Annotated in this window: 51 protein-coding genes and 1 other RNA gene (1 of these 52 only partly in view); 32 read left to right on the top strand and 20 right to left on the bottom strand. The window is 67.3% G+C overall.

What is annotated here, in order from left to right; translation table 11 throughout:
- Positions 1-90: 90 nt before the first annotated feature.
- The 6 genes from ACYQR9_RS23520 to ACYQR9_RS23495 all read left to right on the top strand — a co-directional run bounded on the left by ACYQR9_RS23520 (position 91) and on the right by ACYQR9_RS23495 (position 5,264).
- The gene (locus ACYQR9_RS23520) at positions 91-2,004 is read left to right on the top strand and encodes a sensor histidine kinase (RefSeq protein WP_056426076.1); all 1,914 of its coding nucleotides are present in this window, start codon (positions 91-93) and stop codon (positions 2,002-2,004) included.
- A gap of 161 nt (positions 2,005-2,165) precedes the next feature.
- Positions 2,166-2,909, top strand: a complete 744-nt coding sequence (locus ACYQR9_RS23515; protein WP_461228216.1) for a peptidoglycan-binding domain-containing protein — start codon at positions 2,166-2,168, stop codon at positions 2,907-2,909.
- A gap of 401 nt (positions 2,910-3,310) precedes the next feature.
- Positions 3,311-3,772, top strand: a complete 462-nt coding sequence (locus ACYQR9_RS23510) for a hypothetical protein (protein ID WP_056426073.1) — start codon at positions 3,311-3,313, stop codon at positions 3,770-3,772.
- Positions 3,773-3,843: 71 nt separating this feature from the next.
- Positions 3,844-4,224: a glycosyl hydrolase gene (locus tag ACYQR9_RS23505; RefSeq protein WP_207411696.1), complete on the top strand. Its 381-nt coding sequence runs from the start codon at positions 3,844-3,846 to the stop codon at positions 4,222-4,224.
- 13 nt (positions 4,225-4,237) lie between these two features.
- On the top strand, positions 4,238-4,675 hold the full coding sequence (locus ACYQR9_RS23500) for a hypothetical protein (RefSeq protein ID WP_246747880.1): 438 nt from the start codon (positions 4,238-4,240) through the stop codon (positions 4,673-4,675).
- Between the two features lie 247 nt (positions 4,676-4,922).
- Positions 4,923-5,264: a DUF1491 family protein gene (locus ACYQR9_RS23495; protein ID WP_461228215.1), complete on the top strand. Its 342-nt coding sequence runs from the start codon at positions 4,923-4,925 to the stop codon at positions 5,262-5,264.
- A 24-nt stretch (positions 5,265-5,288) separates the two neighbouring features.
- On the opposite strand, the gene ACYQR9_RS23490 is transcribed toward ACYQR9_RS23495, so the two are convergent.
- The 4 genes from ACYQR9_RS23490 to ACYQR9_RS23475 form a co-directional block, all read right to left on the bottom strand.
- Positions 5,289-6,416: a DUF2336 domain-containing protein gene (locus ACYQR9_RS23490; RefSeq protein WP_056426060.1), complete on the bottom strand. Its 1,128-nt coding sequence runs from the start codon at positions 6,414-6,416 to the stop codon at positions 5,289-5,291.
- A gap of 107 nt (positions 6,417-6,523) precedes the next feature.
- Positions 6,524-8,104, bottom strand: a complete 1,581-nt coding sequence (locus ACYQR9_RS23485; RefSeq protein WP_461228214.1) for a heme biosynthesis HemY N-terminal domain-containing protein — start codon at positions 8,102-8,104, stop codon at positions 6,524-6,526.
- A gap of 129 nt (positions 8,105-8,233) precedes the next feature.
- The gene (locus ACYQR9_RS23480; RefSeq protein WP_461228213.1) at positions 8,234-10,486 is read right to left on the bottom strand and encodes a COG4223 family protein; all 2,253 of its coding nucleotides are present in this window, start codon (positions 10,484-10,486) and stop codon (positions 8,234-8,236) included.
- Between the two features lie 136 nt (positions 10,487-10,622).
- Entirely contained in the window at positions 10,623-11,339 is a 717-nt protein-coding gene (locus tag ACYQR9_RS23475) for a uroporphyrinogen-III synthase (RefSeq protein WP_461228212.1), read from the bottom strand.
- A 157-nt stretch (positions 11,340-11,496) separates the two neighbouring features.
- On the opposite strand from ACYQR9_RS23475, the gene tsaD reads away from it, so the two are divergent.
- Genes tsaD through ACYQR9_RS23450 form a run of 5 tightly spaced genes read left to right on the top strand, consistent with a single transcriptional unit; the run spans position 11,497 to position 15,379 of the window.
- Entirely contained in the window at positions 11,497-12,540 is a 1,044-nt protein-coding gene (gene tsaD, locus ACYQR9_RS23470; RefSeq protein WP_461228211.1) for a tRNA (adenosine(37)-N6)-threonylcarbamoyltransferase complex transferase subunit TsaD, read from the top strand.
- Positions 12,541-12,559: 19 nt separating this feature from the next.
- On the top strand, positions 12,560-13,465 hold the full coding sequence (locus tag ACYQR9_RS23465; protein ID WP_461228210.1) for a GNAT family N-acetyltransferase: 906 nt from the start codon (positions 12,560-12,562) through the stop codon (positions 13,463-13,465).
- Positions 13,462-14,451 (top strand): NAD(P)H-dependent glycerol-3-phosphate dehydrogenase, encoded by a 990-nt coding sequence (locus ACYQR9_RS23460; protein ID WP_461228209.1) that lies wholly within the window; start codon positions 13,462-13,464, stop codon positions 14,449-14,451. Before ACYQR9_RS23465 ends, ACYQR9_RS23460 begins: the two co-directional genes overlap by 4 nt.
- Positions 14,448-14,912 (top strand): opioid growth factor receptor-related protein, encoded by a 465-nt coding sequence (locus ACYQR9_RS23455; protein WP_461228208.1) that lies wholly within the window; start codon positions 14,448-14,450, stop codon positions 14,910-14,912. The genes ACYQR9_RS23460 and ACYQR9_RS23455 overlap by 4 nt, the downstream gene beginning before the upstream one ends.
- Before the next feature lie 50 nt (positions 14,913-14,962).
- Positions 14,963-15,379 carry an EVE domain-containing protein gene (locus ACYQR9_RS23450; RefSeq protein ID WP_461228207.1) on the top strand — a complete coding sequence of 139 codons (417 nt, stop codon included), beginning with the start codon at positions 14,963-14,965 and terminating at the stop codon, positions 15,377-15,379.
- 28 nt (positions 15,380-15,407) lie between these two features.
- Here the strand turns inward: ACYQR9_RS23450 and ACYQR9_RS23445 are convergent, their stop codons facing one another.
- Entirely contained in the window at positions 15,408-16,355 is a 948-nt protein-coding gene (locus ACYQR9_RS23445) for an alpha/beta fold hydrolase (protein ID WP_461228206.1), read from the bottom strand.
- Between the two features lie 98 nt (positions 16,356-16,453).
- Between ACYQR9_RS23445 and ACYQR9_RS23440 the strand changes: the two genes are divergently transcribed.
- A complete protein-coding gene (locus ACYQR9_RS23440; protein ID WP_461228205.1) occupies positions 16,454-17,356 on the top strand; it encodes a LysR family transcriptional regulator in 903 nt (300 codons plus the stop codon).
- 18 nt (positions 17,357-17,374) lie between these two features.
- On the opposite strand, the gene ACYQR9_RS23435 is transcribed toward ACYQR9_RS23440, so the two are convergent.
- The gene (locus ACYQR9_RS23435; protein ID WP_056426034.1) at positions 17,375-18,037 is read right to left on the bottom strand and encodes a response regulator; all 663 of its coding nucleotides are present in this window, start codon (positions 18,035-18,037) and stop codon (positions 17,375-17,377) included.
- Entirely contained in the window at positions 18,034-19,500 is a 1,467-nt protein-coding gene (locus tag ACYQR9_RS23430; protein ID WP_461228204.1) for an ATP-binding protein, read from the bottom strand. Before ACYQR9_RS23430 ends, ACYQR9_RS23435 begins: the two co-directional genes overlap by 4 nt.
- Before the next feature lie 334 nt (positions 19,501-19,834).
- Here ACYQR9_RS23430 and ACYQR9_RS23425 point away from each other — a divergent pair, with 334 nt between their 5' ends.
- Positions 19,835-20,848 carry a hypothetical protein gene (locus ACYQR9_RS23425; protein WP_461228203.1) on the top strand — a complete coding sequence of 338 codons (1,014 nt, stop codon included), beginning with the start codon at positions 19,835-19,837 and terminating at the stop codon, positions 20,846-20,848.
- 49 nt (positions 20,849-20,897) lie between these two features.
- On the opposite strand, the gene ACYQR9_RS23420 is transcribed toward ACYQR9_RS23425, so the two are convergent.
- The gene (locus tag ACYQR9_RS23420) at positions 20,898-21,773 is read right to left on the bottom strand and encodes an AraC family transcriptional regulator (protein ID WP_461228202.1); all 876 of its coding nucleotides are present in this window, start codon (positions 21,771-21,773) and stop codon (positions 20,898-20,900) included.
- Between the two features lie 164 nt (positions 21,774-21,937).
- Here ACYQR9_RS23420 and ACYQR9_RS23415 point away from each other — a divergent pair, with 164 nt between their 5' ends.
- A complete protein-coding gene (locus tag ACYQR9_RS23415) occupies positions 21,938-22,501 on the top strand; it encodes a DUF308 domain-containing protein (protein ID WP_461228201.1) in 564 nt (187 codons plus the stop codon).
- A 133-nt stretch (positions 22,502-22,634) separates the two neighbouring features.
- Entirely contained in the window at positions 22,635-23,342 is a 708-nt protein-coding gene (locus tag ACYQR9_RS23410; protein WP_461228200.1) for a hypothetical protein, read from the top strand.
- Between the two features lie 496 nt (positions 23,343-23,838).
- On the opposite strand, the gene ACYQR9_RS23405 is transcribed toward ACYQR9_RS23410, so the two are convergent.
- Together ACYQR9_RS23405 and ACYQR9_RS23400 are read right to left on the bottom strand one after the other, a co-directional pair.
- Positions 23,839-25,554 (bottom strand): DEAD/DEAH box helicase, encoded by a 1,716-nt coding sequence (locus tag ACYQR9_RS23405; RefSeq protein WP_056426018.1) that lies wholly within the window; start codon positions 25,552-25,554, stop codon positions 23,839-23,841.
- A gap of 435 nt (positions 25,555-25,989) precedes the next feature.
- Positions 25,990-28,005 carry a right-handed parallel beta-helix repeat-containing protein gene (locus tag ACYQR9_RS23400; protein ID WP_461228199.1) on the bottom strand — a complete coding sequence of 672 codons (2,016 nt, stop codon included), beginning with the start codon at positions 28,003-28,005 and terminating at the stop codon, positions 25,990-25,992.
- Between ACYQR9_RS23400 and ACYQR9_RS23395 the strand changes: the two genes are divergently transcribed.
- From ACYQR9_RS23395 to ACYQR9_RS23385, 3 genes are all read left to right on the top strand, one after another.
- On the top strand, positions 27,974-28,213 hold the full coding sequence (locus ACYQR9_RS23395) for a hypothetical protein (protein WP_207411715.1): 240 nt from the start codon (positions 27,974-27,976) through the stop codon (positions 28,211-28,213). The genes ACYQR9_RS23400 and ACYQR9_RS23395 overlap by 32 nt on opposite strands.
- Positions 28,214-28,671: 458 nt before the next feature.
- Positions 28,672-30,009 carry an acyltransferase family protein gene (locus ACYQR9_RS23390; protein WP_461228198.1) on the top strand — a complete coding sequence of 446 codons (1,338 nt, stop codon included), beginning with the start codon at positions 28,672-28,674 and terminating at the stop codon, positions 30,007-30,009.
- A gap of 145 nt (positions 30,010-30,154) precedes the next feature.
- A complete protein-coding gene (locus tag ACYQR9_RS23385) occupies positions 30,155-31,249 on the top strand; it encodes an NAD(P)/FAD-dependent oxidoreductase (protein WP_461228197.1) in 1,095 nt (364 codons plus the stop codon).
- Positions 31,250-31,818: 569 nt separating this feature from the next.
- On the opposite strand, the gene ACYQR9_RS23380 is transcribed toward ACYQR9_RS23385, so the two are convergent.
- The 5 genes from ACYQR9_RS23380 to ACYQR9_RS23360 form a co-directional block, all read right to left on the bottom strand.
- Complete coding sequence (locus ACYQR9_RS23380; protein WP_461229886.1) at positions 31,819-32,541, bottom strand: FAD-binding oxidoreductase; 723 nt, start codon at positions 32,539-32,541, stop codon at positions 31,819-31,821.
- Positions 32,534-33,139 carry a sulfite oxidase-like oxidoreductase gene (locus ACYQR9_RS23375; protein ID WP_461228196.1) on the bottom strand — a complete coding sequence of 202 codons (606 nt, stop codon included), beginning with the start codon at positions 33,137-33,139 and terminating at the stop codon, positions 32,534-32,536. Before ACYQR9_RS23375 ends, ACYQR9_RS23380 begins: the two co-directional genes overlap by 8 nt.
- Before the next feature lie 58 nt (positions 33,140-33,197).
- Positions 33,198-34,691 carry an HWE histidine kinase domain-containing protein gene (locus ACYQR9_RS23370; RefSeq protein WP_461228195.1) on the bottom strand — a complete coding sequence of 498 codons (1,494 nt, stop codon included), beginning with the start codon at positions 34,689-34,691 and terminating at the stop codon, positions 33,198-33,200.
- Between the two features lie 337 nt (positions 34,692-35,028).
- Positions 35,029-35,328, bottom strand: coding sequence for a hypothetical protein (locus ACYQR9_RS23365; protein ID WP_419951164.1), 300 nt, complete (start codon positions 35,326-35,328; stop codon positions 35,029-35,031).
- A gap of 220 nt (positions 35,329-35,548) precedes the next feature.
- Positions 35,549-36,451, bottom strand: a complete 903-nt coding sequence (locus ACYQR9_RS23360; protein WP_461228194.1) for a LysR substrate-binding domain-containing protein — start codon at positions 36,449-36,451, stop codon at positions 35,549-35,551.
- 114 nt (positions 36,452-36,565) lie between these two features.
- Between ACYQR9_RS23360 and ACYQR9_RS23355 the strand changes: the two genes are divergently transcribed.
- The 4 genes from ACYQR9_RS23355 to ACYQR9_RS23340 all read left to right on the top strand — a co-directional run bounded on the left by ACYQR9_RS23355 (position 36,566) and on the right by ACYQR9_RS23340 (position 40,452).
- Positions 36,566-36,952 carry a tautomerase family protein gene (locus tag ACYQR9_RS23355; RefSeq protein ID WP_461228193.1) on the top strand — a complete coding sequence of 129 codons (387 nt, stop codon included), beginning with the start codon at positions 36,566-36,568 and terminating at the stop codon, positions 36,950-36,952.
- A gap of 209 nt (positions 36,953-37,161) precedes the next feature.
- A complete protein-coding gene (locus ACYQR9_RS23350; RefSeq protein ID WP_056425992.1) occupies positions 37,162-38,271 on the top strand; it encodes a glycosyltransferase family 4 protein in 1,110 nt (369 codons plus the stop codon).
- Positions 38,264-39,379 (top strand): glycosyltransferase family 2 protein, encoded by a 1,116-nt coding sequence (locus tag ACYQR9_RS23345; protein WP_461228192.1) that lies wholly within the window; start codon positions 38,264-38,266, stop codon positions 39,377-39,379. The genes ACYQR9_RS23350 and ACYQR9_RS23345 overlap by 8 nt, the downstream gene beginning before the upstream one ends.
- Positions 39,376-40,452 (top strand): glycosyltransferase, encoded by a 1,077-nt coding sequence (locus tag ACYQR9_RS23340; protein ID WP_461228191.1) that lies wholly within the window; start codon positions 39,376-39,378, stop codon positions 40,450-40,452. The genes ACYQR9_RS23345 and ACYQR9_RS23340 overlap by 4 nt, the downstream gene beginning before the upstream one ends.
- Positions 40,453-40,662: 210 nt before the next feature.
- Here the strand turns inward: ACYQR9_RS23340 and ACYQR9_RS23335 are convergent, their stop codons facing one another.
- The 3 genes from ACYQR9_RS23335 to ACYQR9_RS23325 form a co-directional block, all read right to left on the bottom strand.
- Complete coding sequence (locus ACYQR9_RS23335) at positions 40,663-41,511, bottom strand: glycosyltransferase family 2 protein (protein ID WP_461228190.1); 849 nt, start codon at positions 41,509-41,511, stop codon at positions 40,663-40,665.
- Positions 41,508-42,254, bottom strand: a complete 747-nt coding sequence (locus ACYQR9_RS23330; RefSeq protein ID WP_461228189.1) for a PIG-L deacetylase family protein — start codon at positions 42,252-42,254, stop codon at positions 41,508-41,510. Before ACYQR9_RS23330 ends, ACYQR9_RS23335 begins: the two co-directional genes overlap by 4 nt.
- 243 nt (positions 42,255-42,497) lie before the next feature.
- Positions 42,498-43,400, bottom strand: a complete 903-nt coding sequence (locus ACYQR9_RS23325; RefSeq protein ID WP_207411728.1) for a LysR family transcriptional regulator — start codon at positions 43,398-43,400, stop codon at positions 42,498-42,500.
- A 347-nt stretch (positions 43,401-43,747) separates the two neighbouring features.
- Between ACYQR9_RS23325 and ACYQR9_RS23320 the strand changes: the two genes are divergently transcribed.
- From ACYQR9_RS23320 to ACYQR9_RS23305, 4 genes are read left to right on the top strand one after another with little or no spacing between them, the layout of a single operon-like run.
- Complete coding sequence (locus tag ACYQR9_RS23320) at positions 43,748-44,695, top strand: ABC transporter substrate-binding protein (protein WP_461228188.1); 948 nt, start codon at positions 43,748-43,750, stop codon at positions 44,693-44,695.
- Positions 44,692-45,537 carry an ABC transporter permease gene (locus ACYQR9_RS23315; RefSeq protein ID WP_461228187.1) on the top strand — a complete coding sequence of 282 codons (846 nt, stop codon included), beginning with the start codon at positions 44,692-44,694 and terminating at the stop codon, positions 45,535-45,537. The genes ACYQR9_RS23320 and ACYQR9_RS23315 overlap by 4 nt, the downstream gene beginning before the upstream one ends.
- Entirely contained in the window at positions 45,530-46,309 is a 780-nt protein-coding gene (locus tag ACYQR9_RS23310) for an ABC transporter ATP-binding protein (RefSeq protein ID WP_461228186.1), read from the top strand. The genes ACYQR9_RS23315 and ACYQR9_RS23310 overlap by 8 nt, the downstream gene beginning before the upstream one ends.
- The gene (locus ACYQR9_RS23305) at positions 46,306-47,154 is read left to right on the top strand and encodes an alpha/beta hydrolase (protein WP_461228185.1); all 849 of its coding nucleotides are present in this window, start codon (positions 46,306-46,308) and stop codon (positions 47,152-47,154) included. Before ACYQR9_RS23310 ends, ACYQR9_RS23305 begins: the two co-directional genes overlap by 4 nt.
- A gap of 30 nt (positions 47,155-47,184) precedes the next feature.
- Here the strand turns inward: ACYQR9_RS23305 and ACYQR9_RS23300 are convergent, their stop codons facing one another.
- A complete protein-coding gene (locus ACYQR9_RS23300; protein ID WP_461228184.1) occupies positions 47,185-48,126 on the bottom strand; it encodes a DUF6925 family protein in 942 nt (313 codons plus the stop codon).
- Positions 48,127-48,281: 155 nt separating this feature from the next.
- On the opposite strand from ACYQR9_RS23300, the gene ACYQR9_RS23295 reads away from it, so the two are divergent.
- Positions 48,282-49,109: an FAD binding domain-containing protein gene (locus ACYQR9_RS23295; protein WP_461228183.1), complete on the top strand. Its 828-nt coding sequence runs from the start codon at positions 48,282-48,284 to the stop codon at positions 49,107-49,109.
- The gene (locus tag ACYQR9_RS23290) at positions 49,106-51,865 is read left to right on the top strand and encodes a molybdopterin-dependent oxidoreductase (RefSeq protein ID WP_461228182.1); all 2,760 of its coding nucleotides are present in this window, start codon (positions 49,106-49,108) and stop codon (positions 51,863-51,865) included. Before ACYQR9_RS23295 ends, ACYQR9_RS23290 begins: the two co-directional genes overlap by 4 nt.
- Positions 51,866-51,998: 133 nt before the next feature.
- On the opposite strand, the gene ACYQR9_RS23285 is transcribed toward ACYQR9_RS23290, so the two are convergent.
- A complete protein-coding gene (locus tag ACYQR9_RS23285) occupies positions 51,999-52,568 on the bottom strand; it encodes a ClpP family protease (RefSeq protein ID WP_056425959.1) in 570 nt (189 codons plus the stop codon).
- A 153-nt stretch (positions 52,569-52,721) separates the two neighbouring features.
- Between ACYQR9_RS23285 and ssrA the strand changes: the two genes are divergently transcribed.
- The 4 genes from ssrA to paoC all read left to right on the top strand — a co-directional run.
- Positions 52,722-53,049: a transfer-messenger RNA gene (gene ssrA / locus ACYQR9_RS23280) on the top strand.
- 369 nt (positions 53,050-53,418) lie between these two features.
- The gene (gene paoA / locus ACYQR9_RS23275; RefSeq protein WP_461228181.1) at positions 53,419-54,054 is read left to right on the top strand and encodes an aldehyde dehydrogenase iron-sulfur subunit PaoA; all 636 of its coding nucleotides are present in this window, start codon (positions 53,419-53,421) and stop codon (positions 54,052-54,054) included.
- A complete protein-coding gene (locus ACYQR9_RS23270; protein ID WP_461228180.1) occupies positions 54,051-55,001 on the top strand; it encodes an FAD binding domain-containing protein in 951 nt (316 codons plus the stop codon). Before paoA ends, ACYQR9_RS23270 begins: the two co-directional genes overlap by 4 nt.
- Positions 55,002-55,004: 3 nt before the next feature.
- Positions 55,005-56,051 carry the start of an aldehyde oxidoreductase molybdenum-binding subunit PaoC gene (paoC, locus tag ACYQR9_RS23265; RefSeq protein ID WP_461228179.1) on the top strand. 1,161 nt of this gene lie beyond the right edge of the window, so 1,047 of the gene's 2,208 nt are visible here — the first part of the coding sequence; the start codon lies at positions 55,005-55,007; its stop codon lies beyond the right edge, outside the window.

Genomic DNA, 56,051 nt, shown 5'->3' with positions numbered 1-56,051 from the left:
GAGGTTTGGCATCAGTCGAGTTCAAGTCGAACCCGAGTCAAAGTCGAGCAAGGGGCGACGAAGCGGCCTGTTTGGCACTTCGCGCTGTGCGTGTGCGTATTGCGTATCTACAGCGGCCTGGCTTCCCTGATCGATCTCCGGCTCGCCGGACTCGTGCATGAGTCGGTGATCGACGACGATGCCGTGCGGTTCCGGCACGAGCGGTTCCTGGTGTCGCGGCTCGCGACCGGGATCGTGATGATGGCCTGCCTCCCGCCTTATCTGCTCTGGCGGGGCGTCCCCAGCGGTCTCGAAGTGCTGGCCATCGCCAGCCTGATCCTGCCGATCTTCGCCGCCGTGTTCCTGTCGCGGACCGGGATACTCTGGGTCGCCCATGCGATCTCGTCGGCGGGTCTCACCGGCCTCGTGGTCTGCCTCGCCCAGATGTCGGGCGGGGTGAATTCCGCCGCCGCGATCTGGCTGGTGGCGATCCCGTTGGAAGCCGTCGTGTCCGGCTCGCGCCGCGCGACGCTGGCCGCCGCCTTCATCGCGATGATCGGCGCCCTGGTCGTCGCCTTCCTGCCGCCGGGCAGCATCTCGCTGCCCCTCCTCGACCTGTCCCGCTCCCTCGCGATGCCGGTCTTCGCCATCACGGCCATCGGTCACGTGGCCGCCCAGGCCCTGGAGCATCTGCGCCACGAGGACCGTTGGCTGGCCCGCATGCGCGACAACGAATTGCGTGACCGCATGCTGCTCTCGGCCATCGACGACCTCGTGACCTGGCATGACCGGAATGGCCGCGTCATCGATGCGAGCGCCTCCTCGACACGTTTCGTCGGCATCGAACCGGGGCGCCTGCGCGGACACGGCCTGCTCGACCGCGTCCATGTGGGAGACCGTCCGGCCCTGCTGCAGACGATCAGCGACGTGGCCGCCAGCGGCAAGCCCGCCACCGTCCAGTTCCGGCTGCATCTCGACGCGGCCGCCCAGCGCGCCGAAGGCGAGCCGCGGGTGATCTTCGCCGAGATGCGGGCCCATTGCATCGTCGGCACCCTGTCGGGGATCGAGGGATCGAGTGTGGTTTCCGTGACCCGCGACGTCAGCGAGCACCGTCGCCACGCCGAGGAACTGGAGCGCGCCCGCGCCGAGGCCGAACGCGCCGACGACCTCAAGAGCCGGTTCCTCGCCACCGTCAGCCACGAATTGCGCACGCCCCTCAACGCCATCATCGGCTTCTCGGAGGTCCTCGCCGGGCAAAGCTCCATGACGCTCGGGCCCGAGCGCAGCCGCGAATATGCCGAGATCATCGGCAGTTCCGGTCGCCATCTCCTCGATGTGGTGAACGCGCTCCTCGACATGTCGCGCATCCAGAGCGGCAATTTCGATTACGTCCCCGAGGTGGTGAATGTCGGCGCGCTCGTGCGGACCTGCTGCGACCTGATGCAGCTGAGGGCCGACCAGGGCGGGATCACCCTGGTGCGCGGCACCGACGGGCTGGGGATCGACATCATGGCGGACCCCCGCGCCTGCCGTCAGGTGCTCATCAACCTTCTCTCCAACGCGGTGAAGTTCACCGCGCCCGGCGGGCGGATCGAGGTCTCCGTCCGGCGCAGCGCGGCGCATCTCGACATCGTGGTGGCCGATACCGGGATCGGGATCGGCGCGGACGACCTGCCGCGTATCGGCGCGCCGTTCTTCCAGGCGGGCAGCGGCTACGACCGGACGCATGAGGGGACCGGGCTCGGTCTTTCGGTGGTGCAGGGCCTCGTCGGCCTGCACGGCGGCAGCATCTCCATCGAGAGCGCCGAACGCCAGGGCACCAGCGTGACCGTGACGCTCCCCCTCGATTGCCGGCGCGGGTCCAGCACCGCACCGCCGGCCCCGATCCGCACCGGCATCCGCCGTTCGACGCCCCTGCCGAGCCTCGACGGGACGGTGGTGCCGGTGCGCCGACCGATGGGGCTGTTCGACCCCGCACCCGAGGCGGTGAGCGAACGCTACATACCGATGCAGCGCGCGGGATGAGAAATCTCCGCGACCTCCAAGGCCCCACGCGCGCCTCGTCCCGGCTTCGATGCCCCGGACGAGGCGCGCGCATTCCGTACCGGCACGGCGTTTCGCCGGGGCCGGTTTTCCGTTCCCGGCTCGATCTGTCGGGCCGTCGTCTGCGTTCGAGGGGATAGACCATGCGCGAACCGCTGCCGAAGCGCGACCAGCGCGAGATCATCGTGCCGACCAGGACGGCACAGGCCTCCGCGCCTCGCCGCAAACCCGCCTCCGGTCCCGCCCGGCGGCCCGCCTCCGGCTGGTTCCGGAACGTCGTGCAAGCCGTCGGCGGGTTCGGGCGGTTGTGCCTGCGCCGGCCGGGAGAAGTCCTCGGCTCGGTCGTTGCCATCGGCGCGGTGGCGGCCGTCGCCCTGAATGCGCTCGGCTACCAGGGTGGCCGCCACCCCGCGCCGCTCTTCCCCGCCCTCGGCAAGGGTGCCGGCACCACCACCGCCGCCAAGCCGGTATCCGGCCAGACAGCCGAGCCGGCGAAGCCGGCGGAGGCCGCGCCGCGCAAGATCGAGGTGCCGAAGCCCGAGACCGCTCCCGAGACGAAAGTCGCGCCGGCCATCGAGGCGGCCAAACCCGCGCCCAAGCCCGCTCCGGCGGCGGCGTCGACCAAGCGCGATGTCATCGCAGACATCATCAAGGCCGGGGAAACCACGGCGTCGGTGACGCCGAAACCCGATCAGGCCGTGGCGCAGGCACAGCGCGCCCTGGTGAAACTCGGTTACGGACCGCTCGTCGCCGATGGCGTCCTCGGCCCCGGCACACGTGCGGCCATCGAGAAATTCGAGCGTGACCGCAAGCTCCCGGTCAAGGGCGTCGCCGCCGGCCGCACCTTGCGCGAACTCGCCTCCCGTGCCGGCTCGACCAAGGGATAAGGGTCGGATCCGGCGTTCGGCCTCTGTCCTCTGTGTATGAGGGATTGAAAGCGGCAAGGCCGCTTTCGGTGTCGACGGCGCGCGAACGCGCGAAGCCCCCGCGATGTCGGCGTGGAACGGTCAAACGGGAATCGTCGTTCCTGCCCGCTCGCGCCTCTCTCCCGACGGTTCAGGAATGGCGGAGATTCTGGCCGAACACCGTTTGGCAGTTCCGGCCAACCAGTCCTTTCTCGAGCAGGGCAAGTCCCTGAACGGTCGGCCACGCTCGGGGTAAATAGAACAGCGTGTTAATCTGCCGTTCAGATAGGCGCTTTGCTCAAGTAAGCTGCATTTTGTTGGAACGGTATTTGGCAGGTATCCGTTTATTGCTCCGTAAAGACTACAACAACTGGAGCAACCTTATGTTGAAGCAGATTCGCATCGTCGCCCTCACGACCACGTTCGTCCTTGGTGGCGCTGCCCTGGCGGTCGCGCAGTCGTCGTCCACCGTCGGAACCGGCGGCTCTTCCGCAGGCGGTGGCACCAGTTCTTCGACGGTCGGTACGGGTGGTTCGTCGGCTGGCTCCGGAAGCGGCTCGGGCACGTCCTCGACGCTGGGCACGGGCGGTTCGTCGGCCGGTGGCGGCAACAGTTCCTCGACCGTCGGCACGGGTGGTTCGTCCGCCGGCACGGGTAGCGGCTCGGGCTCGACAGTCGGTACCGGCGGTTCGTCGGCCGGCAAGGGCACCAGCGGCTCGACGGTCGGCACCGGTGGCTCGTCCGCCGGAACGTCTGGCGGCGCCGGCAAGTCCGGCAGCGCTGCTGGCCACGACAAGAGCGGTCCCGGCAATTCCGAGAACGCGCCCGGCCACAACAAGCGCTGAGCCGCAGGTCTGACCCCTCGGGCGCGGTTCCCCGGAGCCGCGCCCATCCCGCTTCCGAGGAGAGTTGCACCATGGCGCGTATGATCCTGCCGCTTCTCGGCGGCGCCCTCGCCATTGCCGGGGTCGCCGCGAGCCATGCCCAGACCAGCACCGTCACCGCGGGACCGAACGGCGTCTCGGGCGGCACGACGGTCACCACCGGGCCGAACGGAAAACCCTGTAAAATCGTCTCGTCCGATGCGGCGAAGAACACCGGAGCGGTGTCGAGTTCGGTCACGGCCGGTCCGGACGGCGTGAAGAGTTCCTCCACCGGGGGGCCGTCCGTCACCACCCGATCCGCCGATGGCACGACGAGCAGCTCGGCCTCGAGTTCGAGCTCCGGCAACGGCACCACGATGACAACCACCGGCGACGGCGACTGCGTGGTCACCGTTCCCAAGGACAAGAGGTGAGGCTGACATGACGATGACGAAGGTTCTTCCCGCGCTCGCGGCCCTCGGGCTCCTCCTCGCGCCCGCCATCGCCGATGCCCAGACTCGCGGCAGCGCGACGGGCGGCAGCGCCGGTTCCGCCGCCGCCGGCGGCACGTCCGCCTCGACGGTCGGGACGGGCGGCACCTCGACGGGCTCGGACGGCGCGACGGGTTCCTCGCTCGCGACCGGTGGCAGCGCCGCCGGCGGCAAGACCAAGGATCGCTCGCACGTGAACGAGACCGGTAACGGTGGCCTGAACGGACAGGCGAAGGCGATGTCCCATGACGGCGGCACCTTCTCTAAGTCGCAGACCAAGACCAAGGTCCGCGATGGCGAGAGCGTCGAATCCCGCACCAAGACGATGTCGCACGAGCCGGGTTCGAAGCCGGTGAAATCGACCACCACGACCGGTTCGACCGTCGCCCAGTAGGTCTTCCGGGCAGACCCGATCCTGGCGTGCTAAGGCTGGACGCTTCTCTGGAAACCCAACGGGACCGCCCCTCGCAAGGGTGGTCCCGTTTGTGTCTGATCCAGGCGCAGGAGCCTCGTCGATCAGCCCGGCACCGGTCGATTTATAGACCCGAGACGGGCGATCGCCATTGAGCGCCGGATCAGATCCGGGAATTGGCCCCCGGAGGCCGATGCTTGCGCCAATCCATCGGTGCTATAGGCGGGCCATGCCTCGCCTGCGCTCCGATTTCTGGGTCTCGGCCCATCTCCGCCGTCTCGCCGTCGAGGGGATCGACGCGGTGCAGCGCCGGCGCGGTGCGCCCGAGGCGGGAGCCATCTTCGTGAAGGTCGACCGTCTGGATGGCCTGGCCGACCTTTATGGTCCGGCCCCGCAATCCCTCGTCGATACCGGGGACGGGGCGGACCGCAGCTTCGTCCGGCTGATGAGCGAAGCCTCGCCGCCCGATGTCGAACTCCGCATCGGCAAGGAACTGCGTTTCGACGACGATCTCTGGATCATCGAGATCGACGACCGCGCAGGCCGCCACCATCTCGATCTCGCCGAATAGAACGACGCGGGCTCCGGCGGACCGTCAGGCCGTTCCGGACTGCCGCACCCTGCCGGGAAGGGCCGGGCGTAGCGGGGCGCGCTCGGTGGCGGGCATGCGGGGACGCACCGCGTCGGGGGCCGCGTAGGGCTGGTGGGCGGAGCCGCCGTTGAGCCGCTCGGCCAGCGGCATGTCGAGAACCGCACAGAGAAGGTCTCGGGCCGCACCGCGCGGGATGGTGCGGAACAGCTTCACCAGATCGTAGACCCGGTCCACGGAGCGGGCCACGGTCTCGTTGAGGGTGAGGAAGACATACACCGCCTCTTCCTCGTGCAGCCCGACCGCGCGAAGCGCCAGGGTCAGGAGGTCGTAGCGGCGGCTCGGGTCGGGTGTCCCGGCGAGGAAATTGCGCTGCAGCCCGAGCATGTCCGATAGTGCACCGACGAAGCCGGCCACATCCTTGCGCCCGGAGAAACCGGTGAGGATGGCTCCGGCCTCGCGCGGCAGGGGAGGCGCTGGCCGAAGTGCGGCGCGCGAGCCTACCGCCCGGCCGATCGCCTCGCGGAGTTCCTCGTCGGAGTACAGAAACAGTGGTCCGAGATCGCCAGGAGCAAGGTCGGGACGGGCGAGCAGCGCCTGGGCCAAGTCTGGTCTGGTTCTAGCGCGACCGACCAGGAGCGCGACGGTGGTGCCCTGAAGGCTGAGCTGCCAGTTCTCGGCCAGGGCCAGATCGATGGCCGCGACATCACGGGAGGCCATCTCGTCGATGAGGCTGCGGCTCAGATCGGCCCGTCGGGCGATGGCGACGGCGATGTCCGACCCGTCCGCCAGTGCGGCCTCGATCACGAGCGCCGACAGGTCCGGCGCCTGCGCGATCACCAGATCCCTGATCTCACCGCCGCGTGCGGCGAGTGCGGCGAGGACCGATTGCGGGGTCGCGGGGAAGGGCGCCAGCTTGCGCGCCACGATCTCGGCCGTCTCGTCATCGACGGTCGGGATCAAGCCGCCGGCCAGGGATTCGAAGGCCTCCACCGTCTTCCTGTCCCGCGCGGTCGCGGTGAGGAAGAGATCGGTCTGCACCCGGAGGATGACAGGTTTCAGATCGAGGTCACCGAGACGCGACAGTTCGATCAGGCCGGAGAAGTCCGGCGCATCGTCGAGAGATGGGGACATGGCACTTCGTTTACGCAGAACTCGCTGGACACAGCTTTAGCGAGCTTGCGTGAACCGACCTTTAAAGGGCGACGCCGCCGCGCCGCCCTTCTTGCCCCATTGCGGGATCAGCCGACCAGACGCGCCTTGTTCTCAGACGTGGAATCGGAACCCTTCGGCGGGGGGAACACCACCGGTGTCACGGCGCCGGGTGCCATCGGACCCGTGGCCGGCGCGGAGGGTTTCGACACCATCGCGGCGCCGTTCACCGGCTGGGGTTCGGCGGGTTTCGCGGGTGCCGCGACGGGCGCAGTCACGGGCGCCGGCATCTCGTTGCCCTGCAGGGCTGGCGCGAGGGCCGGTTGGCTGCGATCGTCCTTGTCGACGAGGTCGCCGGTGACATCGTCGCTGGACGGCCCTTCGAGCAGCTCGGTCGGCGCCTTCCAGACGAAGGCGTCGAGATGGCCGGTGACCGGAGAGACCGGCGCCCAGCGCTCCGAGGCGATCCCGTCCGCGATCCACATCGGGTCGCGCGGGGCGTGGGCGGCCTTGGCCAGCCATTCGCGTGCCCGGCCTGTTCCCGCACCGTGCTCGGCCTCTTCGATCTTCGCCATGGCGAGGCAGGTGCGGACGGTCGGACGCTCGGCGAGGAGAGGCGCCAGCGCTTCGCGGGCCTTGCCGAATTCCTGCGCCTCCAAGGCGGCCTGCGCCATGGCGAGGCGGGCTTCGGGGTGCCAGGTGGAAATCTTGGCGAGGGTTTCGGCCCGAGCGAGCCGGTCGCGCACGGAATCGCCCACGCGCAGGCCGAGATAGACCTTGGCGAGGTCCGGGTGGGGATTGGCGCGCCAGGCCGCTTCGACGATCTTGGCCGCCTTCCTCAGGTCGCCGCGCCGCGCGAGCAGGCGTCCGGCGATGCAGGCGGCCGGGACGAGGTCGGGCGCGAGCTTGACCGCATCGAGAGCGCGCTGTGTCGCCGCCTCGGGCTCGCCGGCCTCGCGGGTCTGTGCGGCTGCGGTGAGAAGGACCGCGCGCTGGCGCCGGGCGAGCCCCTTCTCGATCAGGCCGAGGGAGGCACGGCGCTCCACCGTCTCGACGGCGCCGCTCCAATCGCCATCGGCGCATTGCGCCTCGAGCACGGCCTCGTTGGCCCAGGTGACACTCGGCGCGAGCCGTGCGGCCTCGGACGCATAGGCACGGGCGGCCACGTCGTCCTCGCGGCGGCGGGCTTCCACGAACAACCCGCGCAGGCCGAGCACCCGCGTCTCGGGATCGTTGACCATACGCTGGAACGCGTGTTCCGCCGCCTCGCGGTCACCGGAGATCTGCGCGGCCTGCGCCTTCAGGAGGAGCGCCAGCGGCTCGGCACCGAGCAGACGCTCGGCGTCGCTGGCATGGCGACGCGCCGCCAGGGGATCGCCCGAGCCGACCGCGACCATGCCCCGCGAGAGGGCGGAGAAGCCCTTGGCCCGGCGACGCTCCTTGGAGCCACGGACCAGGGCCTCGGGAAGCGTGATGATTCCCCTCACCACAGCCCAGATGAACCCGATGACGATGGCGGCGATGAGCACCCCGATCAGGGCGATGGCGAGGCTCGTGGCGACCTCGTACCCGTTCCACACGATGGTGACCGTGCCGGGCCGGTCGGCGATCCATGTCGCCCCGAAGGCGGCAATGGCGAGGAGGGCTAGAAAGGCGAGGGCGCGCCACATGGGATCACGAACTCCGGAAGGTGGCGTCGGCCGAGGAGGGGACGCGAGTATCGGGAAAGGCGGGCAAGCTGCGCCCGCACACAATGATCGAGACGACGCCGCCCGGCGATTCGCGCGGACGGACGGACCTCACCGGGCGGTACCGGTCGACGGCAATGCCTTGAACGCGTCCGCCAGCAGCATCCGCGCGGCGTCACCCGCCGCGGCCCGCGAGGCGAGCTTGGTGCCGAACTCGCCGAACTGCCCGCGCACATCCTCGGGCAGGCCGGCAAAGGCCTTGGCCGCCTCGGCAATGGCACCGCGATCCAGGGCATCCTGCACCTTCGGCACGGCATCCTCGGTGACGGTTTCGCCGGGCTTTGCCGGCGCGTCGACCTTGCGGACCTGGACGATGGATTCGGCCATGCTCATCAAGCGCTGCTTGATGTCGCCTGTCTCGGCCACCGATTTCGCCTGGGCCGCCTTGCGGTTCGCGGCGATCCGCTCGGCGATGGGACGGAACTCGGCGGCGAGAGACGCGGCCGTCGGAGCACCCTTGTCGGCGAAGGCCGCAACGGCGCTGAGCCGTGCCGGATCGCCGGGTTCGGAGCTGCGCAGGGCCGCCAGCGCATCGGCATAGGGCGAGCCGGTATTCAGCGCGCCGACGATGCGGTCCGCCGCGACGACCCGCATGGCGGCCTGGACGGTGGAGGCCTCCGCGCGGCTGGCCAGGGCCTGATCGAGGCCGGCGATCTTCTCGGATTGGGCCTGGATGAGCCGCTCCACGCCCTTGGCCGCTTCGGCCGCCTGCGCCTTGTTGGCGTCGACCGCCTGTTGGCTGGCCTGCGTCGCGGTCTGGACCGCTTCCGTCGCGGCCTTCACGCGGCTCTCGAGGGTTTGCTGCAGGCTCGCGAGCTTCTGGTTCAGCGCTTCCCCGGCCTCGGCATTTGCCTTGGTGCGCGTCTCGAGTTCACCCTTCAGGGCAGTGACCTGAGTCGCTAGGCTGTCGTTGGCGGCGGGCTTGGCGGCGGTGTCGACCTTGCCCTCGACGGCCTTCAACCGATCCTCCAGGCTGGTGAGCGTCTGAGGGGTGATGGCGGTGAGACCGGCATTGCCGGATTGGTCGCGTCCCGGCTCTTCCTGTAGAGCCGCCACGCGCTGGTCGAGCCCATCGAGCCGGGCCATGAGATCCGGCGGCAGGGTCGCGGCTGGCGCGGATCCGTCACCGGCCGGCGCCGTGGTCGGTGCCGCAGACACGGATCCCGCCTTCTGCAGCGCCTCCTTGGCGGTGGCATCGGCCGAGCGGATGGACTCCTGCAGCGGCTTCAGGCCGGCCTCGTTGGCGCCGATGCGCTTGTCGAGGGCGGCGAGGGCCTCCTTCGGCGCGAGCGCGGCGATCTTCTGGTCGAGGGCGGCGATGCGACCGTCCTCCGCGACGCCCAGGGCACCGGAGCGCTCCACGGCGAAAAGCAGGCCGGCACCGATGACACCACCGAGGAGCCCGGCCGTGGCGACCGAGCCGAAGCCCGCGCCGCCGCGCCTGGGTTCGGGCACGGCAACGGCCGGACCGATCTTGGGCGTCGTCGAACCGGCGCTCTTCGTGTCGGAGGGCGCGGACGGCTTGTCCGGGCTGCCCGTGAAGGTGGTGGAGCCCGAGGGTTTCGTCGCGCTCGAAGCAGGACCGGTCTTGGTGGCCTCTGTCGGATCGGAAATCCGCTTCGCCTTCAGGTCGATGATCGGCCCGTCGGTGATCTCCGCCTTCTGCGGTGTGGATTGCGGTCCGCTGGCGGCCGCTCCGGTCTTCGGCGCATCGCTACGCATCGATGACGGATTGCTTGCCGCCGCACCCGCGCCGATGGGGCCGGAACCGGCGGGTTTCACGGGCTCCGACTTCGCGGGATCGGGCTTGGACAGATCGGGCTTGGGGCCACCGGCCTTGCCGGCGTCGAAACTCGATGCGGCAGATTTCGGCGGCTCGGATTTGACCGGCTCCACCTTCGGCGCATCCGCTTTCACGGGGCTGGACGGAGACGTGCCCGCCTTCGCGGCAACGGGCGTCAGGTCCGCTGGCTTCACGTCGGCCGGCTTGCCATCCGAAGGTTTGGCGACCGTCGATACCGGTGTCGTGCTGGCGACAGGCGTCTCGGCCTTGGCCGGCTGGGCCGGTGATCCTACGGGCGGCACGATGGGCTTTGCTTCGCCTGAACTTGCGGAGCCAGGATTCGAGGAGCCAGGATTCGTGGAGCCCGGCTTGGCGGCGGCAGGATTCGTGGAGGCAGCACTCGTGGAGCCGGGAATCGGCGTGCCGGGCTTGCCCACTTCAGGCTTGCCGGTCTCGGGTTTGGGGCCGTTCGCCCCGGTGGGCGTTCCCGGACCTTTTCCGTCGCTGTTGGGTGGATTCACGGGCTTCTTGCTCCCTTCCCGACTTTCGTCTGCCGCATTCCGCAACCTGGCGCGTTCCGCGCTCCGTTTGCCGCCCTGCGGTCACAGCTTGTCATTCGTCCTAGCACCGAGGCCGCCGCCTCGGCGAGACCGCTTGTCAGAATCCTGATGTCAGGCCCGCGAGAAGTGAATCCTCATTGGCCTGTCCGGCAACGAAATGGGGAGCGATCCCAGCCCGAGCCAGGGGAGCCGCCACGTCCGCCGACAAGCAGTAATGCCTGAGCGCCGCGAAAGCTCCGCCATATCCCGCCTTGATGGCGAGTTCGCAAGCCGTCGCGGCGCTTCTTCGTGAGTAGTGCAGCACGCCTGTCAGCGTGGACGGGGGCGCGAGCGCCGACGCCACCAATGCGGGCAGCGACGGCACGGCTCGTGCGCCATAGGCAATGTGGCTCGTCAGCCGGAAGCCTGCCCGTGTCAGGGATGCCTCCGGTTCCGCCTTGCGGTCCTCCCCCGCCACATGCAGCAGGGATGCTCCCGGCGAGACTTCCCGCTCCACGAGGCCGACGAGATCGGCGGCGTTGCCGTCGGCCGTCTTCACCAAGGCGAAACCGCATTCCCGTGCCAGCGCCGCCGTGCGCGCGCCCACCGCGAAGACGGGGACGCTATGAAGCGGGTGCCATCGCGAGGCTTGCCGAAGCGCGTTCGCGCTGGTGACGACGAGACCGTCGAAGGGGCCTTCCGGCAGGGGAGCATCCGTCGCCGCCACAACGAGGACCGGCGCCACCAGGGGCTCGAAGCCCAGGGCGGAGAGTCGCTCGGCCGTGCGCGTGGCGCCCGGCTCGGGCCGCGCGATCCAGATTCGTGTCGCCACCATGGCTTCGGATTCGCTCCTCGGCGGGCCGTTGGCAAGCCGGTTCGATGACACGTGGTTGCCGGTGGACGACCATCGCTGGCTCCGGCCGTCGTTGCCCTCCACCGTCATGCCCGGCTAGGGTGGGAAACCTTGTCTCCGTGAAATCCAAAGCATCGTCATGAACGTCCTCGGCATCGAAACGACCTGCGACGAGACGGCGGCCTCCGTCGTGATGCCGGGCGAGGACGGGCGCGGCCGCATCCTCTCCAACGAGGTTCTGAGCCAGATCGCCGAGCACGCGGCCTATGGCGGCGTCGTGCCCGAGATCGCGGCCCGCGCCCATGTGGAGGTGCTCGACCGCCTCGTCGCCCGTGCCCTCGACGGTGCCGGAATGACGCTGTCGCAGGTGGACGGCATCGCGGTCGCGGCCGGGCCGGGCCTGATCGGCGGGGTGCTGATCGGCCTCGTCACGGCCAAGACCCTGTCGCTGGTGGCGCGAAAGCCCCTCATCGCGGTGAACCATCTGGAGGCGCATGCGCTGACGGCCCGGCTCACCGACGGCATCGGCTTTCCCTACCTGCTCCTGCTGGCCTCCGGCGGGCACACGCAGCTCGTGGCGGTGAAGGGCGTGGGCGATTACGTCCGCCTCGGCACCACCGTGGACGATGCCATCGGCGAGGCGTTCGACAAGGTGGCGAAGCTCCTGGGCCTCGGCTATCCGGGCGGCCCCGAGGTCGAGCGCATGGCCGAGACCGGCAACGGGGAGCGTTTCGCCCTGCCGCGTCCGATGCTCGGTCGCCGCGAGCCGAACTTCTCCCTCTCCGGTCTCAAGACCGCCCTGCGGATCGAGGCCGAGCGGCTGGCCCCGCTCTCCAGCGCCGATGTGGCCGATCTCTGTGCCAGCTTCCAGGCGGCGGTGGTGGACGTGGTGGTGGACCGGGTCCGTGTCGCCCTGCGCGAGTTCGGCTCCATCGCGGGCCATCCGACCGCCCTCGTCGCCGCCGGCGGGGTCGCCGCCAACGGCGCGATCCGGCGTGCGCTGACGACACAGGCCAACGAGGCCGGTCTCGCTTTCGTGGCCCCACCCCTGTCCCTCTGTGGCGATAACGGCGCGATGATCGCCTGGGCGGGAATCGAGCGCCTGCGCCTCGGCCTCGTGGACGATCTCACCGCGCCGGCCCGCGCCCGCTGGCCCTTCGCCGAGGCGGCGGCGGTTGCCTGAGGGTCTTTTGAAAGGGACCGTGCCGCCCGTCGCCCTGCAGAGGCGCTGGCGCGACCTCGTCGACCGGCGTCTCCCCCAAGCGGCACGCGCCCGGCCGGAATGGCCGGTGCGCCTCGATCATTGTTTCGCGCGCATCCTCCTCGACAATGCCTGCGGCGGTCCCTGGCGCGAGAGCGTGGCCCCGCCCGCCTGGGCGAACATGCCGCCGGACCGGCTCTCCCTCGCCATCGATCTCGGTGAGGCGGTGCTGGCCGAGAAGGCCGATCTCGGGCTCCTCAACCGGCGTTCCCTCGCCTGGCGCGGTAAGATCCGGCGCAGCGTGCCGCCGCCGGTTCCCGCCTCGCTCAAGGGGCAAGGCTTCGTCCTCCGACGCTGGCTTCGTGCGGACGATCGGCCTTTCGCGGATCTCAATGCCGATGCGGAGGTGATGCGTCATTTCCCCTCCACCAAGAGCCGGGGCGAGAGCCTGATCGAGGCGCGCGCCATCGACCGGCGCTTCGAGTCCGACGGGTTCGGGCCCTGGGCGCTCGACGTGCCGGGGGAGGGGTTCGTCGGCTTCGTCGGTGCCATGCGGCTGGTCCGACCCATGCCGTTCGGGGGTGGGGAGACGGCGGGCGCGACGGTGGAGATCGGCTGGCGACTGGCCCGCTCCGCCTGGGGACGCGGCCTCGCCACGAGAGCCGCCAGGCTCGCCCTCGACGACCTGTTCGGGCGCTGCGGCGTGCCAGCCGTGGTGGCCTTCACCGCCGCGTGCAACACCCCGTCGCTGCGGGTCATGCACCGGCTCGGCATGGTGTTCGCCGAGGATTTCCTGCATCCGGCCCTCCCGGCGGACGACCGCCTCCAGCCGCACCGGCTCTATCGGCTGAAAGCGGGCGGGACATCCTCGATCGGGGACGAAGCGCCAGAGGACCATCGATCATGAGCGAGCGGATTGCGGTGGTAGGCGGGGGCGCCTGGGGAACGGCGCTGGCCAACGCGGCGGCGGCCACGGGGCGGCCCGTGACCCTTTGGCTGCGCGACGCGGAGGCCGCCGCGCGGCTGCAGGCCAGCCGCGAGAACGCCCGCTACCTGCCCGGCGTGACGCTGCACGACGGCATCCGCGCCACCGGCGAATCCGAGGCTCTCGCCGGCGCGAACATCGTTCTGATGGTCACCCCGGCCCAGACCTTGCGCAGCGTGCTCGGCGCCCTGCGCCCGTCCATCGATCCGCGTGCGGCCATCGTGCTCTGCGCCAAGGGAATCGAGCGGGGCAGCGACGCTTTCATGAGCGCGGTGGCGGCCGAGGCGATGCCCGGCGCGCCCGTGGCCGTCCTGTCCGGCCCGAGCTTCGCGGCGGATGTCGCCCGCAACCTGCCCACCGCCGTCACCCTGGCCGCGGAAGATGGCGCCCTCGCCGGCCGCCTCGCCGCCGCTTTGTCCGGCCCGGCTCTGCGCGTCTATCACACCGACGATGTGCGCGGCGTCGAGATCGGCGGGGCGGGCAAGAACGTGCTCGCCATCGCCTCCGGCATCGTCGCGGGGCGCGGCCTCGGCGAGAGCGCCCGCGCCGCCCTGATCGCGCGGGCCTTCGCCGAGCTGATGCGCTTTGCCCGCGCCTATGGCGGACGGCCCGAGACGCTCATGGGATTGTCCGGCCTCGGCGACCTCGTCCTCACCGCCTCCTCGCCGCAATCGCGCAACTTCGCCTTCGGCCAGCGTCTGGGTGCCGGGGCCACCCCGGAGGAAGCGTCCGGCGGCAAGCTCGCCGAGGGCGCCTTCACCGCCGCCGCGCTCATCGCCCTGGCGCGACGCAACGCGGTGGAGATGCCGGTGGCCGAGGCCGTGGCCGCCATCGTCTCCGGGGGAGCGAGCGTCGATGCCGTGGTGGCGGGGCTCCTCGCCCGTCCCCTCAAGGGGGAGGCCGAATGAGCACGGGGCCGATCCACGCCTTCCTCGCCGGCACGGGTCGTGATGGCGCGCGGCGCAGCCTCGCCGACATCCTCGCCTTCGACGATGCGCGGATCGAGGGCGTGCACGACTATATCCAATGGTGCTTTCCCCTGGCCGAAGCCAGCCGCGCGGTGCCGGGCGCCCCGGTGCTGGGGCGCGACGAGGCCGAGGCGATCCGCGCCGACGAGACCGCGCGAGAAGGCCTGCGCTCGGCGCTCGCACGGATGCGGCTCTTCTATACCCGCACCGACGGCTGGCTGCGCCCCTACGACCACAACCACCTGCGCATCACCCGGATCCTCACCGCGATCCGCAGCCTCCTCGGTCCAGACGAGGCGGAGGCGTTCCACGCCTTCGTGACCGCGCGCAACGCGGAAGCCGGCTCGCCCATCAACCAGGACAGCCTGCGCTATTGGGGATCGGCCCTCCGCGACGCCTGACGGCCACGCTTTCCCGCGCTAAGGAGGCGCGACGATCGAAAAGGCGAGCGATGGCGTACTGGCTCTACAAATCCGAACCCAAGACTTGGTCCTGGGACCAGCAGGTCGCGGCGGGGGAGCACGGCACGCCGTGGAACGGGGTACGCAACCACGTCGCCAAGCTCAACCTGATGGCGATGCAGGTGGGCGAGCGCGGCTTCTTCTACCATTCCAACGAGGGCAAGGCGGTGGTGGGGATCGTCGAGGTGATCCGCCCCTACTACCCCGACGACACCGACCCGACCGGCCGGTTCGGCATGGTGGATCTCCGTGCGGTCGAGCCGCTGAAGAAGCCGGTGACCCTGGAGGCGATCAAGGCCGAGCCGCGCCTGAAGGCGATGGTGCTGACCAACAATTCCCGCCTCTCGGTCCAGCCGGTGACGGAGGAGGAATGGGCGATCGTGCGAGGGATGGGTGGGCTCGTTTAGAGCTTCCCCACCCCGTCCGACCAAGCGATCAGGCTGTCATGAATTGCGCCACGGCACGCTGGAACGTCTCCGGCGCTTCCTCGGCGACAAAATGGCCGCTCTCCTCGATGATGACCGTCTCCAGCCGATCGCTCTCGCGGTTCAGCGCGTCCGACAGGCGCGAGCCCACCCCGTAACGGCCCGTGATGGCCAGGACCGGCATTGCGAGACGGCGTCCGGCGAAGCTGGCCGCGAGCGCGGCGTCGTCCTTGAGAGCGCGATAGTAGTTGAACCCCGCTTTCATGCCGCCGGGCGATGCATAGTGCCGCGCGTACTCCGCGATCGCCTCGTCCGTAACGGCCTCCTTGCGGTGGGACCACGCCCTGATCTGGTCGCGGATATAGCCACGCTCCCGACCGGCCGTGAGCTTTTCGGGGATATCGGGGGCCATGTGGAACCCATAGTGCCACGCTCCGCCCCGGAGCGGGTCCATGTTCTCCGTACCGGGAAGAAGGCAATCGGCGAGGACGAGTCGGGAGATCCGGTCGGGGTGCAGATGCGCCAGGACGTAGGCCGCCTTGCCGCCCATGTCGTGCCCGACCACGCCCGCACGGCCACCCGCCTCGTGGTCGATCAGAGCGCGGATATCCTCCGCAATGGTACGTTTGTCGTAGCCCGATACGGTGCGCTCCGAGAGACCGAGCCCTCTGAGATCGGGGGCGATGATGGTGAAGCGGTCGGACAAGGCAGCCATCGTGGCCTTCCAGGCCGCCCAGGTCTGCGGCCAGCCATGCAGCAGGACCAGGGGCGGGCCGGAACCGGCGACGACGTAATGCATGCGGATGCCATTGAGCTGCGCGAAGCGACTGGCCGCTCCCGGCGGCAGCACGCCCGCATCCAGCCCGGAATCGGGCACCGCCCCGAGCGCGGGCGCGATCCCGAGCGCGAGGGAGGCGCATGCGGCGGAACGGAGGAGGTCTCGGCGCTGGATCGGCATGTCGGCATCCGTCATCGTTGCGATGCAGAATGGTTGTCCGATGCCGACGCAGCGTCTACGCGCTGGACAGCGCTCGTTGCCATAACCAGGGGTTATGCGTGGATCTCACCGTCGCCCTCCGAGCCTTCATTCGCACCGTGGAGCGCGGTTCGATGACGGCGGCCGCCGAGGATCTCGGGATCTCGCAGCCGGCGGTGAGCAAGCTCCTTCGCAATCTCGAAGCCCATACGCGAGCCCGGCTGCTGGAGCGAAACTCCCGCGCCATCCGGCCGACGCCCGTGGGGTTGCGTCTCTACGAATCCTCCAATGGCGCCCTCGCCACCATCGACGCCGCAATCGACAAGGCTCGGAACGAAGCCGGGACGATCGGAGGTTCCCTGCGCGTGCACGGCCCGGTTTGCTTGGGAGAGAGCCGCCTCCACCGGATCGTCGCCGACTTTCAGGATCGGCACCCGGCCGTCTCGGTCCGCCTGACCCTCGAGAACCGCTCGGCCGATCTCATCCACGAAGGCTTCGATCTCGCCATCCGCATGGGCCGCCCGGTCGACCAGGAGGCGATCCTGCGTCGGATCGGGCTGGTCCAGCGCATCCTCGTCGCGGCACCGTCGTATCTCGCGAAACGCGCTTCGGTCACTGAGCCGCACGATCTCCCCGACCACAGCCTCCTCGTCACCGATACGGTGCTGTCCCGGGCCGATACATTGCCCCTGTGCCGGAACGGTGAGACGGTCGAAGTCCCGGTGAGGCCGGTGCTGACGACCAACAACGCGCGCGTCCTCATCGACGCCATGCTGTCGGGGCGGGGGATCGGGACGGCGCAGGTCCAGCTCGTGTCGGAGGATCTGGCGAGCGGTCGTCTGGTCAGAGTCCTGGGCGATCACGAGATCCGGCCGACCGAGCTTTTCCTGACCTATTCCTCGGCCAAGTTCCTGCGACCGACGGTGCGCGCCTTCGTCGATTTCGTCATCCCGGCCCTGCGCAGGATCGACGGCATCGTCTGATTGCCGAGAAGGACGATCTCACCCCTGCCGCTGCGCCTGCGTCACCGCCACGTGGATGAGTTCGGCCAGCGTCCGCACGCCGAGCTTCTGGCGCATCTGCGAGCAGGCGTTGGTGACGGTCTTGTAGCTCACCGACAGGTCGCTCGCGATGACGCCATAGGACTTGCCCTGGGCCAGCCGGGTGAGGATCTGCTGCTCGCGCGGGGTCAATTGCGATTCCGGCGTACGGCGCGGGTCGGTGCGCAGCATGGCGACTTCGGTGGCGAGGCGACGGTCCAGATAGACCTGGCCGGAACGGACCTTCTCGAAGGCTTCGTACAATTCCACCGAGGCGTGGTCCTTGAGCACGTAGCCCAGCGCCCCAGCCTCCAGCGCTCGCGATACGATCACCGGATCGTTGTGCATGCTGAAGACCAGGATGCGAATGCCGGGCGAGGCGCTGCGCATCCGGCGGATGAGATCGAGACCCGCGAGCCCGCTGCCCTGGAAGGTGAGGTCGCAGATCACCATCGAGGGGCGCAGGCGGAAGAACAGGCGGTAGCCCGCCACCGTGCTGGTCGCCTCGGCGATCCGCTCGATACCGGCGTCTTCGAGGACGCGACGGCAGCCCTGGAGAACGATCGGATGATCGTCGATCACGAGGACGGGCGCTTGGGTCGATGTCGGTGTGAACGCGTTCATACGGAAACGATCGGGCTCGTGTCCTCGGTCCGCTCGGGATCGAGCGGTATCACTAGCCGGACAACCGTCCCCGGCGCCGCGTTGTCAAGGTGAAATGTGCCGCTGAGCGCTTCGACGCGCTCTCGCATCCCCGACAAACCGATTCCACCGCGGAAACCGCCGTCGAGATCGGACGTGCGTTTCTCCGCTAGCCCGGTGCCGTCATCGCGGATCTCCACCCGCAACGCATCGGAGGCGTGGCTCTCGCTCACCTCCGCCGTCACGTGGCGCGCTTCCCCATGCCGAACCGCGTTGGTCATGCTCTCCTGGATGCAGCGGAAGACGGTGAGGTCGACGAGGTCGCCGTAGCCGCGGGCAAGATCGGTGAAGCGGCCTTCGAACACCGTCTCGGAATGGCGGCTGCGGAAATTCCGCAGGAGAAGTTGCAGGCACTCGGCAAGCGGCACCTGACCCAGGGCATGGGGACGCAGGCGGTTCAGAAGGTCGCGGTTCAGCCCCTGCACCTGCCCGACGATGGCGCTGATCTCGTCGGCGCGGGCGGTGAGCTTGGCCCGGTCCGGCTGGTTTTCGGCCTGCGCCATCCGTGTCACCGAGGCGGCATTGGCCTCCAGCGCGAACAGGCAGGGGCCGAACTCGTCGTGGAGTTCGAGGGCGGTGCGCCGCCGCTCGTCGTCCTGCGCCGTGAGAAGCTGGCGGTTGAGGCGGCCATTGGCGGCACGGGCTTCGGAGAGCGCTTCCGCGACGCTGTTGAAGTGCTCGGCGATGATGGCGAGTTCGCGCGAGGCGGGCGGATCGAGCCGCACCGTGTAATCGTGCCGTTCGAGCTGGGTCAGGCCGTCCGCCAGCTGCGTCAGCGGGGCGAGGACGCGGCCGAAGGCGATGTAGAGGGCGCCGAGAAGCCCGAGATTGAGGCACAGGCTCGCGAGCGAGAGGGAGACCGTGTAGCCCCAGACCTCATCGATCTCGTCCAGGGGTTCGGTGGTGATGAGCGCGGTGCCGATCCGCTGGCCCTGCGCCACGATGGGCAACTCGTCGCGCTGTGGTGCCGGGGCGATCAGGGCGGCGAACCAGTGCGGAGCGAGATGGCTCTCGCGGCGCGCGCGGGGGTTGGCCAGCGCGACCTTACCTCCCTCGGCATCGAACACCGCGACGCGGACATGGCGGAGGTCCTGCACCCTTAATTCCAGCGTGCGCAGCAGGCTCGCGGGGGAAGCCGATTGCGCAAGGCCGATCGTGTCGGCCACGACCAGTTCAATATTGGCGAGGGTCGCCTGCATCTCGACCTGCACGGCCGAGCGGGCATTCACCACGATGAGGCTGAACGAAACCACGGCCGCCAGCAGATCGATGGCGAGGACGAGGACGACGAGGCGTGCCCGCGTCGGCAGGGAGGCCCAGCGCAGGCGCGGCGAGGCGCGCTTGGCCGGTTCCACAGGCGGAGGGCCGGGGGGAGACAGGGTCATCGTCGATCGTACCGGGATGGATCTAGTGCCGCGTTGTGCTTGTAGCGATATCCCGTCCGCTGGGAATGCGCGCATGCGGGATGGGGCGCACAGCGCCCGTTTCACCCCGGCGCCACGACCATCTGAAAATGGTGCTCGGCCGCAAGTGCTCGACGGATACCGAGCGTTAAGCGCCAATGCTTTATCCAGATACATGTGAGCGACGACACGGGCGTGACTGGCACGATGTCCGAGGACATCTTTGTGCCCGAATGTCGGCATCACGTCCGTTCCGCGCCGTCGCGATTCCGTGACGGTCAAACGTTTTTTCGACCATTGTTAGAGAACTCGCCCGATGATGCAGGTTGCCATCGACCCGAGCGAAAGGCGCGACGCTGGCTCCCGTAAGCCCGTCGCTGACAAGGTTGTTGCTGACAAGCCGGTCGCGGCCAGGCCGGTGAAGCCTGGGTCGAAGCCCGCCGCGCGCGGTCGCATGGTCGTTCTCGGAACGTTGGGCTGCGTCGCCGTGGCCGGCCTGTCCTACGCGGCCTATTCGGCGATGGGCAGTCTCGCTGGTCCGCAGGTGGTGCGGCCGAACCTCTACCAGATGCAGAAGGCGCAGGCCCTCCAGGCCAAAGCGGCCGATTGGCCCGACCTGCGCGACGGCGTGCCGGCCCTGGCCTCGGCAGCCGGATCACCCGCGCCGGCCCGGGAGACCGGCATTCAGCTCGTGGAGAGGCGTGCCCTCGTCGAGGAGCCGGTGAAGGCCGAGGCGTCGTCGAAGGTGCAACTTACCGCTCCGGTCGAAGCCGCTGCCAAGGTCGAAGCACCGCCGAAGGTCGATACTCCCGTGACGCTGGCGGCAGCGACGCCCGCTCCCTCGATCGTCAAGGCCGAAGCGCCCCGTCCGAAGGCGCTGCCGCCGATCGAGCCGGTGAGCCTGGCTCTGCCGCCCAACGCACTCTCGCCCATCGTGCCGAACCGCGTCGCTTCGGTGATCGCCCCGAGTGCGGCCCAGACCATCCGTGCGCGCTCGGCCGCCACCAGCTTCGCGTCGCTTCCCCCTGAGCCGACCCGTGCCGAGGCCGGTGCGGAAACGTCGAAGCCCAGCGCCAGCGTGGTCGTGAAGCCCGCCGCCAGCGTCGCCAAGCCGAGCGTGGCTGTTGCCAAGCCCAAGCCGGTCAAGCCCGCGAAGCCCGTGCAGGAAGCCAGCGCCGAACCCGCAGCGGCACCCGCAGCGGCACCGGAACCCGAACAGAGCGAAATCTTCGGCCTGAAAGTGCCGTCCCTCGCCCCGGCCGGTCGCAAGATCGCCGAGAGCGTGGAAGCCCTCGGCAACGCCGTGAAGAACCTGCCGAACCAGTTCTGATTGGCGACCGTAGACGCGCGCTGCGGACGCCGATGGCCAGTCCGGGGACTTACGTTTCGTCCCGTGGCGGGTGCCCGAACAGGGCCTTGTAGGCGCGGCTGAACGCGGCCTCCGACGTATAGCCGACCCGCAGCCCGATCTCGCCGACCCGTGCCTCCCGCCTCGCCAGCATGTCTCGCGCGAGGCTGAGCCGCCACTCGTTCTGGTATCGCAGCGGCGAACGTCCCACGAGTTCGGTGAACCGCTCGGCGAAGCCCGAGCGGGACATGCCGGCAAGGCCTGCCAATTCGTCGATACGCCAGGGCTGCATCGGCCGCTCGTGCATGGCCTTGAGCACGCGGGCGATGCGGGCATCGGAGAGACCGCTCAGCCAGCCGGACGAATGCCCGAGATGGACCCAGGTCCGCAGGGTACGAATCACGAGCAGATCGATGATCCGCGAGATCATCAGGGCCGCGCCGGGCTGCGGGTCGGTCGTCTCCCGCATCATGAAATGCACCATGCCATCCAGCCATTCCGCCCCCTCTTCGTGTCGGATGTGGATGAGGTCCGGCAAGGCCGCGATCATGCCGCGAAGGCTGTAGGGGTCGAACCAGAACCGACAGACGATGACCGTCGCCGGCTCGGGTAACGCCACGAGCCGTGCCGCCCCGGGGCCGCGTGGCAGGAGCATGAGGTCGCCGGTATCCAGCACGAGCGGTTGTCCGGTGCTTCCGCCGACCTGAAGCACACCTGCGGCGACGACGAGAACATGCGCCGCATCGACGTCCAGTTTCAGCGGCTCGCCGTGCGAAACGGTCCGGGCCTGGACCCGGTCACCGTTCAGCCGAATCTGCGCCAGCACCTGCGACAGGAGATCGGCGTTCTCCGCGCCGGGGGAAACGATCTCCGGACGATCGGTCAAGTCTTTCGGCGGATCCGTCATGGCCGATGCGGGGTCCAAAAATTACACATGCGGTCCTTGGAGACGTTTCCCCCCTGTGGCGATGGGCAAGGTCTCACGAGCACCGAGGATACCGCAAGGCGTTCAGCGCGCTGGCGCTGCTTTGCCGATCCTCGGAACGACAGGCATATGAGAAGGACATCGACATGCCAGTTCCCGCCTCGACACAATGGCTGACAACCTACTATTTCGTCCGTGCCGGCGTGGCCGTCGCCTGGGTCGCCGCAGCCGTGACCGTGGGACGAAGCGTATTCCCGGTCGCGGCGGCCCTTCTCGTGGCGTATCCCGCCTGGGATGCAGCGGCCAATCTCGTCGATGCGCAGCGCAGCGGTGGGTGGAGAGCCAATCCCAGCCAGATCGTCAACGCCGCGATCAGCGCCATCACCGCCCTCGCGGTCGCCGTCTCCCTCGGCCTCAGCCCCCACGCGGTTCTCGCGGTGTTCGGCGTCTGGGCGGTTCTCTCCGGAATGTCGCAGCTCGCCACCGGCATCCGGCGCTGGAACGGCGGCGCTCAATGGGCAATGGTTCTCAGCGGGGCGCAATCGTCGCTCGCGGGCCTCTTTTTCCTCGCGAAGGCGAACGACGTCGCAACGCCCGGCATCATGGACGTCGTACCCTACGCCGGCTTCGGCGCCTTCTATTTCCTCGTCTCGGCCGTGTGGCTGGCGGTGGCACGGGCGCGGCAAGCCTCGGTGGAGGGCACAGCGTGATGTCGGGATCGGCAATCATGGCCGGGTTCCATGGTCCGGCCTCCTCGCATCACGGTCGCGATGCCGTGTTGCAGATGTGCGGGATCGAAACTGAAGGTGACGGCGCGATCGTCGAAGAAGAGGCGACCCGAACATGACGCGAATCCTGCCATGGCGTTTGGCATTCTGGGCGTGTCTTCTGGCGGCCGCCGCTGCGCTCGCCCATCCGATGGAGCGGGAAGGAGCGGTCATGAACGTCGACTGGCGAGCGGAGCCCCATGCCGGGATCGGCCGTCTCGTCTTCGGTCTTACGCCGGGGGAGGTCGCCGCCGCGGCGGACCCGGTCTACGGCATCCCGACTCCGCTCATTCGAGGCGTGGATGCTGCGGCCGATACCGAAGGCCTGATCGCCGCGTTGGGACCATCTCTGTCGGCGGCCGACATCTCCGCCATGAGGCGAGCCGCCACCGATCTGGCGAGCCTGGACCGGCAGAACCTCGAGAAGGACCGCACGCCCATCCTTCTGGAATATCGCAACGGCCGGTTGGATGGCGTGACGGTCGAAGCGCGTCATGCCGAGACGCATTTTCGGAACGAACGGATCTTCGCTCTCAACGCCCGGGAGGTGCTGCGCCTGTTCGAGCGGGCGAACGGTGCCCCCGGCCGGTTCCGGTCCACCGAAGCCGCCTTCGACAACCTCGCGGTCTCGCTTTTCTCGTTCAGCAGGGTCTCACCGGACGGCAAGGTCATAGTCTTGCGGGCCGACGACCCGGATTTCACCGAGCGCTCCGTCACCCTGCGCCGGACGCCTTACCGGCCCGCGAACGAAATGGATCAGTTCGTCACCGCGTCGTTCGAGTGACCGAGTGGTGTTGCCGGGCCCCGTTTCCCTCCGCGAGGGGGGGAAGATTTACCCACCGGCTCGATGGCCATTTCTCTATGCGAAAGGATTTGGCTGGCGCGCCGCGCTCCCTCTCCTGGAAGGCAGGGCGATCGCATATGACACCACGCCGTCATTCCGGGTCGCCACAGGCGAGCCCGGACCCGGAGGGCCGCGCCAGAGGCGTGCAATCCAGAGCCGCTGACAGTGTAAAGTCCTGCACCACTTGTGTTTCTGGATCCCGGGCTCCGCTGCGCGGACCCGGGATGACGGGGTGGTGCCAGCGGGTTTCTGACAGGCAAATCGGCATATGCGATCGCCCTGCCTGGAAGGAGAGGGCTGGGGTGAGGTGCGGTCCATCTCCAGAGAGGTCACACACCTCACCCTGTCCTTCTCCTTCCAGGAGAGGGGACCCGTGGTGCCCGCGAACGGTGCGACGATCGTCGGCCGCACATGGGAGGAGGGAGAGAAGAAGCCTTCAGCGTGGACGGCGCTGCGGCGGCTTCTTGCCGGCTTCGCGTTCGTGGCGGGCGGCGCGGGGGCTCTTGAACCCCTTCGGGCCCTCGGCCTCACGCTCGGGCTCGCCGCCGAGAAGCGCCTCGACCTGGATTTCCGGCGAGCCGTTCTTGGCGAAGGTGGCGGCGAAGCGCGAGGCGGCGCCGCCACGAATCTCGAACTTGGTCTCCCGGTCGAAGATGCGGATGGCGCCGATCTCCTGGCGACCGATATTGCCGCGACGGGTCAGCATCGGCAGGAGGCGGCGCGGGTCGGCATTGTCGCGACGGCCGAGATTGAGCCGGAACCAGACCGAGGGGCCTTCCGCATCGATCCGTGCCGAATCGGCGGGGTCGTAGACCTTGCGCTCCTTGCGCTCGGGGCCGGCACCCGGATCGGTGACGTCCTCGGGCTCGGGCAGGCGGGCGCGGTAGATCTTGGCCAGAGCGGCGGCCAGTTCCTGCGGCGTGCGCTGGGCGAGCAGCGCCTCGCCCATGGCGAGGTCTTCCTCGGACGGCGTCTCGGTGAAGAGCGGGTCCTGCCACATGCGCTCGCCGTCGAGGCGGCGGATCTCGTCCGCCGTGGGCGGGGCGGCCCATTCGGCATTGACCTTGGCGATGGCCAGCATCTGCTCGGCGCGGCGGCGCTTGGAGGCTGGGATCAGCAGCACGCTGGTGCCCTTGCGGCCCGCGCGCCCCGTCCGGCCGGACCGGTGCTGCAGCACCTCGGCATCGTGCGGCAGGTCGGCATGGATGACGAGGCTCACCGTCGGCAGGTCGATGCCGCGGGCGGCGACGTCGGTGGCGACGCAGACCTTGGCGCGGCCGTCACGCAGGGCCTGGAGCGCGGCGTTGCGCTCGCCCTGGCCGAGCTCGCCCGACAGGGCGACCGCCGAGAAGCCGCGCTCGGTGAGCACCGCCTGGAGGTGCCGCACGGCGTTGCGGGTGTTGCAGAAGACGATGGCGGTGGGCGCATCGGTGTAGCGCAGGGTGTTGACCACCACGTGCTCGATCTCGCGCGGTACCACCCGCACGGCGCGGTAGGTGATGTCGGTATGACCGCGCTCCTGGCCCTTCACGGCGATGCGCAGGGCGTCGTTCTGGTAGCGCTCGGCGAGACTGGCGATGGCCTTCGGCAGGGTCGCGGAGAAGAGCAGGGTGCGCCGCTCCTTCGGGGTCACCGAGAGGATGAATTCGAGGTCGTCCCGGAAGCCGAGATCGAGCATCTCGTCGGCCTCGTCGAGGACGGCGACGCGCAGGTTCTGGGTGGCGAGGTTGCGGCGCTCCAGATGGTCGCGCAGGCGGCCTGGAGTGCCGACGACGATATGGGCGCCCTCGGCGAGAGCCCGGCTCTCGCGGCGCGGGTCCATGCCGCCGACGCAGGCGATCACGCGCGCTCCGGTCTCGGCATAGAGCCATTCGAGCTCGCGCTGGACCTGAAGCGCGAGTTCGCGCGTCGGGGCGATGACGAGGGCCAGCGGCGGGCCGGGCGGATCGAGCCGCTCGGCATCGCCGAGGAGCGTGTCGGCGAAGGCGAGGCCATAGGCGACGGTCTTGCCGGAACCGGTCTGGGCCGAGACGAGGAGGTCGCGGCCCTGGGCCGCCGCCTCGATCACGGCACTCTGGACGGGGGTCGGGTCTTCGTAGTTGCGGGCCTCGAGCGCTCGGACGAGCGGGGCCGGCAGGGTAGGAAAGGGCACGGGGCAGAGGCCTTGCAGGCAGACAAGGCAAACCCTGCGGATTCGAGTCACCCTGAGTGGCGACGTCGCTGCATCCGATCGTGGGTCCGGCCTCGTTCGGTTACGGAGCGTGTGCTTCTAGCCGCAATGCGGCGCTGACGCCACGCCCCATGCTGCAATGCTTCCAAGCGTGGTTTGCGTGCATCCCGTGGCGAGGGCACCGGGCGGCCCTTCCCGACCAAGTTTTTCAAGCGGCCAATGCGGGCACGATCGGTGAAGGCGGATCGCCCAAAACGACGTCCGACACGAAAGGGGGCCCCGACGGTTGCCTGTCGGGACCCCACATTGGTTTCGAGTTCGGCTGTGTAAGATCAGATGCTCGGTGCCCGTTCACACCGAGCATCGTTCATCATGCATGTCGAACGAGCCTGGGCCCGTCCGAAGACACGGATCGGATCAGCTCCAAGTAAACTCGTTGGTCAAATGGGTCATGGGCGTCTGGCCGTTCACTTCGGCCACGTCGATATTGGCGCCGATATTGCCCTCTCCCCAGACGATGTTGCCCGGATTTCCCGCATCTTGGTACGAGGAATTGGTCACCACCGTATTTTCGTTCACGCCCCAGAGCAGCGCGTTCGAAAGAGGATCTCCCCGTCCCTGATCCGACGCGATGTTGTCGAAGGAGCGCGTGAAGTCGAAGGTGTTGTTCTGGCCGTAATCCGCGAACGCGCCGTTGCCCATATGGATCGTATCGACGTTGCGGACGGTGCCGTTGTTCGACCCCTCGAAGATGACCCCCTGACCGCTCGGCGAATTGTTGCCGTCGATCACGCCGTTCGAGACGGTGACGTTGTCGCTGTAGTAGATCGAGATGTTGTCCTCGGTCCAAGCGACGTTCGGGTCGTTGTGGACGTAGAAGTTGTTGAGGCTGCTGTCCGGCGACTGGCCCATCTGCACGAGCTGTCCGCGGGGGAAGGGCCCGCGCATATCGTACCCTTCGATGTTTTCCAGTTCCGCACCCGGCGAGTATTGGATGAGGACGCCCGTCGAGGTGTCGTGGAAGGTCGCGTTCGTCACGCTCAGGTCGTCGGCCTCGAAAGCCGAAATCCCGTAATGGTCCGGGGTCCTTTCGGCGCCCGTCTCGGGTGCGCCCTCGTTGAAGACCTCCACGTTCTGGATATCGACGTTGTCGCCATCCATGACGCGGATGCCGGCGCCTTCCTCGGTGCCGCCGTTTCCATTGAAATGGATGCGGACATTCTCGACCGTCACATTGTCCACGCGATCGATGTCGATGCCGGGACCGCTATCGACGTAGATGTCCATGTCCCGAATGACATCGCCTTCCTGGGCGACGATCGTTCCGTCATGGCGCGTGAGAGGAGCGTTGCCGCCCTCGGTCGGGGGCTCGTCCACGGGTGCCGGCTCGGATGGCTGCGCGACGACCGGGGGTTCTTCGGGCGTGGGCGTCGCTCCGATGTCGGGCACCACCACATCCGGCCCCTCGGGGATGGGAGCCGGAGTGTCGACCTCGGGCACGGAACCCGAGAAGCCTTCGCTGAACGCGTTCGTGTAATGGGCCATGGGCGTCTGGCCGTTCACTTCGGTGACGTCGATGCCGTCGCCGATATTGCCCTCTCCCCAGACGATGTTGCCCGGATTTCCCGCATTCTGATACGAGGAATTGGTCACCACCGTATTCTCGTTCACGCCCCAGAGCAGCGCGTTCGAGAGAGGATTTCCCCGTCCCTGGTCCTCTGCGATGTTGTCGAAGGAGCGTGTGGAATCGAAGGTGTTGTTCTGGCCGTAATCCGCGAACGCGCCGTTGCCCATATGGATCGTATCGATATTGCGGGCGGTGCCGTTGTTCGACCCCTCGAAGATGACCCCCTGACCGCTCGGCGAATTGTTGCCGTCGATCACGCCGTTCGAGACGGTGACGTTGTCGCTGTAATAAACCGAGATGTTGTCCTCGGTCCAAGCGACCTTCGGATCGTTGTGGACGTAGAAGTTGTTGAGGCTGCTGTCCGGCGACTCGCCGAATTGTACGAGCTGTCCGCGAGGGAAGGGCCCGCGCATATCGTAGCCTTCGATGCCGTCGAGTGTGGCGCCCGGCGAGTATTGCACGAGGACGCCCGTCGAGGTGTCGTGGAACGTCGCGTTCGTCACGCTCAGAGCCTCGGCCTCGAAGGCCGAAATCCCGTAATGGTCCGGGGTCCGCTCGGCGCCCGTCTCGGGTGCACCCTCGTTGAAGACCTCCACGTTCTGGATATCGACGTTGTTGCCCCGCATGATGCGGATGCCGGCGCCTTCCTCGGTGCCGCCGTTTCCATTGATATGGATGCGGACGTTCTCGACCGTCACATTGTTTACGTTGTCGATATCGATGCCGGGACCGCTATCGACATAGATGTCGAGGTTGCGAATGACATCGCCTTCCTTGGCGACGATCGTCCCATCGTGGCGTGTCAACGGAGCCGCGCTGGCGCTGGATGCGGATGTCGCCCCGGCGTCCGACTCCACCACCACAGGGACGTCGGAAACGGGTTCCGCGCTGTCGATGACCGGAACCGTGCTCGAGACGCTGCCGTCGGCAAGTCCCGAAACGACGTCGGATATCGGGCTCGACCCCAGGCCCGTGTCGGAGGCGGAACGCGCGTCGTCGCACGATGCGACGTGATGATGCGAATGCTGCATTCAATTTCCAGTTGTGTCTGCGGCCGGTCCTGATGCCGACCCTCTCAATCCGCTGCTGTTTTGGCCACGGATCCCCATGAGCATCGGCGTTGTTTGCCGACACTATTCCCAAGATTATTGTCGCACTGATGAGCGAATAATCGGATCGTACGAATTACCAGACAGCACTAAGAAGAACTTCCTCTGTGCCAATTGGCAAATGTACAGATCGGTACACTTCAGTATTCTAGTTCTTTATTGTCACAACAAATCTTAGTGAGCAGATCTTGTTCAAAATGTGTCACGGATGATTTTCGATCATTGGCGCGAGGCTCGCCGGTCCCGCCTGAAAAGCGGGTCGTATGCCGGTGCGTGCATTGTGGCGGATGATTACTACCGGACGGAAACGGGGCTGTCGCACAGGATGCCGCTTCCCATCCGCCGAGGTCCCAGAACCCCTTTGTGCGCGACCGCCTGAGCCCGGCCCTTCGCAATCGCGGCCATGGCGGCGGCTATGTGGCGTGGCGGATCTCGCCGAGGTGGCAGTGGCCGCGAATGCCAGTGACGGCGGGCTTTGCCGCCGTCCGCATTGGCGGATGCTACTTCGCTAAAGACCGAGATAGCCCCGATGCGCACTTTCTCGAAGAACGCGCGGCAGTGATGATGGTGGCGGTGCGCTCCCCATCGGAGCAGTCAAACGCAATCGCCTGGATAGCGTCGAACGATCGTTCATATCATCTCAGTGGAGACGATCCGATGATATACAATGTCCAGACATTGCGGGCGATCGCGGCCTATCTCGTTGTTGGCTTTCACTGCCAAATCTTGCTTTTCGGGCACCTGAAATATTCAATGGGGGCTTGGGGCGTCGATATATTCTTTGTGATAAGCGGGTTCGTGATGGCCTACACCACCGGCGGCCGGAACGTGAGCCCACGTCAATTCATCGTCAAACGACTGGTTCGTGTTCTTCCCTTATACTGGTTCATGACGATCGCCGTCTTTCTCACGGCCCTATCGATGCCCTTTCTATTCCGCAGCGTCGATGCCGGGCCGGCGCAGCTGCTCATGTCGCTGGCGTTCATTCCGTTTGAGAAATCGAACGGTTTGATCCAGCCGGTATTGTTCCTCGGATGGACGCTCAACTACGAGATCTTCTTTTATTGCCTCTTCTGTCTGAGCCTGTACATTCAGACGGAATTAAATCGATACCTTTGTATCAGCGTCACCATGGTCGCGCTCGTGATCCTCGGACTGGTTTTTCGCCCCGAGGATGCGCCCGGCCGGTTTTATACGGACCCGATCATACTCGAGTTCGTCGCAGGCATATGGATCTATTACATCGCGCAACACGTCGCGATTCTGACGAGCCTCTTCAACGTCCCGATGATCGGCACCTTGGGCCTCGCCAGTTTCGGTCTTTTGCTGACGGCGGAGTTTCTTTGGCCGACCGTTCCCCGCTTTATCGGCCTCGGTCTGCCTGCAGCTTCACTCGTCCTCGCCGCGATCTTGCTGGAGACCAAGGGCGTCGTCTCGAAAACCGCCTTTGCCATCGAACAGGGCAACAGCAGCTACGCGCTATACCTGACGCATTTCCTGTCTTATCAACTCTGCGAGAAGATTGTCTTCAAAGCTTTCGATCCGGAGAACCTCTATTTGAGATTGGCCGCATTCGTTAGTGCAGTGGCGCTCGCCGGAATTCTTGCCTGGATCGTGCATCGTCAGATCGAAATCCCTCTGACCCAAAGCGTCAGGGATGTGTTCACTGGCTTCTGGCGTCGATCTCCCGCCCGGCCGTAGCATCGGGTCGGCGGACCTGAATGGTCGGTCATTCCAACGGCCGGCTGGGGCCTTTCGAGAAGCCCCATCCCCGTCGTGACCCGGGACCTGCTAAGGGAGGCCCTGGTGCATGGGGCCAAAGAAGACTCTCAGGCAGGAACCTTAGATGGACATGCTCGTCATCGGCGCAGGAATCGTCGGCCTCGCGGTGGCGCGGGCCCTCGGCCGGCGCGGGCATTCCGTCATCGTCGCCGAGACCGAAGGGGCCATCGGGACCGGCGTGTCGTCACGCAGTTCCGAGGTCATCCATGGCGGCATGTACTATCCCGCCGGCTCCCTGCGGGCGCGGCACTGCACACGTGGCCGCCGGATGCTCTACGAGTTCTGCCGGAGCCACGGCGTGCCCCATGCGCGTCCGGGCAAGCTCATCGTCGCCACCTCCGAGCCTGAGCGGGCCGCCCTGGAGGGAATCGCCGAACGCGGCCGGGCCAACGGCGTCGAGGGGCTCGCCTTAATCGAGGGCCGGGAGGCCCGCGCCCTGGAGCCGAACCTCGCCTGCGTCGCGGCATTGCATTCGCCCGAGACCGGCATCGTCGACAGTCATGCCCTGATGCTCGCCCTGCAGGGGGATATCGAGGATGCCGGCGGGGCCATCGCCTTCCATAGTCAGGTCGGCGCGATCCGGCGCGAGTCCGGGGGCTGGCAGGTCGAGGTCTGCGGCGAGGACTTGTCCTTCGACGCCGTCGTCAATGCCGCCGGCCTCGGCGCGCAGGCCGTGGCGCGGGCGGTCGAGCCCTATCCGGGCGAGCGCATCCCGAGGCAGGTCCTCGCAAAGGGCAGCTATTTCGGATGCCTCGGCCGTCCGGCCTTCTCGCGGCTGATCTATCCCGCGCCCATGGAAGGCGGGCTCGGCATCCATCTCACCCTCGACCTCGCCGGTCGGATGCGCTTCGGGCCGGATGTGGAGTGGGTTGACGCGCCGGACTACGCGGTCGATCCGGCCCGCACCGAAATCTTCGCCCATGCCATCCGCCACTATTGGCCGGGATTGCCTAAGGATGCGCTGACGCCGGATTATGCCGGTATCCGCCCTAAACTCACCGGGCGGGGCGAGGCGGCGGCGGATTTTCTCATCGACGGGCCGGCCGAGCACGGCCTGCCGCACCTCGTCCACCTGTTCGGAATCGAGAGCCCCGGCCTCACATCGAGCCTGTCGCTGGCCGAGGAGGTGGCGGATCGGCTGGTTGGGGACGAGCCGTGAGGGCTGCCGGATTCCCACATCTCCCCGCTGGCTTTTCCTTCATCTGAGAGGGTTCAACCCGAAGCGCGACGTGCTCCCTCTCCTGGAAAGCAGGGCGATCGCATATAGCACCACGCCGTCATTCCAAGTCGCCACAGGCGAGCCTGGACCCGGAGGGCCGCGCCAGAGGCGTGCAATCCAGAGCCGCCGACAGTGTAAAGTCCTGCACCACTCGTGTTTCTGGATCCCGGGCTCCGCTGCGCGGACCCGGGATGACGGGGTGGTGCCAGCGGGTTTCTGACAGGCAAATCGGCATATGCGATCGCCCTGCCTGGAAGGAGAGGGCTGGGTTGAGGTGCGGTCCATCTCCGGAGAGGTCACACACCTCACCCTGTCCCTCTCCTTCCAGGAGAGGGGACCCGCGTCTCCTGTGAGATGTGTGACTATCGTAGGCCTGAGGACGGGGCGTCGGCCCGTTGACACTTCTGCTGGGCGCGCAATCGTCCTGAGATGCAGCGTCCGGCTTCACGCCCTAGCGCGCATGGTCCTGAAAGACCTCAAGCCATGACCGATCTCCAATTCGTCGCCCATCAACCGCCGAAACGTTCGGTCCTGATGCGTCCCGGTTCCAACCCGGCATCGAGGAGCAGGTCCGCCGCGTTGCCGACGAAGGCGTTTCCGCCGCAGATATAGACGTGGCGCGGAGCCCCGAGCTTGCCCAACGCTTCGCCGATCATCGCCCCGTCGATCCGGCGGCCACCGGCGCGCGTCAGATTGAGCATCAGGTCGAAATGCGCCTCGTCACGGGCGCGGACAGCCAGTTCCTCCGCGGCGATCGCTTCATCCGCCTCTCGCACCGAGTAGAGCAGCAGGGCGGGCACCTGAGCCGCCGCCGCCGCGCGGTGGCGCAGCATCGCCAGCAGCGGCACCACGCCGGACCCGCCGCCGACGAGGAGGAGGGGGCCGCCATCCTCCGGGCGCCAGACGAACGAGCCGCCGATGGGGCCGCGCAGCTCGATCGTGTCGCCGACCTCCGCCACGGAATCGAAGAAGCCCGAGACCTCGCCTTCGGGCAGGCCCTCGATCATCAGTTCGATGGTTCCGTCCGTGCCCGGCGCCGAGGCGATGGAGTAGCTGCGCTGGGCCTGGTAGCCGTCGGAAGCCGTCAGGCGCACGTCCACATGCTGTCCGGCCAGCATCGGCCGGTCGAAAGCGGTCCGGAACCGGTAGCTCTTCACCCGCCGCGTCACCGGCTTGATGGCGAGGAGAGTGGCTTGTTGCCAGGGGAGGGGCCGCGCGGCGGGATCAATCACCGGTGAAGCGCTGCTCACGCCAGGGATCGCCGTACATGTGGTAGCCGCGCAGCTCCCAGAACCCGCCCTCGTCCTTCTTGGTGAAGCGCAGGCCCTTCACCCATTTGGCGCTCTTCCAGAAATACAGGTGCGGCACCAAGAGCCGGGCCGGGCCGCCATGGTCGGGCTCGATCGGCTGCCCCTCGTAATGGGTCGCCACCATGGCCTTGGGGCCGGTGAGATCGGCGACCGGCACGTTGGTGGTGTAATCGTCGTAGCCTTCGGCGAGCAGGTATTCCGTCGGTGCCGAGATCCCCGCCGCCGCGATGATGTCGTCGATGCTGACGCCCTCCCAGCCGGTGTCGAACTTCGACCATTTCGTCACGCAGTGGATGTCGCCGCGCCAGGAGGTCCGGGGCAGGGCGGAGAACTCGTCCCAATTCCAGCTCTTGATGGGTCGCGAGCCCTCACGCAGGGTGAAGCTCCAGCTGTCCATGTCGATGCGCGGGTTCGGACCGATCTGCAGGACAGGAAAGTCCTGTTCGAGATACTGGCCCGGCGGAAGCCGCTCCTGCGTCGCCTCCGGTGGCCGTCGTCCCGTGAAACCGCGTGTGGCCATGCTCGTCTCCGTCGTCGCGCTTGCCGTGCGACTTCCTTCGAGCTTCAGAACCAGCGGGTCAAGCGGAGCCCGGAGACTCGCCCTCATCCTGCGGATGTCCCGGCAGGATGCCTTCGGCCACGAAGAGAATACCCTCCGGCCGGTACGAGATCTTCGCCGTGCCGTCGATTTCCTGTGCCAGAGCCCGCTCGATCAGCCGCGATCCGAACCCCTTTCGTGTCGGCACGGCCACCGGAGGACCGCCTGTCTCCTGCCAGAGAACGCGGAAGGAAAAGGACGCCGTGTCGTCGAGGAGGCTCCAAGACAGCCGGACCAGGCCGGTATCGTTGGACAGGGCCCCGTATTTCACCGCGTTGGTGGCGAGTTCGTGCAGCGCCATGGCGAGCGCCAGGGCACCGCGCGGCGGCAGCCTGATCTCGCCGCCCTCGACATGCACGCGCTCCCGCCCCTTGCTCTGGAACGGGGCGAGGGCGCGTTCGGCGATGTCTGCGATGGAGGCGCTGTCCCAGGCCTCCTCGGTCAGCACATCGTTCGCCGCGGCAAGCGACACCACCCGGGCTTCGAGGGACCGGCCCGCCTCTTCCAGGGTGGGGGCGGTTCGCAGGGTCTGGCGGATGATCGACTGAATCAGGGTGAGGGTGTTCTTCACCCGATGGGTCAATTCGCCGGCGAGGAGCGAGCGATGCTCTTCCGCGTGTTTGCGTGCGGTGACGTCGAGGGAGACTCCGGCCATGCTGACGGGCGTTCCATCGGGACGGTAGACGGTCTGCCCGCGGATATGGACCCAGCGCAGGTCACCGGACGGCGTGACGACCCGGTACTCGATATCGTAATCGATGTTCTGCTCGATGGATCGGAGCATCTGCGCCTTCATCCGTTCGCGGTCGCCGGGATGGATCGCGGCGCTCATCTCGCCGTAGCTGAACGGCTCATCGGGATCCCGGCCGAAATTCGCCCGGAAGTGGTCGGACGTCTCCAACGTCATCGCGACGAGATCGAGGCTCCATGAGCCGATCTGGCCGGCAGTGAGCGCGAAGCGCAGATTCGTCTCGCTGCGGCGAAGCGCGACGGTGCGGCGCTCAACCTCGGCCTCCAGCGCGTCGTGGTCGTTCTGCAACCGGACCAGACGGTCCTTCTCCAAAGTCACGTCGTATTGCGAGGCGAAGAAATACGCCACCTTGCGTTGCGAATCGAAGACCGGCGCGATCAGGAGACGGTTCCAGAAAACCTCTCCGTTCTTGCGATGGTTGAGCAGGTCGATCTCGATCGGAACCGCTCTGTCGATGGCGTCGCGAATGCGGGCAACGGCCGCCGGATCGGTCTTCGGGCCCTGAAGGAACCGGCAGTTCCGGCCGAGGATTTCGTCGCGGGAGTAGCCGGTGGCGCGCTCGAAAGCGGCATTCACGAAGACGATGGGGATGTCCGGCAGGTTCGGGTCGGCGATGACCATCGGCATCCGCGTGGCCCGGAGGGCCGCGGCGAAAGGGTCCGGTCCGTCGACGGTGCGGGCGATCTCCGAGGCGATCCGCTCCTGTTCGGAAAACCGGATCACGATACGGCGCCCAGGATGGTCCAATGTCTCACGCGTTGCCTCGACCTAGAATCCGACCCGTGCGCGATGAAGCGATTCGGACATTATTCGTTGTACGCGTGAGCTAAGCTTAAGCAAGGCTTCATCTCGACTTATCTGACAGCTTTCTCGTGAAGAGTTCCCTGGCCGTTATTTCGCCTTGATTTGTGTATGTTTACATACAGAACACCGGGTCCTTTGGCTGAAGCGGTGCTTTTTGACGAAATCGACCCTTTCAGACGCCGGGACGCTGCCCAGAACGCGGAACGCCCGCCGCGGTCGAACCGGGCGGGCGTCCTCACGATCGGTGAAGGGGCGTTCAGCAGCCTTTGGCGGCATCCGCCGCGGTGGGCTTGCCGTCCTGCTGCTTCGCGACGTCCGAGGCCGAGGTCGCGGTGTTGGCACCGACATTGTTCATGGCGCCGACCGTACCGGGCGACTCGGCCTTTGCGCCGGGGCTGACATTGCCGGTCGCGCCGGGATCGACCTTCGAGCTCTTGTCGTTCATGGCCGCCTTCCCATCCGCCGTGGAGCCGGGGGCACAGGGAGCGGCGAGAGCCATGGCGGAGCTGAGCATCACGATGGCGCCGGCGCCGATGAGCTTGGAAATCTGTCGCATCTGTTCCTCCAGGAAGTATTTCTCAGGTCGTAATGGATGGCATGCGTCATTCGTTCCAATATTTTTCCGGATTGTCCCGCATCTATAAGGACAAAATTGCAGGTCATGCGTAACGTCAGCCACCATTTCCTGCAGCGCTCTGACGGTTGTTTCGAGAATTGTTTTGCGCTGCACAAAAGCCGGTTCCGTTAATGCTTTAGGGCTCGAAACCATAGTCGAATCATGCTGTTATCTGGTGATTCTTGACGTCTATCGTATCGGTCAGAACCTCGCGCAGAAGACTTGCCAGGCGTTCTACCGCCGGAGTTTTTACCGCCGGCGCCGTGAGCAGCCGCAACGAGAGGGAGGGCAGAGGCGGCAGGCCCGCGTCCAAGGGATCGAGCGCCTCGAGGGACACAGGCAGGCCATGGGGCGTGCGCACGGTCAGGCCGAGCCCAGCCGAGACAGCCGCCCACAGGCCCGCGAGCCCCGGACTGCTGAACGAGATCCGCCAGGGAATACAGGCCGCGTCGAGCGCTTCGAGGGCCGCGTGCCGGAAGATGCAGGGCGATCCGAACAGGATCAGCGGGAGTGGACGGTCAGCGCTATGCACGATGCCGTGGCGTGGCCCGATCCAGGCCATCGGCAGGGTTCCGATGACGGTGCCATCCCGCTCGACGCGATCCTCGTCCCAGAGAAGGGCGAGGTCGAGCTCCCCGGCCTCCAGGCAGGGTCGCAGGATGGCGTTTCGATCCACATGGGCGTCGATCCTGACGCCGGGATGCAGGCGCGCGAAACGTCCGAGCGTCTCCGGCAGCCAGGTCTCGGCGAAATCCTGGGGCAGGCCGATGCGAACGCTACCTGTGAGGGCTGGCGAGCCGAGGGCGCTCACGGCGGCATCGTTCAGGTCAAGCAATCTGCGGGCATAGCCCAGCATCATCTCACCCGCCTCGGTGAGGACGAGCCCGCGCCCATGCTTCTGCACGAGTTGCTGGCCGACCTGATCCTCGAGTTTGCGCAATTGCAGGCTGATCGCTGAAGGCGAACGGCCGAGACGCGAGGCGGCCTTGGCGAAGCTGCCGAGATCGATCCCGATCACGAAGGACCGCAACACGTCCATATCGAGGTTGACCGGTAGGACCATTGAGGTTTTCCGAACGGATGCTTCAGAATTACGAGATTTTCCAAACCATCTTGAGGGGTCACCATCCGACCGTCAATCGCGGAGCGTCCGCGATCCGAAGGGGAGGAAGACCTGATGCCATTCGTGAATGTGAAGATCGCCGGTCCGGCCATCGCTGTGGAGCAGTTCGACAGCCTGCATCGCGGCGTGACGGAGCTGATGGCCGGGGTGCTCGGCAAGAACGCCGACCTGACGTCGGTGCTGGTGGAAGAGGTGCCGCTGCAGGGATGGCAGGTGGGAGCCCGGCCGCTGGGCTGCGCCGCCCATATTCAGGCAGCCGTGACGGCGGGCACCAACGATGCCGAACAGAAGGCCCGCTTCATCGCGGAGGCCAATGCCCTACTGCATCGGGTGCTGGGGGATGGGTTGCCGCTGGCGACCTATGTGGTGGTCCAGGAAATCGCGGCCGAGGCGTGGGGCTATGACGGCCTGACCCAGGAGCACCGGCGGCTGGCGCGCTGAGATTCGGCGGGCCGGATGGTACGGGTTCGGACAATCGGCATATTGCCGAGGTCGTTCGGGCGACGTTCACCTGTGTCATCCTAGATGAGCACGGTAGAGGCCTTTGCCGGCCTTACTGTCGCGTCGAACGGGACCGTGGGGGCATTCCAGTGTCCGTCGGCCGCGTCACTCGCGGCGTAGGACACTCGAGAAGTGATGTCTGCAGCCCCGTGAAGATCGCCCTGCTCGCCCACCTCAAATATCCCATCGCCCAGCCCTTCTCGGGAGGGCTCGAGATGCACACGCATCTGCTCGCGAGCACCCTGCGTGCCCGCGGGCACAGCGTGACGCTCTACGCCTCCGAAGGGTCGGATGCGCGCGGATGCCTGAAGGCGGTCTGCCCGCCCACCGGCAGCGCCGTCGACGACGAATCCGCCCTGCGGATCGACCGCGCCGAGCTCGCCGCCTACGAGGCGATGGTGGCGGATGTGGCGCGCGGCGACTTCGACATCATTCACAACAACAGCCTGCATTACCTGCCGTTGCTGCGCGCCCGCGACCTCGGCGCGCCGATGGTGACGGCGTTGCACACGCCGCCCTTCGAGCCCTTCGTGCGCGGCGTGAAGGCGCGGGCGGACGACATGACCTTCGCCGCCGTTTCGGAATCCCTGGCGCGCGAGTGGCTACCGCTCATCGACGAGCCGCTGGTGATCGGCAACGGCATCGATCTCGACGCCTTCGCCTATTCGCCCGTCCCCAAGGGCGAGCCCCATGCGATCTGGATGGGACGCCTCGTCCCCGAGAAGGGGCCGCATCTGGCCATCGATGCCGCCCGTGTCGCCGGCATCCCCCTGAAATTCGCCGGCCCGCAGAGCAACCGCGCCTATTGGGACGCGGAGATCGCGCCCCGCCTCGGCCCGGACATCACCTATCTCGGCCATCTCGGCCATGCCGAACTCGCCCGCCGCGTCGGCGAGGCCCATGTGGCCCTGTGCACGCCGCGCTGGGAGGAACCGTTCGGCCTCGTGCTGGCCGAGTTCCTGGCTTGCGGCACGCCGGTCGCGGCCTTCGCGCGCGGCGCCATCCCCGACATCCTGGACGAGACGTCGGGCGTTCTCGCCGTCGCCGACGATCCGGTGGATCTCGGCCGTGCACTCGCCCGCGCCATCCGCCTCGACCGGCACGATTGCCGCCGCCGGGCCGAGCACTTGTTCGACGCCGACACCATGACCGACCGCTACGAGGCGATGTACCATGCCGAAATCCGCCGCTGGTCGACCCCCGTCTCCGTCCGTCCGGTCCCGGCCGGCGCTCGCGCATCGCTTCTCGACAATGCGTAACAACCCGCTCTCCCTCGGCCGGGCCGTCGTCTGCGTGCCCGCCCGCAACGAAGCCGAGGTGCTGCCGCGCCTCGTGCGCTCCCTCGACCGGCAGATCGGGTCGGGCGACGGCGCGCTGCTGCGGGTCGTGATCCTGGCCAATAACTGCACCGACGCGACGGTGTCGCTGATCCGCGAGATGGAGCGCAACGGCGAGACGCGCCATCTCGATCTCCGGGTGATCGAAGCGGTGGTGCCGCGTGAGGTGGCCCATGTGGGCACCGCGCGCCGGATGGCGCTGGATGCGGGGGCCGACTGGCTGGATTCCGACGGCGTCGAGGATGCCGTGCTCCTCAGCACCGATGCCGACGCCGTCGCCGCGCCCGGCTGGGCCCGCGCCAATCTGGTGGCCCTGGAACATTCCGAACTCGTGGGCGGCCGTCTCGTCATCGAGACGGAGGAGAGCGAGAACCGGGACCCGGAGATCCACGCGCTCCATCGCCGGATCGAACAATACTGGGTCGCGGTGCGCGCCCTCGAAGAGGCCATCGATCCCCCCGCCCACGATCCGGCGCCCCGCCACGGCGACCATGTTGCGGCGAGCCTCGCACTGCGTGCCGCGCTCTACCGCGAGGTCGGCGGGTTGCCCGCGATTCCCTGCGGTGAGGACAACGCCCTGGTCGCCAAGGTCCGCCTCGCGGGCGGCCGCGTGCGCCATTGCCCCCATGTCTCGATCTCGGTGTCCGATCGTGGCACCGGCCGGGTCACCGGCGGGATGGCCACCGAGATGGCTCGCCGCGCCCGCGTCGTCGCCGGTGAGGAAGAGTATCGCCTTCCGCCCGCCAGCCATTGGCTGGCCGTGATCGAGCGCCAGCGCGCGTTCCGCCTCGCCTGGAGCGCCAAGGGCGGCCCGGAAGCCGGCTTACGCGCGCTCGGCGTCTCGGCGGAGGATATCGCAGCGATCCAACCGGGGACCTGCGTCAACGCCATCGCCTTCGCCGAGCGCGTGGGAGAGCGGGTCGGCGAGATCGGGCCGGAGCCGGCCCATGTCCCCCTCGACGAGGCCATCGCGGGGCTCGATGCCCTGCTCGCCCGGCTGATCGACAGGCGTACGGCGCGCGTCGCGTGAGCGAGGCGGCGGCGCACCGGCGTCCCGTCGGCTACTATGTCCACCATCAGGGCGCCGGTCACTGGCAGCGCGCGAATCTCATCGCCGCCCGCCTGGACCGGCCGGTGACCCTCATCGGCACCTTCGCCGAGATCGACACCTCGCGCGCCAACGGGGCGATCCTCGACCTCCCCGACGACCGCCTCACGGGTTTCGACGGCCAGGACGGCGAGGCGATCCGGCCAGACTGCTTCCATTACGTCCCTGTGGGAATCGACCGCATCCGCGCCCGGATGGGACTGCTCGCCGCCTGGATGGCCGAGCACGATCCCGCCCTGCTGATCGTCGACGTGTCGGTGGAGGTGACGCTCCTCGCGCGTCTCCTCTCGGTGCCGACCCTGGTGGTGCGCCTCGCCGGGAACCGCACCGACATTCCGCATCTCGAAGGCTTCCGCTCGGCGGAGCGCCTGCTCGCCTTCAACCCGCCCGAGATCGAGACGGCCGGAACGCCGGACTGGGTGCGGGCGAAGACCCTCTATGCCGGCTTCCTGGCCGATGCCCCCAAGGCGGGCGCGTCGGAAGACGGCTCCATCGCGGTGATCTACGGGCGAGGCGGGGCCGGCGGCTCGGTCTCCGACCTCGCGGCCGCGGCCCGCGCCGTACCCGACCGGCACTGGCACGTTCTCGGTCCGGTGGAGTCCCCGACCCCCGATCTCCCGCCGAACCTGCATCTCCATGGCTGGGTCGCCGAGACCGGCCCCTATCTCGACCGCGCCGCCTTAGTGATCGGCGGCGGCGGCGACGGCGTCGTCGCGGCGGTGGCCACGCGGGCCAAGCGCTTCCTCTGCCTGCCGGAACCCCGCGCCTTTGACGAACAGACGGCGAAAGCGGAGGCTTTGGCGGCTCTCGGCGCGGCCATCGTCCGCCAGGCATGGCCGGACGCTTCGGACTGGCCGGCCCTCGTCCGCGCGACCCTCGCCCTCGATCCGGCCGTGATCGGCGGGCTGGTTCAAGCCGACGCCATCGGCCGCACGGTCGCGATCATCGAAGACGTCATTCAGGGGATCGAGCGCCGCCGCGCGCGGAGGGTTTAGTGCCTGTTTGATCTGATATTCCAAGCTCTTACCTCATCCTGAGGTGCCGCGTAGCGGCCTCGAAGGAGCCCCCCAGGGATCACATCGGCCTCTGGAGCCCTCCTTCGAGGCCTCCGCTGCGCTCTGGCACCTCAGGATGAGGTGGAGGGTGGGATAAACCGGTCCTCGACGTCCGAGAGAGAAGCCTGCACCGCTTCTGCGCGCAAACACCTAAAACGGCCGGTCCATCGGCACCCGCGCGGCTTCCATCTCGTCCGCGGTCGGCATGCGCAGGATCGTCGGCGCCTCGCGCCAAGTCGGCGGCAGCAAGCCCAACCGCGCGAAGGCATCGAGCCAGCCGTCCATGGGCCAGAGCTCGTGCCGGGCATGGAAGCGGGTGGCGTTGGCGATGATGTCGGCGAAATGCTGGAGCGGCGGGTCGAAGGCCCCGTGATACTGGTGGTAGGCGTGGCCCCCGGCACTGAACAGGATCGGGATGCCGGCGGCATCGGCCCGGAAGGCGAGGTCGGTATCCTCGGCGCCGTAGCCGTCGAAGGCTTCGTCGAACCCGCCGATCCGGTCGAAGGTCGCGGCCCGGACGCCGAAGGCGAGGGACCAGAACAGGCCGGGATTGTCGGTGCGCGACAAGCCCGTCGCCGGGAAGCTCCGCACCGGATGGGTATGGCCCGACGCGCGCAACCCCGCCTCGGTCCAGCCATCGTCGACGGCCCGCGGCGGCAGGTAGCTCACCTCGCAGCAGATCAGCCCGTCGGCTTGACCGAGATCCGCGTCGAGGCTCGCGACGAGATCGCCCGAGGGAATGCAATCCACATCGAGGAAGATCAGGTGATCGCCGCAAGCCGCGCGGCGCCCGGCGTTGCGGGCACGGGCCAGCGGCAGGCCGCCGCTCGGAAGGTCGATGCGGCGGATGGGAAAGCCGTGATCGGCGAGGGGGGCGGGGTTCGCCCCCATCTCCACCACGATGCATTCGGCCGGATGCGTTCCCCGGCCGAGCCCTTCGAGGAGGCGCGCCAGATGCGCGTCGCGGCCCTTGTTCAGGGTGATGACGGTGGCACTCACGCGGCGTCCGCCGGCATCGCGACGAAGATCTCGTAGGGGCCGAGGAAGCGCGCGATCATCTCCGGCGCGAGGCGAAAACCCGTCGGGTCGTCGGAGATGAGGTCGGTGGTCTGCGAGCGATGCGCCGCCACGGCCCGCGCTTTGGCCGCCACATGCGCGCTGACATCGACGCGGTAGCCCGATGGAGGAGCGCCGACTTCCGTGCCCTGCGGCAGGGTCCAGCCCCAGACCGGATAGGCGAAGGCCTTGGTCACCCCGAGCTTCGGCTGGGCGAGCCGCACGATGGCGGCCGCCGCCTGATGATCGCAATGGGGATCGTGCGCCCAGGTCACACAGACCGCGCCGGCCCCGCTCTCTTTGGCCACGGATGCCACCACATCTGCCGCTGCCTGCGCTTCGGGGCCGCTGCTCGGCACCCCCGCATCGGGCAGGCGCAGGAACGTGACCTTGGCGGGGGCGAGGCCGAGCGCCGCCACCGCTTCCAGCGTCTCCTCCTCGCGCAGCGCCCGCAGGCGGAGCGGCGGATAGAGGGCGGAATGGGTGTGCGAGCCGCAGCCGTCACTGACGATGACGAGCCGCACGTCGCGCCCGCGCGCGCAGGCCTCGGCGATCAGGCCGCCGCATCCGAGGCTCTCGTCATCCGGATGCGGGGCGACGACGACTAGCCCGCCACCATCGGTGAGGGCATCGAGATCCGCCACGGGGAGATTCTCGGCGGCGGTGAGAAAGGCGTCGGCATGCATGAGTGGGAATCAACCCTTCGAAAAACCCGCGACTGCACCCGGTCGCCCCATCCGTGACCCTCATCCTGAGGTGCCGCGAAGCGGCCTCGAAGGAGACCTCCAGCTCGCGCCGCGATCCCTGGAAGTCTCCTTCGAGGCCTCCGCTTCGCTGCGGCACCTCAGGATGAGGACGATGCCGGGTCAAACCCGTGCCGGTGACTGCGCATCACCTAACCTGTCGAACCGGAATGCCGCCTGAACAAGTCACGCCGCGCCGTAGCGGTCGTTGAGGCTCGCGGCGAGGCCGTCGGCGAATTTCGCGGCGGCGACGGGCAGCATCCGCCCGCGCAGCTGGCCGAGAATCAGGGTCATGGGGGAGAGGTCGCGCTCGTCGATGGGCCGGCTGACGAGGCGCTGGTCATTGGGGATGCCGCTCGGCACCTGCAGGCTCACCACATCCTCGCGCAGGGCGAGGTTGCGCAGGAATTCGAGCGAGCTCGATTCGACGGCGGGGCGAAACGGCGTTCCCCGGCGCGCCAGCGCATCGTCGAGATGATGGCGGATCGCCAGCGACCGGTCGGGCAGGGCGAGGGGATGGGTGAGGCATTCGCGCAGCCGCACCGGCCCTTCCTCCTGGGCCAGGGGATGCGAGGCGCGCATCACCACGCACAGCGTCTGCCGGCAGGTGAACAGAGCGTGGAGATCGACCGACGGCGGCGGCTGCAGCACGAGGGCGAGGTCGGCCTCGAAGGAGACGAGCGCCGCGACGGCCTGGGCATGGTCGCGCACCTGGACCGTGAACGAAACGAGGGGAAAGCGCGCCCGGTAGGCCCGGACCTCGTCCGGCACGATCTGGTTCACGAAAGCCTGGCTGCAGGCCAGCGCCACATGTCCGCGCCGCACGCCGGACAGGTCGGCGATCTGCGAGCGGACCCGCTCCATGTCCGACACCTGATCCCTGATGTGGCGCACCAGCAATTCGCCGGCCGCGTTCAGCCGCATGCCCTGGGCCAGCCGCTCGAAGATCGGCGTGCCGAGTTCGTATTCGAGATCCTGGATCTGCCGCGTGAGCGCCGAGGGCGCGATGTTCAGGGCCTCCGCCGCCCGGCGGATCGAGCCCCGCCGCGCCACCTCGGACACGTAGGTGAGGGTCCGCAGATGCTTCATGGAGCCCGTTCGATCGGATGTCACAGCGGATGCTCTCGCCGAAGTCGATCATCCAAGCCGACCACCTCATCCTGAGGTGCCCGCGTCAGCGGGCCTCGAAGGAGGCCTCCAGATGCCGCAGCGATCCCTGAAGGGCTCCTTCGAGGCCGCTCCGCGGCACCTCAGGATGAGGTGAAGTCTTGGACAAACGACCCGAACATGCGCCTGGAGGGTGATCTCCAAGGCACCGCTCCGCCCTACGCCCGGTGTTGCGAATTCCGCAACACCATAGTCGATAACCAGCACTCGTTTGCAACGGCCTCCCGACATACCCTGTCCGGGTTCACATCATGTCGGAGCCGGCTCAGATGATTCGTCGTCGCACCTTCCTCGCCGGCCTCGGGGCCGGCCTCGTCGCCGCACCGTCGGTGCTACGGGCCGAGACGCCCATCGTGATCCGGATGGGATCGCTGAAGCTGATCCATTCCATCGCGCCGTATTTCTACGCCCAGTTCGCGCCGCCCGGCGTCACCGTGGAGGTGATCCCGTTCGAGAGTCCCACCGAGTGCAAGAACGCGGTCGTGACGAAATCGGTGGATTTCGGAACGTTCGGGATCGCCGCCGGCACCCTGGGCGCCGCGGCCGGCGAGCCCATCGTCGTCATCGCCTCCACCTGCAATCGCGGCATGGCCATCATCGCCAAGACCGGGTCGGGCATCCAGAAGGTCGCCGACCTCAAGGGCAAGCGAGTGGCGATCTGGCCCGGCTCGACCCAGGAGGTCTTCGCCCTGGAGCGCATGCGCATGGAGGGCGTGAGCGTGAAGGACATCACGCCGGTCCGCATCTCCTTCAGCGAGATGCACATCGCCCTCGCGCGCGGTGACGTCGATGCCTATGTCGGCGCGGAGCCCGCCCCCGGCGTCAGCCTCTCCACGGGAATCGGCACACTGGTGGAATATCCCTACGGGACCGAGATGGGCTCCCTGAACATGGTGTTCGGCGCCCATCGCGACACGCTGGCCGAGCGGCCGGAGGTGGTGAAGACCATGCTGGAGATCCACCGCAAGGGATCGGATTTCGCGCAAAGCAACCGCGACGCCACCGTGGCGATGGCGGTTCAGAAGCTCGGCCAGAAGCGGGAGGCCATCGAGCTCTCCGTGCCCAATGTCGAGTTCAAGTGGAAGCTCGGAGAAACGGAAGTCAAACAGGCCAAGGCCTATTCCGAACACATGCTGGCGGCGCGGCAGATCAAGCGCCTGCCCGACTTCTCGACGTTCATCGATACCCGCTTCGTCGATGCGATGAGGGATTCGTGAGCGCCCCGGCGGTCTCCGCCCCTGTGGTGCCGGAGGTAGCGACGCGCCGCGCGCTTCCGAGCCTCGCGCGCCTGCGTCAGCCCCTCCTCGCCCTCGCCCTGCCGGTGGCGATGGGCATCGCCTGGCATCTGCTCACGGCCGGCAAGCCCTACAGCTTAATCCCGCCGCCCTCTGAGGTCTGGACGGCGATGGTGGATCTCGCCATCGGCGGACCGGAGGGTGATGCCTTCAGCGGCACGCTGCTCACGCATCTCACCGCCTCGCTCACCCGCGTCTTCGGCGGCTTCGGTCTCGCGGCCCTGGCGGCGGTGCCCCTCGGCCTGCTCATCGGCCGGGTTCCGCTCATGCGCCAACTCCTCGACCCGACGCTGCAGATCCTGCGCCCGGTGCCGGTCACCGCCTGGCTTCCGCTGGCGATGATCCTGTTCGGCCTCGGCCCGCGCTCGGCCTATTTCCTCGTCTTCCTCGGCGCGTTCTACCCGATTCTGGTCAACACCATTTTCGGGGTCCGCTCGGTGGAGCCGCGCCTGTTCGAGGCCGCCGCCATGCTCGGCTGCCGGGGTTCGGCGCAGTTCGCCCGCGTGGTGCTGCCGGCGGCACTTCCCTCGATCTTCACCGGTCTGCGCCTCGGCCTCGGCTTCGCCTGGGTGGTGATCGTCGTCGGCGAGATGACCGGCGTTCCCACCGGCCTCGGCGCCATCATCATGGAAGCGCGGCAACTCTCGCGCACCGACATCGTGATCTGCGGCATGATCTTGATCGGCGTCGCCGGCTTCGTCTGCGACCGGGCCGTGATGCTGATCGGCCAGCGCCTCCTCGCCTGGAGCCCCTCACATGGCTGAGCCTACCGTGCCGATCCTCGACATTCGCGGCGTGTCGAAATCCTTCGCCGTCCAGGGCCGCACGGTTCAGGCCCTGAGCGGCGCCAACCTCACCGTGGCGAAGAGCGAGTTCATCTGCCTGCTCGGCGCTTCGGGCTGCGGCAAGTCCACCCTGCTCCGCATCGTCGCCGGGTTCGAGACGGCCACCGGCGGCGAGGCGCTGATGTGGGGCAAGCCCATCGAGGGACCCGGCCCGAGCCGGGGCATGGTGTTCCAGGATTACGGCCTGTTCCCCTGGCTCACCGTGCGGGACAATATCGGCTTCGGCCCGAAATCGCGCGGCCGGCCGGCGGCGGAAATCCGCGATACGGTGGAGCGCTACATCGCCCTCGTCGGGCTGCAGCGCTTCGCCGACGCCTTTCCGCACCAGCTCTCCGGGGGCATGAAGCAGCGGGTCGCCATCGCGCGGGTGCTGGCCAACGATGCCGAAATCGTCCTCATGGACGAGCCGTTCGGAGCGCTCGACGCCATGACCCGCGAGCGGCTGCAGGACGAGCTCCTCGACCTGTGGAGCCGGACCGGGTTGACCGTGCTGTTCGTGACCCATGCCATCGAGGAGGCGATCTTCCTCGCCGACCGGGTGGTGGTCATGTCCCCGAGCCCCGGCCGGATCGACGCGATCCACACCATCGACCTCGCCCGCCGCCGCGACGTGGCGAGCCCGGCCTTCAACGATGTGCGCCGGATGCTCTCGGCCCAGCTCCACAGCCACCACGCCCCCGTGGCCGCATGAGCGGCGCGGCGTCGCGATCCGGCGACTGGCGCCGGATGGACCGCGAGACCCTGAGCCGCGCCTACGACAATACCGGCGCCGTCGCCGATTCTGCCGCCCGACTGTCCGGTTGGCGTGCCCGGAGCGCCGCGTTTCGCGCGCTCCACCCCCACACGCTCGACCTCCCCTATGGGCCGGCTGAGCGAAACCGGATCGACCTGTTCCGAAGCGGGGTTGAGGATGCGCCGCTCCTCGTCTTCATCCATGGCGGCTATTGGATCCGGAATACACGCCAGGATTTCGCCTGCATGGCCGAAGGACCGTTGCATCACGGTCTCGATGTGGGATTGGTGGGATATACCCTGGCGCCCGATGCCAGCCTCACCGAGATCGCCGCCGAGATCCGGGCGGCGCTGGTGTTGCTGCGCGACCGGGATGAGGGGAGGGGGCGCCGTCGCCTCGTCGTCTCGGGCTGGTCGGCCGGCGGGCATCTCGCGGCGCTTGCCATGGAGTGGCCGGAGGTCGATGCGGGCCTCGCCATCAGCGGCGTGTTCGATCTGGCGCCGATCCGGCACACAGAGCTCGACGACCGCCTGCACCTGACCGATGCGGAAGTCGAGACGCTCTCGCCGATCCGGCAGGTGCCGCATTCGGATAAGCCCCTCGCGATCGTCTGCGGATCGAACGAATTGCCCGAATTGCGGCGGCATTCCGCTGATTACGACCGCGCGTGGCGGTGCGCCGGGAATGCCTCGACTTTCGCCGAACTGCCCGGCCACGACCATTTCTCGATACTCGACGAACTCATCCGCCCCGACGGCGCGCTGACGGCCCTGGTCGTGGAGCTGGCCGGGAAGGGCCCGTAGCGCTCCTCTCGCCGTGCCGAAGCCGGCCCGTCACTCCGAATTTTCGCCGCGCAGGCACGCCTCCTGAGCCTCGCCCGCCCGCCGCGCGCTCCTCGCATGGCGTCCGATGACGGCTTCCCCCTTCTTCGCTGCGAGCAGGTCAGGGTCGCCCCAGCGCGCCAGCAGGGCCTGAAAAGCCTCGTGCCGCTCGCGCCGAAAGGGAATTCTCCCCCCGGCACTGTCCCTACACGGATGAGGTGGGTGGATTGCGCCGCAGGGCACCCAGCCGGGCGGGATCGGAGCCGTGGCGGGATGGGTCCGGCCGAGCCGCAGGATGTTCGGCAGGAGATGGGTCCTCGGGCCGACCGGGGCCGATCCCGCTTCGATGCGGATGGGCGAGAACACCTCGATCCGCCCGATCCGCGTGACGAAGACGCGATGAGGATCGGCGGCGACGAGCTGAGCGGTGATGGAATCGCCGGGTCCGAATAGGTTCTCTCCGGCGGCCCTTCTAAGCAGCGCGATCGTTCCGGGATCGTTTGTCCGAATACAGGCATCGACAGCGAGTAGGTTCAGACCGAGATCGAACACTATACCATCGCGATCCTCGGGTCTTGCAGCATGATGATCGGGGCCGAGTTCGGTGACGACCGACCGTCTATTCATGGCGCAGGCATCATCGGGCAGGCATAGGGCGACGGCATGACTCCAGCCGAAGGCGAAGCCGGTTTCGTAAGCCACGGGACGACAGTCGGCGTCTGGGCCGAGGGCGATGGCTCCCCGTGCCGTGGTCAGACCCATCCGCGCGTCCGGCAGGGGTCGCGCTTCTTCAGCCGCGTCCCGGAGAAAGCTCGCGACCGCGCCGAAACTGCCGAAACTCCAAGTCGTAGAGGGATCTTCGAGCGCCTTCGCCATCAGATCCGCGACCGCGCTCCTGAAGGCTGCGGCCGGTGAGCGCCTTGTCGTGAGAAACGCGTCGGTGAGTAGCTCCATCGCAGCAGATTATCGGGGCGGAGCGTCGTGCGCGAGACGCGATCACAGGCGGCACTGAAATTGCTGCGGACCCGACGCGTTCGCCCTCGCCGGGCGCTTCCCAACGTCGTCTCGACCGGGCAGTCTCTCGGCCTGATCATTCATGGATTTCGAGGATGGACCTGAATTCAGTCGGCGCCGTCGCCACGCCGAGGAATCGCTTCGACTTGGCCGATTGGCAGGACGGCGATGCGTGGCTGGCCGGTGGGACGTGGCTGTTCTCCGAGCCCCAGCCGCATACGCGCCGGCTCGTCGACCTTTCCCGACTCGGCTGGAAAGCACTTGAGGTGAGTGAGCGTGGCCTTTCCATCGCCGCGACCTGCACCATCGCCGACCTGTTTCGTCTCGATCTGCCGGTCTCCTGGCGCGCGTCGCCGCTCTTCGCACAATGCTGCCGGGCGCTGCTCGGATCGTTCAAGATCTGGAACATGGCCACCGTGGGAGGCAACATCTGCCTCGCGCTGCCGGCCGCGCCAATGATCGCGCTCGCCACGGCCTTGGAGGGCACATGCCTCGTCTGGACGCCCGAGGGGGCGGACCGTGAGGTCGCCATCGTCGACCTCATCGTCGGCGCGCAATGCAATGCCCTGGCGCCCGGAGAAATTCTTCGGCGTGTCGATCTCCCTGTGGCCGCGCTGGAACGCCGGACTGCCTTCCGCCAGATCTCCCTGAGCCCCAATGGACGTTCCGGTGCCCTGTTGATCGGTACCCTGGACCGAGGCGGTTCTTTCGCTCTGACCATCACGGCCTCGACGCGTCGCCCGCTGCGCCTGGTCTTCCCCGCGCTGCCGGATGAGGCAGCGCTTATCGCTGCCATCACCGAAGCGGTGCCAATGGCGATGTATCATGACGACGTTCACGGCGCGCCGGATTGGCGGCGGCACATGACCTTCAGCCTCGCCGAAGAGATCAGGCGCGAATTCGAGAATGAGACTCCGGCATGATCCTGCACGTCAACGGCCAGGAGCAGGCTGCATCGCCACGGCCCGGCCAGTGTCTGCGCACGATGTTGCGCGAACTCGGCTGGTTCGGGGTCAAGAAGGGTTGTGATGCCGGGGATTGCGGCGCCTGTACGGTCCATCTCGACGGCGAGCCGGTTCATAGCTGCCTGCTGCCCGCCTTCCGCGTCGAGGGGCGCCGCGTCACCACGATCGAAGGGCTGGCTGGGTCCTGCAAACCGGACCTCGGTGAGACGGCGGGATTACACCCGATGCAGCAGGCTTTCCTCGACGCCCAGGGGTACCAGTGCGGCTTCTGTACCCCCGGCATGATCATGACCGCATCGGTCTTGGATCAAGGGCAAAGGAGCGATCTCGCCACCGCGTTGAAGGGTAATCTCTGTCGCTGCACCGGATATGGCGCCATCGCCGACGCCGTCGCGGGGGTGGCGCGCGTCGAACGCCTTGTGGATGGTGACGGCGAGCCGTGCGGGCGCAGCATCCCGGCCCCGGCGGGGAGGGGAATCGTCTCGGGTGATGCCGCCTTCACCTTCGATCTGGCCGTGCCCGACCTGCTCGATCTCAAGGTGCTGCGCTCGCCCCATGCCCATGCGCGAATCTTACGGATCGACAGGGCGGCTGCTCTGGCCGTGCCGGGTGTCGTCGCCATCTTCACGCATGAGGATGTGCCGGCGAAGAGCTTCTCCACCGGGCGGCATGAAAATCCCCTCGACGACGCAGCGGATACGCGGATTCTCGATCCGATCCTGCGCTTCATCGGCCAGCGGGTCGCGGCCGTCGTGGCCATCAGCGAGGAAGCGGCCGAGGCTGGTTGTGCGGCGCTCCTCGTCGATTACGAGATCCGCGATGCGGTGCTCGATCCAGACGAGGCCATGCGACCCGGCTCACCCCTGGTCCATGACAGTGCCGACCAGCCCGGAGAGGATGCGCCGCCTCGCCTCCCTCATCCTAATCTCGCTGCAGAGGTACATGGCGAGGTCGGCGACGTCACGGCGGGTTTCGCAGAGGCGGACCTGATCCATGAGGCGACCTATCACTCCCAGCGCGTGCAGCACGCCCATCTCGAGACCCACGGGGCCCTCGGCTGGCGCGATGAGGACGGCCGCCTCGTCATCCGCTCCAGCACCCAGACGCCGTTCCTCACGCGCGATGCGCTGGCCGACCTCCTCGAGCTTGAGCGCGATTCGGTGCGGGTGCTCTGTGGCCGGGTCGGCGGCGGCTTCGGCGGCAAGCAGGAGATGTTGACTGAAGATCTCGTGGCGCTCGCCGTTCTCGCCACCGGTCGCCCGGTCAAATGGGAGCTGACACGTCAGGAGCAGTTCAGCGCCACCACGACACGCCACCCGATGCGAGTGACCGTAAAGATGGGTGCCCGCCGGGACGGCACCCTGACGGCGATCGCGCTGAATGTGGTCTCCAATACCGGCGCTTACGGCAACCATGCCGGCGGCGTGATCCATCACGGCTGCAACGAGGTGATCGGCGTCTATCGCTGCCCCAACAAGCGTGTCGACGGATATGCGGTCTATACGCATACTCTGCCGAGCGGCGCGTTCCGGGGCTATGGCTTGAGCCAGACCATCTTCGCGGTGGAATCGGCCATGGATGAACTGGCGCGCGGCCTTGGCCTCGACCCGTTCGAGATGCGCCGCCGCAACGTCGTGCGCCCCGGCGATCCGATGGTGTCGAACAGCCTCGAACCGCACGACGTGGAATACGGAAGCTACGGCCTCGATCAGTGCCTCGATCTCGTCGCAGCCGCCATGCGCGAACTCGCCCCGGCGGACATTCCTTCCGCTGACTGGCTCGTCGGCACAGGGATGGCCCTGGCGATGATCGACACGATCCCGCCGCGCGGGCATTTCGCCGAAGCGCGGATCGCGCTTCGAGCGGACGGGACCTACGCTCTCGATGTCGGTACCGCCGAGTTCGGCAACGGGACGACCACGGTTCATGCGCAGATTGCGGCCTCCGCCCTCGACACGATCCCGGACCGCATCTCCCTTTGCCACGGTGACACCGACCGCATCGGCCACGACACCGGTGCTTATGGATCGACCGGTATCGTGGTGGCCGGGCAGGCGACGTTGAAAGCCGCACTCGCGCTGGCGCAGGGCCTCCGCGAGGCTGCCGCCGAGAGGGGAGGGGGGGCTCCCGATCAATACCGTGTACACCGCGACGGCGTCTCGAGCACGTCGGGGGATATTGGCTTCTCGGACCTCCTTTCGGATGGCCCCATCGTGCGCAGGGGCAAGGCAGATGGCTCGCCGCGCTCCGTCGCCTTCAACGTCCAGGGTTTCCGGGTCGCAGTGCACCGGTCGAGCGGCGAAGTGCGCATCCTCGATAGCTTGCATGCCGCCGATGCCGGCCGGGTCATGAACCCGATGCAATGCCGTGGGCAGATCGAGGGTGGCGTAGCCCAAGCGATCGGTGCGGCCTTGTACGAGGCGGTGCGCATCGATGACGAGGGGCGTGTGGTCACGCAGACGTTCCGCAACTATCACATCCCAGCCTTCGCGGATGTACCCCGCACCAAGGTCTTTTTTGCCGACACCTACGACCGCATTGGCCCACTCGGCGCGAAATCCATGAGCGAGAGCCCGTTCAACCCGGTTGCTCCGGCACTTGCCAATGCCATCCGCGACGCGACGGGTGCACGGCTCACCGCGACCCCGTTTGCGCCGGACCGTATCTACCTGTCGGTGATGGAGGCGGTAGAGCATCGGGACAGCCCGGTATGACATCGGCCATTTGCCGACGATTTCGTACCGGTGAAGAGAGCTGCGCCCAACCACGTTTGGTCGAGTGCAGCTTTTGAAGGTTTTTTGCTACGCTCTTCTTCGCCGAAGCGACTTATACTTCGGCGGGAAGTTTTCAGAGAACCGTTTCGATCAGCCCGAGACGCTTGGCTTCGTCAGCTTCGATGTACCAATTGTACGGCGCCTTCTCGATGACCTCGTCGAGGGTGACATTCGAGCCGGCGACGAGGTTGGCGAAACCCTCGTTCTGAATCTCGATGGAGGTCTCGATCTCGTGCAACGTCGCTTTTAGGCTGGCGATGCATGTGGTCAGCGGGCCGTGGATCTCGAGGGTCTTCGCCATCTTGCGTTCATGAATCATGAGCCGCGTCCCCCGCGTGAGATAGCGGTTGGGGCGGGCGAAGAAGCTCATGAGGGTCGTGCCGGCGGAGTAGATCGCGGCCTTGCCGAGGAAGACAAGGCGACGATGAGGCGTGACCTCGCTAGCGAAGCGGATATCCTCGCCCATCATACGGGCTACTTCGGGGTCGCCGCCGAGGGTCGTGAGTTCGACCACCACAAGATCGCGCTCGCAGGCGGCGTCGAACTGGCGACGGAAGTCCTTGTACATCGCATTGTCGACCGGGCCCGACAGCAGAATGGCGGGGGCCTTGAAATCCGGGGCGGAAAGAGGCGAAGTGTCCATTGGCGATCCTTGGCCGGGCTGAGAGGGGAGCGGTCTCCCGCAGGACTCATGCCCGGCTCTTATCCGATCAGAATCCCCAATCCCGTCGGCAGTTGCGGTGACGGCGAAAAATCGCGGGTGGGGCGGTGAAGCCATCCGCACGTCCCGGCGACGGATCTGGACTTTTCAGCCCACCAAGCCTATATCGAGCCTGCGTTTGATGACCGGTTCGTAATAACGTTTCAGGACCCGGAGGGCAGTACTCCGGCGCCTCCACCAAAAGCGCATCGTGATGCGTTTCTGATGGGGGCGAAATAGGATCGACTGGGCGGTAAAGGGATCGCGAGAGCGTCGGTAAGGACTCGACCGGTTTGGCGCAGGCAACCCCTGTTCCAAGTATTTGGCCAAAACTCTAAATGCCAACGATAACGTTGTCATGGATGCCCGCCTCGCGGCGTAAGCATCTTGCGGTAGGGTAACCGTCGAAACAGAACCCGGGGCTTCGGCCCCGGGACCCACTTTTTCTCACTCATTTGATGAATATCAGTCAGCCGCGGCACTGCCGTTTTCGGCTCTATTGTCGTATGTTTGTCGCATAGATCTCCCATGCAAGATTTCAGCGTCAGACCGTCCGGCACGTCACAACAATTCCTGCTGCGTGATCGTGCCAGCAGGTCGTGTGTGCGTACGCACATTCGTGCACTAGAACTTTTCCAAAGCGTTGCTGTCTGGTGTGCCTGCGCTAATTCGCATCATCAGGGAAAGCTGTTGACCATTGAGCGTTTGCCGGAGGTTGGTCGAAGCTTCGCGAAGACTTCCGCGACATGGCTCAACGGAATTTGATGTCTATGGCTCAGGTTCGGAGAACGCCATGCATGGCACTGAAGACCTCGAACTCAACCGGCGCGATCTGATGGCAGGAGCATCAGCCTGTGCCGTCGCCGTTGCCTGTCCCTCCGCCGCGTGGGCTGCTTCTCGCGATGCGTCAGGCCCCGTCATGTCCAAGGTTTCGCTGACCGTGAACGGAACGGCCCACGAAATCGACCTCGATACCCGTACGACCCTCCTCGACGCCGTGCGCGAGCACCTTCACCTGACGGGTGCAAAGAAAGGGTGCGACCACGGCCAATGCGGGGCGTGCACGATGATCGTCGACGGCCGACGCATCAATTCCTGCCTGACCCTGGCGGTGATGCATCAGGGCGATACCGTCACTACCATCGAAGGATTGGGGAAGCCTGGCGAGTTACATCCGATGCAGGCAGCCTTCATCAAGCATGACGGCTACCAATGCGGGTTCTGTACGCCGGGCCAGATCTGCTCGGGCATTGCGGTCCTCGATGAGATCAAGGCTGGCATCCCAAGTCATGTCGCCGCTGATCTCACCGCGACCGCTTCATTCACCGCTGACGAGATCCGCGAGCGTATGAGCGGCAACATCTGCCGCTGCGGTGCTTACTCCAACATCGTCGATGCCATGTCCGAAGTGGCGGGGAGGCAGGCATGAAGTCTTTTACGTATGAGCGGGCAACATCACCGGCCGAAGCCGCTGCGTCCATCACGCGCGTCCCCGGCGCGAAGTTCATCGCCGGCGGCACCAACCTCCTGGACCTGATGAAATTACAGGTGGAGACGCCCACCCACCTCGTCGACGTCAACGGCTTGGCTCTCGATACGATCGAGCCGACGGAGGAGGGGGGCTTACGGATCGGCGCCTTGGTGCGCAACACCGATCTGGCGGCCGACATGCGGGTGCGGCGCAGTTACGCCTTGCTGAGCCGGGCTCTTCTGTCCGGTGCCTCGGGCCAGTTGCGGAACAAGGCGACCACGGCCGGCAATCTGCTTCAGCGAACCCGCTGCCCCTACTTTTACGACACTGCGCAGCCCTGCAACAAGCGCCAGCCTGGAAGCGGTTGCTCCGCCATCGGCGGTATCAGCCGCCAGCTCGCAGTGGTGGGTGCCAGTGAAGCCTGTATCGCCACGCATCCCGGCGACATGGCCGTGGCCATGCGGGTGCTCGACGCTCATGTCGAGACGGTGAATGGTGAGGGAGTTACCCGAACGATCCCCATCGCCGCGTTTCATCGCAATCCGGGAGACACGCCGCAGATCGAGACGAGCCTGCAACCCGGCGAACTCATCACCGCTGTCACGCTTCCCAAGCCGGTGGCGGGGACGCATATCTACCGCAAGGTCAGGGACCGCGCCTCCTACGCGTTCGCTTTGGTCTCCGTGGCTGCCGTTATCCAGCGCGACGGGACCGGACGCGTGGCAATCGGTGGTGTCGCTCCGAAGCCCTGGCGTGACGAGGCCGCCGAAGCGGAGCTTCCGAAGGGAGCGAAGGCCGTGACGGACCGTCTTTTCGCGGATGCGAGGCCGACTGACGACAACGCCTACAAACTGAAGCTGACCGAGCGCGCACTTGGCGCCGTCCTGACCGAAGCGAGGGCCTGAACCATGAAGTTCGACACTCCCGCGGGTCGGAACCCGATCGATGAACTGAAGGTGGTGGGCAAACCCACGGACCGGATCGACGGTCCGTTCAAGACGACGGGTAGGGCGCAATACGCCTACGATTGGTACGATCCGAAGTCGAAGGCAGCCTATGGCTACGTCATCGGCGCGACCATCGCAAAAGGGCGGATAAATGCGATGGATCTGAGTGCTGCCAAGGCGGCACCTGGTATCCTGGCTATCGTTACCGCTGAGAATGCCGGCCCCCTCGACAAGGGCAAGCTCAACGCCGCCAAGCTTCTGGGTGGCCCGGGGATCGAGCATTACCATCAAGCGGTAGCACTGGTAGTGGGCGAAACCTTCGAGCAGGCGCGCGCAGCCGCAGCGCTCGTGCGGGTGGACTACACCGAGACCAAGGGCGCCTTCGATCTTGCGGCGGTGAAGGACACCGGGAAGCCGGAGAAGCTCGCGAGCGCGCCCTCCGATACATCGATCGGTGATTTCGAGGGGGCTTTCTCGGCGGCGCCCATCCAGCTCGATGCTACCTACACAACACCCGACCATGCTCATGCGATGATGGAACCGCATGCCTCCATCGCCTCCTGGGACGGCGACAGCCTCACCGTCTGGACCTCGAACCAGATGATCGATTGGGGGACGCGGGACCTCGCTCTGACCCTGCGTATGCCGAAGGAGAAGGTCCGCCTCATCTCCCCCTTCGTGGGCGGCGGGTTCGGCGGCAAGCTGTTCCTGCGTTCGGAGGCTGTGATGGCCGCCTTGGGCGCGCGAGCCGCCAAGCGACCGGTGAAGGTCGCCCTGACGCGGCCGCTTACGTTCAACAACACGGTTCACCGCCCCGCTACGATCCAGCGTATCCGGCTCGGCGCGACGCCGGACGGGACGATCACGGCGATCGGCCACGAAAGCTGGTCCGGCAACTTGCCAGGCGGCAAGCCGGAGGCTGCGGTGCAGCAGACCCGCCTGCTCTATGCCGGCGCCAACCGCATGACCCAGACCCGCCTTGCCATGCTCGATTTGCCGGAGGGCAAT

It is taken from the genome of Methylobacterium sp. CM6241 (assembly GCF_054817845.1).
Note: the sequence above shows the minus strand (reverse complement) of the source record. Positions and strands in the feature narration are given on the sequence as shown.

What these genes read in the sequence shown, in the direction of transcription:
- ACYQR9_RS23515 (WP_461228216.1), top strand. Translation starts at nt 2,166, where the DNA reads ATGCGCGAACCGCTGCCGAAGCGCGACCAGCGCGAGATCATCGTGCCG.
- ACYQR9_RS23510 (WP_056426073.1), top strand. Translation starts at nt 3,311, where the DNA reads ATGTTGAAGCAGATTCGCATCGTCGCCCTCACGACCACGTTCGTCCTT.
- ACYQR9_RS23505 (WP_207411696.1), top strand. Translation starts at nt 3,844, where the DNA reads ATGGCGCGTATGATCCTGCCGCTTCTCGGCGGCGCCCTCGCCATTGCC.
- ACYQR9_RS23500 (WP_246747880.1), top strand. Translation starts at nt 4,238, where the DNA reads ATGACGAAGGTTCTTCCCGCGCTCGCGGCCCTCGGGCTCCTCCTCGCG.
- ACYQR9_RS23495 (WP_461228215.1), top strand. Translation starts at nt 4,923, where the DNA reads ATGCCTCGCCTGCGCTCCGATTTCTGGGTCTCGGCCCATCTCCGCCGT.
- ACYQR9_RS23490 (WP_056426060.1), bottom strand. Translation starts at nt 6,416, where the DNA reads ATGTCCCCATCTCTCGACGATGCGCCGGACTTCTCCGGCCTGATCGAA.
- ACYQR9_RS23485 (WP_461228214.1), bottom strand. Translation starts at nt 8,104, where the DNA reads ATGTGGCGCGCCCTCGCCTTTCTAGCCCTCCTCGCCATTGCCGCCTTC.
- ACYQR9_RS23475 (WP_461228212.1), bottom strand. Translation starts at nt 11,339, where the DNA reads ATGGTGGCGACACGAATCTGGATCGCGCGGCCCGAGCCGGGCGCCACG.
- tsaD (WP_461228211.1), top strand. Translation starts at nt 11,497, where the DNA reads ATGAACGTCCTCGGCATCGAAACGACCTGCGACGAGACGGCGGCCTCC.
- ACYQR9_RS23460 (WP_461228209.1), top strand. Translation starts at nt 13,462, where the DNA reads ATGAGCGAGCGGATTGCGGTGGTAGGCGGGGGCGCCTGGGGAACGGCG.
- ACYQR9_RS23455 (WP_461228208.1), top strand. Translation starts at nt 14,448, where the DNA reads ATGAGCACGGGGCCGATCCACGCCTTCCTCGCCGGCACGGGTCGTGAT.
- ACYQR9_RS23450 (WP_461228207.1), top strand. Translation starts at nt 14,963, where the DNA reads ATGGCGTACTGGCTCTACAAATCCGAACCCAAGACTTGGTCCTGGGAC.
- ACYQR9_RS23445 (WP_461228206.1), bottom strand. Translation starts at nt 16,355, where the DNA reads ATGCCGATCCAGCGCCGAGACCTCCTCCGTTCCGCCGCATGCGCCTCC.
- ACYQR9_RS23435 (WP_056426034.1), bottom strand. Translation starts at nt 18,037, where the DNA reads ATGAACGCGTTCACACCGACATCGACCCAAGCGCCCGTCCTCGTGATC.
- ACYQR9_RS23430 (WP_461228204.1), bottom strand. Translation starts at nt 19,500, where the DNA reads ATGACCCTGTCTCCCCCCGGCCCTCCGCCTGTGGAACCGGCCAAGCGC.
- ACYQR9_RS23425 (WP_461228203.1), top strand. Translation starts at nt 19,835, where the DNA reads ATGATGCAGGTTGCCATCGACCCGAGCGAAAGGCGCGACGCTGGCTCC.
- ACYQR9_RS23420 (WP_461228202.1), bottom strand. Translation starts at nt 21,773, where the DNA reads ATGACGGATCCGCCGAAAGACTTGACCGATCGTCCGGAGATCGTTTCC.
- ACYQR9_RS23415 (WP_461228201.1), top strand. Translation starts at nt 21,938, where the DNA reads ATGCCAGTTCCCGCCTCGACACAATGGCTGACAACCTACTATTTCGTC.
- ACYQR9_RS23410 (WP_461228200.1), top strand. Translation starts at nt 22,635, where the DNA reads ATGACGCGAATCCTGCCATGGCGTTTGGCATTCTGGGCGTGTCTTCTG.
- ACYQR9_RS23385 (WP_461228197.1), top strand. Translation starts at nt 30,155, where the DNA reads ATGGACATGCTCGTCATCGGCGCAGGAATCGTCGGCCTCGCGGTGGCG.
- ACYQR9_RS23375 (WP_461228196.1), bottom strand. Translation starts at nt 33,139, where the DNA reads ATGGCCACACGCGGTTTCACGGGACGACGGCCACCGGAGGCGACGCAG.
- ACYQR9_RS23365 (WP_419951164.1), bottom strand. Translation starts at nt 35,328, where the DNA reads ATGCGACAGATTTCCAAGCTCATCGGCGCCGGCGCCATCGTGATGCTC.
- ACYQR9_RS23360 (WP_461228194.1), bottom strand. Translation starts at nt 36,451, where the DNA reads ATGGTCCTACCGGTCAACCTCGATATGGACGTGTTGCGGTCCTTCGTG.
- ACYQR9_RS23355 (WP_461228193.1), top strand. Translation starts at nt 36,566, where the DNA reads ATGCCATTCGTGAATGTGAAGATCGCCGGTCCGGCCATCGCTGTGGAG.
- ACYQR9_RS23345 (WP_461228192.1), top strand. Translation starts at nt 38,264, where the DNA reads ATGCGTAACAACCCGCTCTCCCTCGGCCGGGCCGTCGTCTGCGTGCCC.
- ACYQR9_RS23330 (WP_461228189.1), bottom strand. Translation starts at nt 42,254, where the DNA reads ATGCATGCCGACGCCTTTCTCACCGCCGCCGAGAATCTCCCCGTGGCG.
- ACYQR9_RS23325 (WP_207411728.1), bottom strand. Translation starts at nt 43,400, where the DNA reads ATGAAGCATCTGCGGACCCTCACCTACGTGTCCGAGGTGGCGCGGCGG.
- ACYQR9_RS23320 (WP_461228188.1), top strand. Translation starts at nt 43,748, where the DNA reads ATGATTCGTCGTCGCACCTTCCTCGCCGGCCTCGGGGCCGGCCTCGTC.
- ACYQR9_RS23310 (WP_461228186.1), top strand. Translation starts at nt 45,530, where the DNA reads ATGGCTGAGCCTACCGTGCCGATCCTCGACATTCGCGGCGTGTCGAAA.
- ACYQR9_RS23305 (WP_461228185.1), top strand. Translation starts at nt 46,306, where the DNA reads ATGAGCGGCGCGGCGTCGCGATCCGGCGACTGGCGCCGGATGGACCGC.
- ACYQR9_RS23300 (WP_461228184.1), bottom strand. Translation starts at nt 48,126, where the DNA reads ATGGAGCTACTCACCGACGCGTTTCTCACGACAAGGCGCTCACCGGCC.
- ACYQR9_RS23295 (WP_461228183.1), top strand. Translation starts at nt 48,282, where the DNA reads ATGGACCTGAATTCAGTCGGCGCCGTCGCCACGCCGAGGAATCGCTTC.
- ACYQR9_RS23290 (WP_461228182.1), top strand. Translation starts at nt 49,106, where the DNA reads ATGATCCTGCACGTCAACGGCCAGGAGCAGGCTGCATCGCCACGGCCC.
- ACYQR9_RS23285 (WP_056425959.1), bottom strand. Translation starts at nt 52,568, where the DNA reads ATGGACACTTCGCCTCTTTCCGCCCCGGATTTCAAGGCCCCCGCCATT.
- paoA (WP_461228181.1), top strand. Translation starts at nt 53,419, where the DNA reads ATGCATGGCACTGAAGACCTCGAACTCAACCGGCGCGATCTGATGGCA.
- ACYQR9_RS23270 (WP_461228180.1), top strand. Translation starts at nt 54,051, where the DNA reads ATGAAGTCTTTTACGTATGAGCGGGCAACATCACCGGCCGAAGCCGCT.